48 protein-coding genes, 1 pseudogene and 1 riboswitch (1 of these 50 running past the window's edge) are annotated in these 56,636 nt (G+C 70.8%); of the genes and pseudogenes, 24 read left to right on the top strand and 25 right to left on the bottom strand.

All coding sequences use genetic code 11. The features are described from left to right. The 7 genes and pseudogenes from ABZT04_RS32405 to ABZT04_RS32435 form a co-directional block, all read left to right on the top strand. The coding region (locus ABZT04_RS32405) for a hypothetical protein (protein ID WP_356060534.1) at positions 1-255 on the top strand (255 nt) is incomplete at its 5' end. Positions 256-279: 24 nt separating this feature from the next. Continuing rightward, complete coding sequence (locus ABZT04_RS32410) at positions 280-582, top strand: hypothetical protein (RefSeq protein WP_356060535.1); 303 nt, start codon at positions 280-282, stop codon at positions 580-582. Then, complete coding sequence (locus ABZT04_RS32415; RefSeq protein WP_356060536.1) at positions 576-854, top strand: hypothetical protein; 279 nt, start codon at positions 576-578, stop codon at positions 852-854. Before ABZT04_RS32410 ends, ABZT04_RS32415 begins: the two co-directional genes overlap by 7 nt. 35 nt (positions 855-889) lie before the next feature. After that, complete coding sequence (locus ABZT04_RS32420) at positions 890-2,659, top strand: S8 family peptidase (RefSeq protein WP_356060537.1); 1,770 nt, start codon at positions 890-892, stop codon at positions 2,657-2,659. A 119-nt stretch (positions 2,660-2,778) separates the two neighbouring features. Next, entirely contained in the window at positions 2,779-3,606 is an 828-nt protein-coding gene (locus ABZT04_RS32425; protein ID WP_356060538.1) for a peptidoglycan-binding protein, read from the top strand. A 164-nt stretch (positions 3,607-3,770) separates the two neighbouring features. Continuing rightward, positions 3,771-3,896: pseudogene (locus ABZT04_RS32430) on the top strand (transporter); the annotation flags it as partial. 346 nt (positions 3,897-4,242) lie between these two features. Then, complete coding sequence (locus tag ABZT04_RS32435) at positions 4,243-5,331, top strand: hypothetical protein (protein ID WP_356060539.1); 1,089 nt, start codon at positions 4,243-4,245, stop codon at positions 5,329-5,331. A 60-nt stretch (positions 5,332-5,391) separates the two neighbouring features. Here the strand turns inward: ABZT04_RS32435 and ABZT04_RS32440 are convergent, their stop codons facing one another. From ABZT04_RS32440 to ABZT04_RS32450, 3 genes are all read right to left on the bottom strand, one after another. Continuing rightward, on the bottom strand, positions 5,392-6,504 hold the full coding sequence (locus ABZT04_RS32440) for a HAMP domain-containing sensor histidine kinase (RefSeq protein ID WP_356060540.1): 1,113 nt from the start codon (positions 6,502-6,504) through the stop codon (positions 5,392-5,394). A 3-nt stretch (positions 6,505-6,507) separates the two neighbouring features. Further along, positions 6,508-7,275: a response regulator transcription factor gene (locus tag ABZT04_RS32445; protein ID WP_356060541.1), complete on the bottom strand. Its 768-nt coding sequence runs from the start codon at positions 7,273-7,275 to the stop codon at positions 6,508-6,510. Between the two features lie 228 nt (positions 7,276-7,503). Next, complete coding sequence (locus ABZT04_RS32450; protein WP_356060542.1) at positions 7,504-9,111, bottom strand: metallophosphoesterase family protein; 1,608 nt, start codon at positions 9,109-9,111, stop codon at positions 7,504-7,506. A gap of 382 nt (positions 9,112-9,493) precedes the next feature. Here ABZT04_RS32450 and ABZT04_RS32455 point away from each other — a divergent pair, with 382 nt between their 5' ends. The 5 genes from ABZT04_RS32455 to ABZT04_RS32475 all read left to right on the top strand — a co-directional run bounded on the left by ABZT04_RS32455 (position 9,494) and on the right by ABZT04_RS32475 (position 18,708). Further along, a complete protein-coding gene (locus ABZT04_RS32455; protein WP_356060543.1) occupies positions 9,494-11,299 on the top strand; it encodes a methylmalonyl-CoA mutase family protein in 1,806 nt (601 codons plus the stop codon). A gap of 8 nt (positions 11,300-11,307) precedes the next feature. After that, positions 11,308-13,485 carry a methylmalonyl-CoA mutase gene (gene scpA, locus ABZT04_RS32460; RefSeq protein WP_356060638.1) on the top strand — a complete coding sequence of 726 codons (2,178 nt, stop codon included), beginning with the start codon at positions 11,308-11,310 and terminating at the stop codon, positions 13,483-13,485. Continuing rightward, the gene (gene meaB, locus ABZT04_RS32465; protein WP_356060544.1) at positions 13,482-14,486 is read left to right on the top strand and encodes a methylmalonyl Co-A mutase-associated GTPase MeaB; all 1,005 of its coding nucleotides are present in this window, start codon (positions 13,482-13,484) and stop codon (positions 14,484-14,486) included. The genes scpA and meaB overlap by 4 nt, the downstream gene beginning before the upstream one ends. Then, positions 14,485-14,709, top strand: a riboswitch (cobalamin riboswitch). (Overlaps the previous gene by 2 nt.) A gap of 142 nt (positions 14,710-14,851) precedes the next feature. Beyond that, the gene (metE, locus tag ABZT04_RS32470) at positions 14,852-17,170 is read left to right on the top strand and encodes a 5-methyltetrahydropteroyltriglutamate--homocysteine S-methyltransferase (protein ID WP_356060545.1); all 2,319 of its coding nucleotides are present in this window, start codon (positions 14,852-14,854) and stop codon (positions 17,168-17,170) included. An 803-nt stretch (positions 17,171-17,973) separates the two neighbouring features. Then, positions 17,974-18,708, top strand: a complete 735-nt coding sequence (locus tag ABZT04_RS32475) for a polysaccharide deacetylase family protein (RefSeq protein WP_356060640.1) — start codon at positions 17,974-17,976, stop codon at positions 18,706-18,708. A 1-nt stretch (position 18,709) separates the two neighbouring features. Here ABZT04_RS32475 and ABZT04_RS32480 read toward each other — a convergent pair whose 3' ends face one another. Together ABZT04_RS32480 and ABZT04_RS32485 are read right to left on the bottom strand one after the other, a co-directional pair. After that, entirely contained in the window at positions 18,710-19,921 is a 1,212-nt protein-coding gene (locus ABZT04_RS32480; protein WP_356060642.1) for a cytochrome P450, read from the bottom strand. A gap of 87 nt (positions 19,922-20,008) precedes the next feature. Next, positions 20,009-21,019: a DUF2278 family protein gene (locus tag ABZT04_RS32485; protein ID WP_356060546.1), complete on the bottom strand. Its 1,011-nt coding sequence runs from the start codon at positions 21,017-21,019 to the stop codon at positions 20,009-20,011. 205 nt (positions 21,020-21,224) lie between these two features. Here ABZT04_RS32485 and ABZT04_RS32490 point away from each other — a divergent pair, with 205 nt between their 5' ends. Beyond that, positions 21,225-21,665, top strand: a complete 441-nt coding sequence (locus tag ABZT04_RS32490; protein ID WP_355907246.1) for an SRPBCC family protein — start codon at positions 21,225-21,227, stop codon at positions 21,663-21,665. A 5-nt stretch (positions 21,666-21,670) separates the two neighbouring features. On the opposite strand, the gene ABZT04_RS32495 is transcribed toward ABZT04_RS32490, so the two are convergent. After that, positions 21,671-22,312 carry a LysE family translocator gene (locus ABZT04_RS32495; RefSeq protein WP_356060547.1) on the bottom strand — a complete coding sequence of 214 codons (642 nt, stop codon included), beginning with the start codon at positions 22,310-22,312 and terminating at the stop codon, positions 21,671-21,673. Between the two features lie 146 nt (positions 22,313-22,458). On the opposite strand from ABZT04_RS32495, the gene ABZT04_RS32500 reads away from it, so the two are divergent. After that, positions 22,459-24,594 carry a serine/threonine-protein kinase gene (locus ABZT04_RS32500; protein ID WP_356060548.1) on the top strand — a complete coding sequence of 712 codons (2,136 nt, stop codon included), beginning with the start codon at positions 22,459-22,461 and terminating at the stop codon, positions 24,592-24,594. Positions 24,595-24,605: 11 nt separating this feature from the next. Here the strand turns inward: ABZT04_RS32500 and ABZT04_RS32505 are convergent, their stop codons facing one another. The 5 genes from ABZT04_RS32505 to ABZT04_RS32525 all read right to left on the bottom strand — a co-directional run bounded on the left by ABZT04_RS32505 (position 24,606) and on the right by ABZT04_RS32525 (position 31,249). Then, the gene (locus tag ABZT04_RS32505; RefSeq protein WP_356060549.1) at positions 24,606-25,757 is read right to left on the bottom strand and encodes an XdhC/CoxI family protein; all 1,152 of its coding nucleotides are present in this window, start codon (positions 25,755-25,757) and stop codon (positions 24,606-24,608) included. A gap of 49 nt (positions 25,758-25,806) precedes the next feature. Then, on the bottom strand, positions 25,807-27,267 hold the full coding sequence (locus ABZT04_RS32510) for an NCS2 family permease (protein WP_356060550.1): 1,461 nt from the start codon (positions 27,265-27,267) through the stop codon (positions 25,807-25,809). Between the two features lie 135 nt (positions 27,268-27,402). Continuing rightward, complete coding sequence (locus ABZT04_RS32515) at positions 27,403-29,787, bottom strand: molybdopterin cofactor-binding domain-containing protein (protein ID WP_356060551.1); 2,385 nt, start codon at positions 29,785-29,787, stop codon at positions 27,403-27,405. Between the two features lie 2 nt (positions 29,788-29,789). Then, on the bottom strand, positions 29,790-30,359 hold the full coding sequence (locus tag ABZT04_RS32520; protein ID WP_355907264.1) for a (2Fe-2S)-binding protein: 570 nt from the start codon (positions 30,357-30,359) through the stop codon (positions 29,790-29,792). Further along, a complete protein-coding gene (locus ABZT04_RS32525; RefSeq protein WP_356060552.1) occupies positions 30,359-31,249 on the bottom strand; it encodes a xanthine dehydrogenase family protein subunit M in 891 nt (296 codons plus the stop codon). Before ABZT04_RS32525 ends, ABZT04_RS32520 begins: the two co-directional genes overlap by 1 nt. Positions 31,250-31,571: 322 nt before the next feature. On the opposite strand from ABZT04_RS32525, the gene ABZT04_RS32530 reads away from it, so the two are divergent. Continuing rightward, positions 31,572-33,230 carry a PucR family transcriptional regulator ligand-binding domain-containing protein gene (locus ABZT04_RS32530; RefSeq protein ID WP_356060553.1) on the top strand — a complete coding sequence of 553 codons (1,659 nt, stop codon included), beginning with the start codon at positions 31,572-31,574 and terminating at the stop codon, positions 33,228-33,230. 128 nt (positions 33,231-33,358) lie between these two features. After that, positions 33,359-34,141, top strand: a complete 783-nt coding sequence (locus ABZT04_RS32535) for a hypothetical protein (protein WP_356060554.1) — start codon at positions 33,359-33,361, stop codon at positions 34,139-34,141. 1 nt (position 34,142) lies between these two features. Here ABZT04_RS32535 and ABZT04_RS32540 read toward each other — a convergent pair whose 3' ends face one another. Next, entirely contained in the window at positions 34,143-34,406 is a 264-nt protein-coding gene (locus ABZT04_RS32540) for a hypothetical protein (RefSeq protein ID WP_356060555.1), read from the bottom strand. A gap of 128 nt (positions 34,407-34,534) precedes the next feature. Next, positions 34,535-35,344: a GntR family transcriptional regulator gene (locus ABZT04_RS32545; RefSeq protein WP_356060556.1), complete on the bottom strand. Its 810-nt coding sequence runs from the start codon at positions 35,342-35,344 to the stop codon at positions 34,535-34,537. Between the two features lie 156 nt (positions 35,345-35,500). Between ABZT04_RS32545 and ABZT04_RS32550 the strand changes: the two genes are divergently transcribed. Together ABZT04_RS32550 and ABZT04_RS32555 are read left to right on the top strand one after the other, a co-directional pair. Then, positions 35,501-36,349 (top strand): (2Fe-2S)-binding protein, encoded by an 849-nt coding sequence (locus tag ABZT04_RS32550; protein ID WP_356060557.1) that lies wholly within the window; start codon positions 35,501-35,503, stop codon positions 36,347-36,349. A gap of 303 nt (positions 36,350-36,652) precedes the next feature. After that, positions 36,653-37,693 carry a DUF2637 domain-containing protein gene (locus tag ABZT04_RS32555; protein WP_356060558.1) on the top strand — a complete coding sequence of 347 codons (1,041 nt, stop codon included), beginning with the start codon at positions 36,653-36,655 and terminating at the stop codon, positions 37,691-37,693. A gap of 84 nt (positions 37,694-37,777) precedes the next feature. Here ABZT04_RS32555 and ABZT04_RS32560 read toward each other — a convergent pair whose 3' ends face one another. Then, positions 37,778-38,230 (bottom strand): ATP-binding protein, encoded by a 453-nt coding sequence (locus ABZT04_RS32560; protein WP_356060559.1) that lies wholly within the window; start codon positions 38,228-38,230, stop codon positions 37,778-37,780. A 475-nt stretch (positions 38,231-38,705) separates the two neighbouring features. Then, complete coding sequence (locus ABZT04_RS32565; protein ID WP_356060560.1) at positions 38,706-39,176, bottom strand: hypothetical protein; 471 nt, start codon at positions 39,174-39,176, stop codon at positions 38,706-38,708. Between the two features lie 130 nt (positions 39,177-39,306). Between ABZT04_RS32565 and ABZT04_RS32570 the strand changes: the two genes are divergently transcribed. Further along, the gene (locus tag ABZT04_RS32570; RefSeq protein ID WP_356060561.1) at positions 39,307-40,461 is read left to right on the top strand and encodes a helix-turn-helix transcriptional regulator; all 1,155 of its coding nucleotides are present in this window, start codon (positions 39,307-39,309) and stop codon (positions 40,459-40,461) included. A gap of 11 nt (positions 40,462-40,472) precedes the next feature. Here the strand turns inward: ABZT04_RS32570 and ABZT04_RS32575 are convergent, their stop codons facing one another. Together ABZT04_RS32575 and ABZT04_RS32580 are read right to left on the bottom strand one after the other, a co-directional pair. Further along, positions 40,473-42,215 (bottom strand): pyruvate dehydrogenase, encoded by a 1,743-nt coding sequence (locus tag ABZT04_RS32575; RefSeq protein WP_356060562.1) that lies wholly within the window; start codon positions 42,213-42,215, stop codon positions 40,473-40,475. A 79-nt stretch (positions 42,216-42,294) separates the two neighbouring features. Continuing rightward, positions 42,295-44,433 (bottom strand): protein phosphatase 2C domain-containing protein, encoded by a 2,139-nt coding sequence (locus ABZT04_RS32580; protein ID WP_356060563.1) that lies wholly within the window; start codon positions 44,431-44,433, stop codon positions 42,295-42,297. Positions 44,434-44,759: 326 nt separating this feature from the next. Here ABZT04_RS32580 and ABZT04_RS32585 point away from each other — a divergent pair, with 326 nt between their 5' ends. Further along, entirely contained in the window at positions 44,760-45,242 is a 483-nt protein-coding gene (locus ABZT04_RS32585) for a DUF456 domain-containing protein (RefSeq protein WP_356060564.1), read from the top strand. Positions 45,243-45,269: 27 nt separating this feature from the next. Here the strand turns inward: ABZT04_RS32585 and ABZT04_RS32590 are convergent, their stop codons facing one another. Next, positions 45,270-46,478, bottom strand: coding sequence for an SGNH/GDSL hydrolase family protein (locus tag ABZT04_RS32590; RefSeq protein WP_356060565.1), 1,209 nt, complete (start codon positions 46,476-46,478; stop codon positions 45,270-45,272). A 200-nt stretch (positions 46,479-46,678) separates the two neighbouring features. On the opposite strand from ABZT04_RS32590, the gene ABZT04_RS32595 reads away from it, so the two are divergent. Further along, complete coding sequence (locus tag ABZT04_RS32595; RefSeq protein WP_356060566.1) at positions 46,679-47,050, top strand: PPOX class F420-dependent oxidoreductase; 372 nt, start codon at positions 46,679-46,681, stop codon at positions 47,048-47,050. On the opposite strand, the gene ABZT04_RS32600 is transcribed toward ABZT04_RS32595, so the two are convergent. The 7 genes from ABZT04_RS32600 to ABZT04_RS32630 form a co-directional block, all read right to left on the bottom strand. Beyond that, positions 47,047-47,544, bottom strand: coding sequence for a methylated-DNA--[protein]-cysteine S-methyltransferase (locus tag ABZT04_RS32600; protein WP_356060567.1), 498 nt, complete (start codon positions 47,542-47,544; stop codon positions 47,047-47,049). The genes ABZT04_RS32595 and ABZT04_RS32600 overlap by 4 nt on opposite strands. After that, positions 47,541-48,935: an AlkA N-terminal domain-containing protein gene (locus tag ABZT04_RS32605; RefSeq protein WP_356060568.1), complete on the bottom strand. Its 1,395-nt coding sequence runs from the start codon at positions 48,933-48,935 to the stop codon at positions 47,541-47,543. Before ABZT04_RS32605 ends, ABZT04_RS32600 begins: the two co-directional genes overlap by 4 nt. A 78-nt stretch (positions 48,936-49,013) precedes the next feature. Next, positions 49,014-50,123, bottom strand: a complete 1,110-nt coding sequence (gene rsgA / locus ABZT04_RS32610; protein ID WP_356060569.1) for a ribosome small subunit-dependent GTPase A — start codon at positions 50,121-50,123, stop codon at positions 49,014-49,016. A 378-nt stretch (positions 50,124-50,501) separates the two neighbouring features. After that, entirely contained in the window at positions 50,502-51,074 is a 573-nt protein-coding gene (locus ABZT04_RS32615; RefSeq protein ID WP_356060570.1) for a hypothetical protein, read from the bottom strand. Then, positions 51,013-51,378 carry a hypothetical protein gene (locus tag ABZT04_RS32620; protein ID WP_356060571.1) on the bottom strand — a complete coding sequence of 122 codons (366 nt, stop codon included), beginning with the start codon at positions 51,376-51,378 and terminating at the stop codon, positions 51,013-51,015. Before ABZT04_RS32620 ends, ABZT04_RS32615 begins: the two co-directional genes overlap by 62 nt. 152 nt (positions 51,379-51,530) lie before the next feature. Next, the gene (locus ABZT04_RS32625; RefSeq protein ID WP_356060572.1) at positions 51,531-52,091 is read right to left on the bottom strand and encodes a hypothetical protein; all 561 of its coding nucleotides are present in this window, start codon (positions 52,089-52,091) and stop codon (positions 51,531-51,533) included. Positions 52,092-52,714: 623 nt separating this feature from the next. Beyond that, the gene (locus ABZT04_RS32630) at positions 52,715-53,749 is read right to left on the bottom strand and encodes a LacI family DNA-binding transcriptional regulator (protein WP_356060573.1); all 1,035 of its coding nucleotides are present in this window, start codon (positions 53,747-53,749) and stop codon (positions 52,715-52,717) included. Positions 53,750-53,954: 205 nt separating this feature from the next. Here ABZT04_RS32630 and ABZT04_RS32635 point away from each other — a divergent pair, with 205 nt between their 5' ends. The 3 genes from ABZT04_RS32635 to ABZT04_RS32645 form a co-directional block, all read left to right on the top strand. Next, entirely contained in the window at positions 53,955-54,893 is a 939-nt protein-coding gene (locus ABZT04_RS32635) for a dihydrodipicolinate synthase family protein (protein WP_356060574.1), read from the top strand. An 84-nt stretch (positions 54,894-54,977) separates the two neighbouring features. Then, entirely contained in the window at positions 54,978-55,850 is an 873-nt protein-coding gene (locus tag ABZT04_RS32640) for an ABC transporter substrate-binding protein (protein WP_356060575.1), read from the top strand. 42 nt (positions 55,851-55,892) lie between these two features. Beyond that, positions 55,893-56,636 carry the 5' portion of an amino acid ABC transporter permease gene (locus ABZT04_RS32645; RefSeq protein WP_356060576.1) on the top strand. Its footprint extends 9 nt past the window's final position, so 744 of the gene's 753 nt are visible here — the first part of the coding sequence; the start codon lies at positions 55,893-55,895; its stop codon lies off the right edge, out of view.

The raw sequence follows: 56,636 nt of genomic DNA on the forward strand, positions 1-56,636 counted from the left end.
CAGATGACCCCGCAAGGCTTCGACATCGGCGACGCCCTCAGCACCTTCGCCAAGCTCGCCCCCATCCTCCTGAGCGCCTCCCCCACCGGCCAGCCCGCACAAAGCCAGACCAGCCAGCCCGCACAAGGCCAGATGACCCCGCAAGGCTTCGACATCGGCGACGCCCTCAGCACCTTCGCACCGCTCCTCCCTCTCCTCCTGCTGAGCGCCTCCCCCGCCGGCCAGCAGGCGAGTGGGCAAACCGTGGGTCGGTGACGTCTCGTGGTGACCGAGAACGTCATGCCGTCGCCTGCCTCGGGCGCCTGGCCGGTGATCCCGTTCGCCGTCGCGCAGTCGCCGCTGTCGGCGGGCGGCACCGGCATGTCCCGGGCCCAGTGCGCGGCTCTGCTGGTACGGGCCCACGACTGGCTGGAGCGTGCCGTCGCGCAGGTTTCCGGGGTCAACGGGCTGGCTCCACTGGTGACACAGGCGGTCGACCTCTACCGCAGAGGGGAGTATGACCAGTGCCTGCGTCTGGTGGGCGGGGTGAGGCAGGCCATCGAACTGGCCCGCGCGACACTGCCGAGCCTGCCGGCATGGTGACATCCGGCACTCCCGATCCGGGGCCCGCGGGCACTGGGCCCCGGATCGGCCACTACCTGGTGGGCGGCGACACCGCCTTGGTGGCCCGCGTGGCCGAGCAACTGGGCGGCGAGGCGGGCGTGACCGTACGGATCGTCAGCGGAAGCGTCGAGCGGCCGACGGTGCTCGGCGTGGCGATGACACAGGAGCGCGCCGATCGGCTGCGTACGGAGTTCCAGGGCCGGCTGGTGGTCGAAGTGGACCAGGACATCGAGAGTTACAGCGACAAGTGACCGGCGTGTGCGCCGGGTTGGGAGCGATGAACGACATGTCCGAAAGCAACGAGAACCCAGCGGTCAGCCCCGCCGCCGATGGGCAGGCGGCCGAGGAACTGCGCAGGAGATCCGTGCAGTGCATGGTGGTGCCGCTCTCCTCCGACGTCCTGCCGGCCGGGGTGGAGCCGTATGACACCGACGCCCTGTTCACGCAGTTGGCAAGCGACCCCGAAATGCAGACCCGCAAGCGGATCACTCCGGCCGCGGTGACCACCACGGCGGATCAGGGGCCGCCCGCGCCCGAGGTAGCCGTCGTCAGGATGCCGGCCCACCGCGCGGCAGCACTGGTGCGTGATCCTCGTGTGCACATCGAGCGGGACTACCACCTGCGGGTGACCAGCGTGTCTCCCGAGGCCGTCAGCACCGAGGCGATCAACCCGGGTGTGCAGCTGAGGGCCGCGCCGGTGACGCCCGTCTCGTTCCTCGTGACCGGGAAGGGGACGGGTCCGCTGTCCGAGGCCACGATCGTCGTGATGAGCCCTGAGGGCAACTTCCAGTCCGCGACCGGGCCGGACGGCCGGGCAACCGTCGACCTGACCATCCATGACCTCACCGCCATCAGCGCGGTCTACGTCAAGCCGGCCTTCGATTTCTGGGAGACCTACCAGGACCTCCCGGCGCTGTCGCTGACCGAGGACAACGCCGTGGAACTGCGGCCGCTCTCGGACGACTTCCCCGCTCTGCTCACCGGGCAGGTGAGGGGCTGGGGACTGACCGCATTGAGCCTGGAACAGGTTCCGCCCAACTACCGCGGCCAGGGCATCAAGGTGGCGGTCATCGACTCCGGTTGCGCCGCCCAGCACCCCGACCTCGCTGCCCGGATCGCCGGCGGCGTGGATCTCGTGGACGGCGACGAACCCGGCCAGTGGTCCGTCGACGTGATCGGCCACGGCACCCACTGCGCCGGCGTGGTCGCCAGTTCGGACGACGCCAAGGGCATCCTCGGTATCGTCCCGGAGGCCGAGGTGCACGTGTGCAAGGTGTTCCCAGGGGGCCGCTACTCCGGAATCATCGAGGCACTCAACTACTGCGTCCAGCAGGGGGTCGACGTCGTCAACCTCAGCATGGGCAGCGACGAGCCTTCCGCGCTGCTGAGCCAGGCCGTCGACCAGGCCAGGCAGGCCGGCGTCGCCTGCGTGGTAGCGGCCGGCAACTCCGGCGGGCGCGTGCAGTTCCCGGGGCGGCTGCCCACAGTGCTGACCGTGGCCGCGATGGGCAAGATCGGCCAGTTCCCGGAGCACTCCTTCCACGCCCAGCAGGTGAAGGGACAGCCCGACCAGAACGGGTACTTCTCTGCCGCGTTCACCTGCTACGGCCCCGAGGTCGACGTATGCGCCCCGGGTGTGGCGATCCTGTCCACCGTTCCCGAGCGCGGCTACGCGGCGTGGGATGGCACCTCCATGGCCACGCCGCACGTGACCGGCTTGGCGGCGCTGGTCCTCGCCCACCATCCCGACTTCCGCGACGGTTACCGGACGCGCAACTCCCAGCGTGTGGACCGGCTCTTTGACATCATCCGGTCCTCCTGCGACCAGCTGGACTTCGGCGACGCCGGCCGTACCGGCGCGGGTCTGCCCAACGCCGCCCGGGCCCTGTCGCTGACGGCCACGGCCGCGGCGTCGACGACGACCCCAGAACTCGCCCAACTGCGTGAGGCGTTGCAGAACGCCGGACTGCTCACCGCGACCAGCAGCGATGTGCTCGGTCCTCTGGACGACATCCAGCGATTGCTCCGGGCAGCGGGACTGCTGTCCTCCGGCTGAGGTAGAGGGGACTTGCCATGCAGGACAGTGTGCGGACGGCGTTCCTGCCGTTCAGTGAGCCGCTCGAAGCTCGCGTCCACTTCATGTACCTCGATGTCAAGAGCCTGGTGTCCACCGGGGTGGGCAACCTGCTGGACGCCGACAGCTCGGAACACTTCGGGACCAACCCAAGCCCGCTACCGGACATCTTCGCCCTCGGCTGGTTCGACAAGAACACTCGTGCGCCGGCGAACCGCGAGGAGATCGAGGAGGAATACCGCCAGGTCAAGTTCAGCGGCACGAATCTCGCACCTCTCGGCCAGAAGGAACAGATCACCCGTCTGAGGATCTCCGACGAGGACATCGACTCCCTGGTGACCGCCAAACTCGACAGCTTTGAAGCCACTTTGAAGGGCCGGGCGCCCTTCACGGGGTTCGACGACTGGCCCGCGGACGGTCAGCTGGGGCTGCTGAGCATGGCCTGGGCCATGGGTCCCCTGTTCAATTTCCCCAAGTTCCAGGGCGCCGCCGCCCAGAGCGACTGGACCACCATGGCCCGGGAATGCAAGATGACCGAGGCGGGCAACCCTGGTGTCATCCCCCGAAACATCCGCAATGCCCTGTTGTTCTCGCTCGCCGGCTGGACATCCTCCCAGGGTGGTGCCGACTTCTCGCAGCTCATCTACGACCCCACTCAGAAACTCGACGCCAACATGCGGTCGGGGGCCTTCCCTGTGCCGCTGGAGTTGGCCGTCGGTGTCCAGACGGCACTGGAGACGCTCGGCTTCAATCCGAACGGCCTTGATGGCATCATCGGCCCCGGCACTCGATCTGCTCTGACGTCCTTCCAGTCGTCCGTCGGCCTGTCTCAGACCCCCGATGTGGGAAGCGTCGACGACATACCGCCCGACACGGTGTCCGCGTTGGCGACCGGCCTCGACGGCAAGGCCGTGCAGCACTTCCCTTGAGGGGAGCACAAGTGAGGCAGACGGGAGAGTTTCGACCGTCGCAGTGAGGGCGCCGGTGATCAGGTCGCCTCTGCGCGATCCGCCGCTGCACCGGCACCGGACCCCACGGCGACTGTCCATCATCAGTCCCCGCAAGCGCGACCAGAGGGTCTGGTGCGCGATCGGGTGACATCTGCTTCAGGCACATGCCGGAGCTGCGGTGGGGCCTCGGCTACCCCTTCGCGATCGTGCCGATGGCGGTCGTGTGCACCAGCCTGTACCTCATCTTCAAGCGGCGGGACTGGCTCTGAGCAGCCGTCGCGAGGCGCTGCCGCGAGGCGTCGTGGCAGTGCTCCTTGTCCCGTTCGCTTGCCACTGGGTCACCTGGCCAGGACGAGCGGCTGACCCTCTCGCCTGCGGCTTCATCTGGCGTCCCACGCCGGGTGCCGGACGGAGAGTCTCACTGGCGGGTCGCCCCTGGGCGGCGCCGGCCACGGGGAGAAAAGGGCAGGCCACCTCGTCGTCGGTCTCGGCCGGTTCGCCGGGCCCGATCGAGGGGGGCGGAATGCGTTCCGGCGACCGGGGTACCCGCAGCCTGCCCTCCTTCGCACGTCAGGGCAGCCTCCGAGCGCTGAGGGGGCGGAAGGCGAGGTACGGATGAGCGAAACCGACGGGGCTCGGCGGCTGATCCTGGTGGCCGATCCCGGCCTGCCCGCGGACATCGTCCGGAGCGTCTGTCCTGACCTGCCCGATCGGCTGGACCGGGAACTGGCCACGGGCGTCACCTGGCACGTGGACACCGTGACCACTCCACTGGTGACCGACGACGAGACCGGCGTCGACGACATCGCCGATGCCGTCGAGGCCCAGATGGAGGACGAGAACTGGGACGTCGGCATCTTCCTCACCGACCTGCCGCGCCGCGCACGCCTCGAGACCATCAGCGCCGAGATCGACGCCTCCCACCGGGTCGCCCTCGTCTCCCTTCCCGCACTGGGTTTCCGGCGCCTGAGACCACGGGTGAAGTCGGCGGTCGTGGGCATCACCGGCCGACTGCTGCCCGAGGCGGCGGAGCCCGACGACAAGCTCAGGGTCATCGGCCACTGGGACCACGGGCCGGGCCACGACACCGGCTCGGACCGCTGTCTCGTCCCCGGCCTGCGCGGGCACATCCGCCTGATCGCGGGCATGGTGCGTGCCAACCGCCCGTGGCAGCTTTTCACCAGCCTCTCCCGCGCGCTGGCGGGAGTCTTCGCCACCGCCGCCATCAGCTTTCTCAACAGCACCACCTGGCAGGTCGCCCTCGAACTCAGTGCCTGGCAGCAGACCGTGATCACCGTACTGTCCACGGTCGCCCTCACCGTCTGGATCATCGTCGACCACGGGCTCTGGGAGCGGCCCGGCGACCATCTGCCCGGCCGGCACAACGCCCTGTACCCGTACAACCTGATCACGTTCATCACCATCGCGCTGGGTGTGATCTCGCTGTACGCGGTGCTCTATCTGACCCTGGCGGCCGTCTCCTTCCTCATCCTCGACCCCACCGCATTCGACCAGATCGCAAGACAGTCAACCGGCCCGGCCGACCACTTCTGGCTGGCCTGGTTCGTCGCTTCCATCTCGATCGTCGGCGGTGCCTTCGGAACCGGCCTCGAAGCGGATGAGGCCGTACGCAACGCCGCCTACGGCCGCCGCCACCACGACCGACAGCGCCAGATGACCGAGGGACGACGCGACAGGGCATGAGTCCGGCCGTACGGCGGCGACCAGGAACTGAGCGATCAGGTCATGACGTCGACACCGCGCTCACGCCTCCGCCGTCGGAAGCGTCACCTCGAATCGGCAGCCGCCCGTCACGTTGCGTACCGCGGCGCTGCCCCGGTGGGCCTCCACGATGCCGCGGACGATCGCGAGGCCGAGGCCCGCGCCGGCCGGGGGTGTTCGGGCGTGGGTGCCGCGCCAGCCGGTGTCGAAGACTCGGGGGAGGTCTTCCTCCGGGATGCCGCCGCAGCCGTCCGTGACGGACAGGACCACGCCCTCGGGAGAGCGTTCGGCGGTGACCGCGACCGTACCGTCGGCCGGGGTGCGCCGGATCGCGTTGACGAGGAGGTTGCCCAGGACGCGGCTCATCTCCTTGCCGTCGACCTCGACGGGCACCGGTTCCACCAGGTCGCCGACCAGGCGTACGCCGTGCTCCCGGGCGAGGGGGTCGGCTCCCGCGAGGGCGTCGCCGACGAGGTCGTACAGGGACATGCGCGACGGGGAGAGCGCGAGGGTTCCGGCGTGTATGCGGGAGAGCTCGAAGAGGTCGCCGACCATGTCGTTGAGGCGTTCGACCTCGGTGCGCATCTGGCGTAGATAGCGGGCGGGGTCGGCGGCGACGCCGTCCTCCAGGGCCTCGGACATCGCGCGCAGACCGGCGAGCGGGGTGCGCAGATCGTGCGAGATCCAGGCGACGAGTTCGCGCCGGGAGGACTCCAACGCACGCTCACGGTCCCGGGATTCGGCGAGCTTGGCGCTCGTCGCCGCCAACTCGCGGCTCAGCTCGGACAGTTCGGCGGTCGCCGGACCGTCCGGGGCCGAGAAGTCGCCGCCGTCGCCGAAGTCGCGTGCCGCGAGGGCGAGTTCATGGCTGCGGGCGACGACCCAGCGGCCGAGCAGCAGCGCGGTGGCCAGGGAGACGACGGCCGCCATGGCCACGACGGTGGTGACCACGGACAGGTCGTGCGAGGACAGGAACATCGCCTCCGCCACGGCCAGTGTGCCCGCGAGCATCGCCGCCACCGCGACGGCGGCGACCACGGCCACGGAGAAGGTCAGCGAGCGGCGGCGCAGCAGCCACAGCGCGCCCGCGCCGAGCAGTCCGGCGGCCGCGGCCCCGAGGAAGGCGTAGAGGGCGATGAGCAGCATGTCGTGCATGGTCTACGACTCCACCGTGGATGTGTCCGGCGTGGCGGGCGCGGGCTCCTGGAAGCGGTAGCCGACTCCCCACACCGTCTGGATCAGGCGGGGCACGGCCGGGTCGTCCTCGACCTTGCCCCGTAGCCGGCGGACGTGCACCGTGACGGTCGACATGTCCCCGAAGTCCCAGCCCCACACCTCACGCATCAGGTCCTCCCGGCTGAACGCCTGCCCGGGGTGTCGCAGGAAGAAGGCGAGGAGGTCGAACTCCCGGAGGGTGAGGGCGAGTTCGGTGCCGTTCTTGGTGGCGCGGCGGGCGGCGGGGTCGACGGTGAGGCCCTCCGACCGCAGGGCGCGCGCGGTGGTCGCGGGCCGGGTACGGCGCAGTACCGACTCCACCCGCAGGACCAGTTCGCGGGGGCTGAACGGCTTGGTGACGTAGTCGTCGGCGCCGACCTCCAGGCCCAGGATCCGGTCGTCCTCGTCGCCCCGCGCGGTCAGCATGATCACCGGCACGGGACCGAGCGCCCGCATCCGTCGGCACACCTCAAGGCCGTCCATGCCCGGCAGCATCAGGTCGAGCACCACCAGGTCGGGCCAGTGGGCGGCGGCCCGGGTGAGTGCCTGCGGCCCGTCCTCGGCCCGGTCCACGACATATCCGGCGCGGTCGAGATAGCCGGAGACCACCTCCGCGACGGTCGGATCGTCGTCCACGACGAGAACACGCATCGTGTCCCGATGCCCGCTCGGGGCGGGCACGGCACCTGGGGATTCGTACGGCTGCTGCATACCATCCAGCCTCCCACCAGCGGCGCGCCGGTGCGGCCGCGCGCCCCGGACGTCCGCGTTTCGTAAGGACCGGAATGCGGCCGGACGCCGATCACTCCCCGTAGCGGGAGCTGGCGGACCAGTGGACTTCGGGCCGATCCTCATCGGCACCTTGCACACCTGGCCGATCCCATACAGCGGCGGTCCCGCACACCCACCGGTCGAGGTGGACGTGCGGGACCGCGCTGGTCAGCTCTTGCCGTCGGAGCGCTTGCGGTGGAGGGTGAAGTTCTCGAAGACCGACAGGTCGCCGTTGGGCTTGTTCACGTTGTAGTAGGTCACGTGCATGCGGGTGGTGTCACCGGCGTGCCGGCCGGGGTCGACGGTGAACGCGGCGAAGCCGTAGGGGTGTTCGGTGTCCCGGACGCCGACCCAGACCGCCTCCTCCTTCACATAGGTGGAGGTGCGCTTGCCGTTGGAGCCGGCGGTCGCCGACACGGCGGTGATGACCTTGCCGGTGCCGTCCGTGAAGAAGCTCTGGTTCGTGGTGCCCGAGACTCCGCCGCCGCCGAGGATCATGTGGACGGTGCCGAGGCCGGTGTCGATGTTGTCGGTGGCCGTGGAGACCGGGTTGGGGGTCATCGTCTCGGTGCCGCTGACGACTCCGCGGACGGCCAGGGAGCGCTCGTAGTTGTGCTCGTGGCCGCAGAGCACCAGGTCGACGCCGTAGCGGTCGAACAGGGGGCCGTACTTCTGGCGCAGGCCGAGGTCGGCGCCGTTGGCGTCCGTGGAGCTGACCATGACCTGGTGCATGGCGACGACGATCCAGTCGGTCTCGCGCGAAGCGCGGGCCGCCTTCAACTCCTTCTCCAGGAAGGCGAGTTGGCGCCCTCCGGAGTAGCCGTTGATGTAGACGTCGCCACCGTCCTGGAGGCAGTTGTCGTCGTTCTGGAGCACGATCACCCGGACCGATCCGGCGGTGAACGCGTAGTAGAGGCCCGCGAGTTCGGCATCGGTCTCGGTGGAGGGGAGGGAGAAGTAGGTCTGGTAGGCGCCGAGTCCGATCGGGCCGTTGGCCTTCTCGATCTCGTGGTTGCCGGCCGCCGGCATCCAGGGGCGGAAGCGGGCCGAACGGGTGTTGTTGGTGAAGAAGTTGTTCCAGGTGCGCACCCGGTCGACGTCCAGGTTGGCGTAGCAGAGGTCGCCGTTGAGCAGGTGGAAGAGGGGGGCGACCTGCTCGATGCCGGTGACGATGTCCTTCGTCGCGGGGGTGGAGTTCGCGTCGAGCCCGACCGTGCCGTTGGCCGCCCAGGTGACCTGCGGGGCGGACTGGTCGCCGAAGCTGGTGAAGGTGAGCGGCTTGCGTCCGCGCGGGGCGGTGCGGAAGGTGCCGCTGTCGGGCGTCGCGCCGTCGTGGGTGGCGAGGTAGAGGTAGTCGGTGTCCGGGGTGAGCCGGTTCAGGGCGGCGTGGTGGACGTGGACGGTGCGGCTGGAGGTGCCGTCGACGTAGGTGACGGTGCGGGCCTTGGCGCTGGAGCCAAAGCCGTGCTCCAGCGTGCCGTAGCGCACGACGGGTCTGTTCACCGGTTTGTCGGTGATCCAGGAGACCGTCATCTGGGTGCGCGGGTCCGCGCCGAAGGTGAGGTGCAGGCCCTGGACCGGGGTTGAGCCGGAGGAGTCCGCGGTGAGGTGCAGTGCCGGGGCGTCGAGCGGGGCGGCCTGCGCCGTTCCTGCTCCCAGCAAGGGGGTGACGGCCGCGCCGGCGCCGGCCGTACCGAGGAGTCCCAGCGCGTGACGCCGACTGACCCCCTCCGACGACTGGTCCGACCTGTCCGGCGTCTCTGTCTGTGCGGTCATGGTGCCCTCCCTGGCGAGCAGTTGAGCTGACAACGTCCGCACCCTGGCGCTCGCCGGCGGCCCCTGAGTGAACAGTGCGTTGCCAGAGGGTCATTGCGGCACTGGGGGCCGGCCGTGGGGCCGATTCTTGCCACGGGCTTTGCCAGGAGCCGCCCCTTCGTTGGCACGGGCGGGCGGCCGGGCGCGGGTCGAGGAATCATTTCCGGCCACCGCTGTCGCCAACTCCTGGTCCGCCGCGAGTCACTGGACGAAATGAGCCACGGCGACCTCGGGGCGCGGCCGCCCCACCCACCCCTTCGGAGTGGTCTAGACCGCCCCGCGAGGCAAAGGTCACAGCCCTGTCCTCTGCTGCTCACCTGCACCTTTGCCCTAGCATCCGAGCATGACGGTCCTGCCTGACGACGGGCTCTCGCTGGCCGCCGAGTTCCCTGACGCGACCCATGAGCAGTGGCAACGCCTGGTGGAAGGCGTACTGCGCAAGTCCGGCAAGGAAGTCTCGGGCACGGCAGCGGAAGACGCCCTGTCCACCTCGCTGGAGGACGGGCTGCGCGCCCGTCCCCTGTACACCGCGGACGACTCCGCGCCCGAGCCCGGCCTCCCCGGTTTCGCCCCCTTCGTACGGGGCGGCCGCGCCGAGGGCAACACCCTCGGCGGCTGGGACGTACGACAGCGCCACACGACCGCCGACGGCGCCGCGCTCCTCGCGGACCTGGAGAACGGCGTCACCTCGCTGTGGCTGGTCGTGGGCGAGCAGGGCATCCCGGTCTCCTCGCTCGGCGCCGCCCTCGACGGCGTCTTTCTCGACCTGGCGCCGGTCGTCCTCGACGCGGGGAGTGAAGTCGAGCCCGCCGCAAGCGAGTTGCTACGGCTGTACACGGAGCGCGGGGTCGACCCGCGGGCCGCGCGCGGCAACCTGGGCGCCGACCCGCTGGGCTTCGCGGCCCGCACCGGCGACGAGGGCTTCGCCTTCGCGCCCGTCGCCGCGCTCGCCCGGCGCTGCGCCGAGGAGTACCCGGGGCTGCGGGCGCTCACCGTGGACGCGCTGCCGTACCACGAGGCCGGCGGTTCGGCGGCGCAGGAGCTGGGCGCCTCGCTGGCCACCGGTGTCGCCTATCTGCGGGAGCTGACCGAGGCCGGGCTCAGCGTCGAACAGGCCGTGTCCCAACTGGAGTTCAGGTACGCGGCCACCGCCGACCAGTTCCTCACCATCGCCAAGCTGCGCGCGGCGCGCCGGCTCTGGGCGCGCGTCGCCGAGGTCTGCGGGGCGCCGGGCGGTCAGGTGCAGCACGCGGTGACCTCGCCGGTGATGATGTCCCGCCGTGACCCGTGGGTGAACATGCTGCGCACGACGATCGCCACGCTGGCCGCCGGGGTGGGCGGCGCCGAGTCCGTCACCGTGCTGCCCTTCGACCACGCGCTGGGCCGGCCGGACGCCTTCGCGCGCCGGATCGCCCGCAACACCTCGACGATCCTGGTCGAGGAGTCGCACCTCTCCCGGGTGATCGACCCGGCGGGCGGCTCCTGGTACGTGGAGCGGCTCACGGACGAACTGGCCCACGCGGGCTGGGAGTTCTTCCAGCACATCGAGCAACTCGGCGGCCAGGCCGCCGCGTTGCGTTCCGGCCGCCTCAGCGAGGACCTGGCCGCGACCTGGGCGGCCCGCAGCGCGAAGCTGGCCAAGCGACGCGAACCGATCACTGGCGTCAGCGAGTTCCCGAATCTCGCCGAACGCCTTCCCGAGCGCGCACCGGCCCCCGCCGAACCCTCCGGCGGACTGCCGCGCGTCCGCCGCGACGAAGCCTACGAGGCACTGCGCGCCCGCTCCGACGCCCATCTCGCGGCGACCGGCTCCCGGCCGCGGATCTTCCTGGCCGCCCTCGGCCCGGCCGCCGAGCACACCGCCCGCCTCGCCTTCGCCACGAACCTGTTCCAGGCGGGTGGCATCGAGCCGGTCACCGAGGGCGAGTTCGCGGACAGCGGGGCCACCGAGGCCTGTCTGTGCTCCAGCGACGCCCTGTACGAGGAGCAAGCGGCCCAGACCGCCGGGGAGTTGAAGTCCGCCGGTGCCGGGCATGTGTTCCTCGCGGGGCGCCCCGCTCAGTACACGGGTGTCGACGCCTATGTCTTCGCGGGCTGTGACGCCGTGGCCGTACTGTCCGCCACCCTCGACCGCATGGGAGTGTCCTGATGGCAGCGATGGGGCGCATCCCCGACTTCTCCGGGATCGAGCTGGGGGCCCCGGCCGCAGAAGCCGGCCCCGACGAGTGGCGTGACGCCGTCAAGAAGGCGGCCGGCGGCGACGATCTGCTCTGGGAGACCCCGGAGGGCATCGCGGTCAAGCCGCTGTACACCGGGCAGGACCTGGAGGGCCTGGACTTCCTGGGCACCTACCCGGGCATCGCGCCGTATCTGCGGGGCCCGTACCCGACGATGTACGTCAACCAGCCCTGGACGATCCGGCAGTACGCGGGCTTCTCCACCGCCGAGGAGTCCAACGCGTTCTACCGGCGCAATCTGGCGGCCGGCCAGAAGGGCCTGTCGGTCGCCTTCGACCTGCCCACGCACCGGGGTTACGACAGCGACCACCCGCGCGTGACCGGTGACGTCGGCATGGCCGGTGTCGCCATCGACTCGATCTACGACATGCGGCAGCTCTTCGACGGCATCCCGCTGGACAAGATGACCGTCTCGATGACGATGAACGGCGCCGTGCTGCCCGTACTCGCGCTCTACATCGTGGCCGCCGAGGAACAGGGCGTACCGCCCGAGAAGTTGGCCGGGACCATCCAGAACGACATCCTCAAGGAGTTCATGGTCCGCAACACCTACATCTATCCGCCGAAGCCGTCGATGCGGATCATCTCCGACATCTTCGCCTTCACCTCGCAGCGGATGCCCCGCTACAACTCCATCTCCATCTCCGGCTACCACATCCAAGAGGCGGGCGCGACGGCCGACTTGGAGCTTGCGTACACCCTCGCGGACGGGGTGGAGTACATCCGGGCGGGCCGCGCGGCGGGGATGGACGTGGACACGTTCGCGCCCCGGCTGTCATTCTTCTGGGCGATCGGCATGAACTTCTTCATGGAGATCGCGAAGCTGCGGGCGGCGCGCCTGCTGTGGGCGAAGCTGGTCAGGCAGTTCGATCCGCAGAACGCCAAGTCCCTCTCCCTGCGCACCCATTCACAGACCTCGGGCTGGTCGCTGACCGCACAGGACGTGTTCAACAACGTCACGCGTACGGCCGTGGAGGCGATGGCGGCCACCCAGGGCCACACGCAGTCGCTGCACACCAACGCCCTCGACGAGGCGCTCGCGCTGCCCACCGACTTCTCGGCGCGCATCGCCCGCAACACCCAACTGCTGATCCAGCAGGAGTCCGGCACCACCCGGGTGATCGACCCGTGGGGCGGCAGCGCCTACGTCGAGAAGCTGACCTACGACCTCGCGCGCCGGGCCTGGCAGCACATCGAGGAGGTCGAGGCGGCGGGCGGCATGGCCAAGGCCATCGACGCGGGCATCCCCAAGCTGCGCATCGAGGAGGCGGCGGCCCGCACCCAGGCGCGCATCGACTCCGGGCGTCAGCCGGTCATCGGCGTCAACAAGTACCGGGTGGAGACCGACGAGCAGATCGACGTCCTCAAGGTCGACAACTCCTCCGTACGCACCCAACAGATCGAGAAACTGCGGCGGTTGCGCGCCGAGCGCGACCAGCAGGCCTGCCAGGACGCGCTGCACGCGCTGACCCGGGCGGCCGAAGGCACCGGCAATCTCCTGAAGTTGGCGGTGGACGCGGCCCGTGCGAAGGCGACGGTCGGCGAGATCTCCGACGCGCTGGAGAAGGTCTACGGGCGGCACGCGAGCCAGATCCGTACGATCTCCGGTGTGTACCGCACCGAAGCCGGCGAGTCCCCGTCCGTCGAGCGCACCCGCGCCCTCGTGGCCGAGTTCGAGGAGGCCGAAGGCCGCCGCCCGCGCATCCTGGTCGCCAAGATGGGCCAGGACGGCCACGACCGGGGCCAGAAGGTGATCGCCACCGCCTTCGCCGACCTCGGCTTCGACGTCGACGTCGGCCCGCTGTTCCAGACCCCGGGCGAGGTGGCCCGCCAGGCCGTCGAGGCGGATGTGCATGTCGTCGGGGTGTCCTCGCTGGCCGCCGGACACCTCACCCTCGTACCGGCGTTGAAGGAGGCCCTCGCCGAGGAGGGCCGTGAGGACATCATGATCGTGGTCGGCGGGGTGATCCCGCCGCAGGACGTGCCCACGCTCCTGGAGATGGGCGCGGCGGCCGTGTTCCCGCCCGGGACGGTGATCCCGGACGCGGCGTACGACCTGGTCGAGCGACTGGCCGCCGACCTCGGGCACAGCCGGTGATCGATGTCGACACCTATGTGAAGGGCGTCCTCGACGGGAAGCGGGCGCTGGTGGCCCGCGCCATCACGCTCGTCGAGTCGACGAGGCCCCAACACCGGGTCATGGCACAGGAGTTGCTGACCGGACTGCTGCCGCACAGCGGGCGGGCGCGGCGGATCGGCATCAGCGGTGTGCCGGGCGTGGGCAAGTCGACGTTCATCGACGCGTTCGGCACGCTGCTCACCTCGCTGGGGTTCCGGGTCGCGGTGCTCGCCGTCGACCCGTCGTCGACCCGGACGGGCGGATCGATCCTCGGCGACAAGACACGCATGGAGCGGCTGGCGGTGGACCCGGCGGCCTTCGTCCGGCCCTCCCCCACGGCCGGCACGCTCGGCGGGGTCGCGAAGGCGACCCGGGAGTCGATCGTGGTCATGGAGGCGGCGGGCTACGACGTCGTGCTCGTGGAGACGGTCGGTGTCGGCCAGTCCGAGACCGCCGTGGCCAACATGGTCGACTCCTTCCTGCTGTTGACGCTCGCCCGCACCGGGGACCAGCTGCAGGGCATCAAGAAGGGCGTCCTGGAACTCGCGGACGTCATCGCCGTCAACAAGGCCGACGGCCCGCACGAGCGCGACGCGCGGGGCGCGGCACGGGAGTTGGCGGGCGCGCTGCGGCTGATGCATCCCGCCGACGCGGCCTGGACACCGCCGGTGCTGAGTTGCAGCGCCCGTGAGTCGACCGGCCTGGACACGGTGTGGGAGCGACTCGAACAGCACCGGACGCTGCTCGACTCCACCGGCCGGCTCGCCGCCAAGCGGCGCGACCAGCAGGTGGACTGGACCTGGACGATGGTCCGCGAGGAGCTGCTCGGCCGACTGCGCTCCGACCCGGCCGTACGCGCTCTCGGTCCCGCGCTCGAACAGCAGGTCAGGGACGGTGAGTTGACCGCGACGCTGGCCGCCGAGCGCATCTTGCGGGCGTTCGGGAGCGACACCGGCGAGAACTCTCGCCCCACCCCGTAAGCTGGGTGGTGCAGTTGGTTCGCCCCGTCCGCCAGACGGGATGCGTCGCAAGAGGGAACCCGGTGGAAATCCGGGACTGCCCCGCAGCGGTGAGTGGGAACGACCGCCGTCATACGCACTGGGCCCGAGACAACAGGGCCTGGGAAGCGACGGCCAGTAGGTGTCCTCCGTACGGAGGGCGCGCCCACGAGTCCGAAGACCTGCCGACCGCCCGCGCGCGAAGGAGTCGTGCGCGGAATCCCGGTGACCTCGTGGGCGGGTCGGCGTACACATCGGCGGGCACGACAACCGTCCGGTCTGGCGTTCCTTCGCGCTCTCGTCCCGTCGCCGGGATCACAGGGAGACAGCTCGCGAAGGAGAGTTCCGTGACAACGAAGTCCGCAGCCGCGGCAGCACGGGCCACCGTGTACGGCTACCCCCGTCAGGGGCAGGGCCGGGAACTGAAGAAGGCCGTCGAGGGGTACTGGCAGGGCCGCGTCGACGCCGACGCCCTGAGGGCCAGCGCCGCCGAACTGCGCGGCGCCACCTGGCGGCAACTGGCCGGGGCCGGCCTCCACGAAGTGCCGACCGGCGACTTCTCGTACTACGACCATGTCCTGGACACCAGCGTCATGGTCGGCGCGATCCCCGCCCGCCACCGCGCCACCGTCGAACTCGACGCGCTGGACGGGTACTTCGCGATGGCGCGCGGCACCCAGGACGTGGCGCCGCTGGAGATGACGAAGTGGTTCGACACCAACTACCACTATCTCGTCCCCGAGTTGGGGCCCGACACGGTCTTCACCGCCGACTCCGGCAAGCAGGTCGGCGAACTCCGTGAGGCCCTCGCGCTGGGTCTCGCCGCCCGCCCGGTCCTCGTCGGACCGGTCACCTATCTGCTGCTCGCCAAGCCCGCGCCCGGTGTGTCCCCGGACTTCGATCCGCTGACCCTGCTGGACCGGCTGCTGCCGGTGTACGCCGAGGTCCTCGCCGATCTGCGGGCGGCGGGCGCGGAGTGGGTACAGCTCGACGAGCCCGCCCTGGTCCAGGACCGCACCCCGGCCGAACTGGGCGCCGCCGCACGGGCGTACGGCGATCTCGGGGGCCGCACCGACCGGCCGAAGCTCCTGGTCGCCTCCTACTTCGACCGGCTCGGCGAGGCGCTGCCCGTGCTCGCCAAGGCGCCGGTGGAGGGGCTCGCGCTCGACTTCACCGAGGCCGCCGCCGCGAACCTGGACGCCCTGGCCGCGGTGGGCGGGCTGCCCGGCAAGCGGCTGGTCGCCGGGGTCGTGAGCGGCCGCAACATCTGGGTGAACGATCTCACCAAGTCCCTTGCCACGCTGGGCACTCTGCTCGGTCTCGCCGACCGGGTCGACGTGGCCGCCTCCTGCTCGCTCCTGCATGTGCCGCTCGACGCGGCGGCCGAGCGGGACATCGAGCCGCAGATCCTGCGCTGGCTCGCGTTCGCCCGGCAGAAGACGGGCGAGATCGTCACCCTCGCCAAGGGCCTGGCCCAGGGCACAGACACGATCGCCGCCGAACTCGCCGCCAACCGCGCCGATCTGGCCTCCCGCGCCGGTTCGACACTCACCCGCGACCCCGCCGTACGGGCCCGGGCCGCCGCCGTCACGGACGCGGACGCCCGCCGCGCGCAGCGCTACCCCGAGCGGACCGCCGCCCAGCGCGCGCACCTGAACCTGCCGCCGCTGCCGACGACCACCATCGGCTCGTTCCCGCAGACCGCTGAACTGCGCGCCGCGCGAGCCGACTTGAGGGCGCGGCGGATCGACACGGCCGGGTACGAGGAGCGCATCAGGGCCGAGATCCAGGAGGTGATCTCCTTCCAGGAGAAGACCGGCCTCGACGTCCTGGTGCACGGCGAGCCCGAACGCAACGACATGGTCCAGTACTTCGCCGAACAGCTCACCGGCTATCTCGCCACCCGGCACGGCTGGGTCCAGTCCTACGGCACCCGGTACGTCCGCCCGCCGATCCTGGCCGGCGACATCTCCCGCCCCGACCCGATGACGGTGCGCTGGACGACGTACGCCCAGTCGCTCACCCCACGCCCGGTCAAGGGCATGCTCACCGGACCGGTCACCATGCTCGCCTGGTCCTTCGTCCGCGACGATCAGCCGCTCGGCGACACCGCCCGCCAGGTCGCGCTCGCCCTGCGCGACGAGGTCAACGACCTTGAGGCGGCCGGGACTTCGGTCATCCAGGTCGACGAACCCGCCCTGCGCGAGACCCTGCCGCTGCGCGCCGCCGACCACCCCGCCTATCTGGCCTGGGCGACGGAGGCGTTCCGGCTGACCACGAGCGGGGTGCGTCCGGAGACACAGGTCCACACGCACATGTGCTACGCCGAGTTCGGCGACATCGTCGGGGCCATCGACGATCTCGACGCGGACGTCATCAGCCTCGAAGCCGCCCGCTCGCACATGCAGGTCGCCCGTGAGCTGGCCGCCCACGGGTATCCGCGCGAGGCGGGACCCGGGGTGTACGACATCCACTCGCCGCGCGTTCCGAGCGCGGCCGAGGCGGCGGCCTTGCTGCGCAAGGGACTTGAGGCCATCCCGGCGGACCGGTTGTGGGTCAACCCGGACTGCGGCCTGAAGACCCGCGGCTGGCCCGAGACCCGAGCGTCCCTGGAGAACCTGGTCGCGGCGGCCCGCACGGTCCGTACGGAACTCGCCGGTTCCTGACCAATCGCGGCGGGGGCGGCCGGGAGGACACACCTTCCTGGCCGCCCCCGCCGTACGTGCGCGCGAGACGATGTGGCCCACAGCCCGGAGAACTGGAGCGACCCGGTGACCAGCCGCATCAGCTTGACCTCACCGGCCATGCACGGTCCCTGCGGGAGACCCGGTTCGAGGACGGCGCCCCGCTCGACCCGAGCGGCACCGCCCGCACAGAGTCCGCCTCGGGCTCGCTGCGGGCGGCCGACCGGATGCTGGTCTCCCCCACCGCGCGCCGCAGGGAGACGGCGTCCGCACTCGGCCTCGCGGTCGCCGCGGAGCCGGAGTTGGCGGGCTCGGCATGGGCCGCTAGCGGAGTTTACCCCTCGACGAGGTGATGACCGGGAGCCGGAGCCGCTGATGTCGTGGCTGACGAACCCGGGCCCCGCACCCCACGGCCGGGACTCGGTGCGGGCCCTGTGCGAGCGGGTGACGCGCCGGCCGGACGCGGCGGCGGCGTTCGAGGGCAGGACGCTCGCGTCGTCGAGCAGGAGATCTCGTACGGGCCCTGGCGGTCACGGCCCTCGGCCCCGCCCGGGCCCGCCTTCTGGCGGCTGGACGTACGGCGTCAGCGGCCCTCGGACCCCAACTCCCGCCTGTGCCGCAGATTCCAGCGCCCGGACTGTCTGCTGAGGTCCGTCCGGGAATCACCTCCCGCGGCCACCCCCATTCGACTATGCACAGCGTATCTACTCGCTATGTATAGTCCCGGCATGCCATCTCTGAGTAAGAAGAGGAAAAGAACCCGCGCCGGGTTGCGTGCCGCCGGCATGTTCGTGGCCGCCGCCTCGCTCGCCCTCTCGTCGAGCGGCTGCGCCCGGCTGGACACGACCGCGCCTGCCGCCGCCCGGGCGAAGGCCGCGTCCGCCACCGCGCAGGCCCGGCTCGGGACGGTCGACTGCCGTGAGGTCAAGTGCATCGCCTTGACCTTCGACGCCGGGCCGAGCGAGAACTCCGCGCGGCTGCTCGACATCCTGAAGGAGAAGCAGGTCCCGGCGACCTTCTTCCTGCTCGGCAAGCGGCACATCGAGAAGTACCCGGAACTGGTCGAGCGCATGGCCGCCGAGGGCCACGAGGTGGCCAGCCACACCTGGGACCACAAGATCCTGACCAGAATCACGCCCGCGCAGATCCGCGACGAACTGGAGCGGACGGACGACGCGATAGAGCGAATAACCGGCAGGCGGCCGACGCTGATGCGCCCGCCGCAGGGCCGCACGAACGACACCGTGCACAGGATCTGCCGTGAGCTGGGCCTCTCGGAGGTCCTGTGGAGCGTCACCGCCAAGGACTACGCGACCACCGACTCCGCGCTGATCACCAAGCGCGTCCTCGCCCAGGCCTCCCGGGACGGCATCATCCTGCTGCACGACCTCTACGGGGGCACCGTGCCCGCCGTCCCCGGCATCATCGACGCCCTGAAGGAACGCGGCTATGTGTTCGTGACCGTGCCGCAACTGCTGGCGCCGGGGAAGGCCGAGCCCGGGAAGGTGTACCGGCCCTGACTCACCACGTCAGACGCAGGGCGTACGGGGAGCGGTGGATCATCGTGGGCCGCATGACGACGGGACGGTCCTCCGCCAGCCGTAGACCGGGCAGTCGACGGGTCAACTCCTCCAGGGTGAGCCGGAGTTGTTCGCGGGCGAGCTGGGAGCCCGGGCAACTGTGCACGCCGAAGCCGAAGGCGAGATGACGGCTCGATGTGCGGGTGATGTCGAAGGTGTCGGCGCGTGCGTGCCGCCGCTCGTCGCGGTTGGCCGCGCCGAAGGCGACGAACAGCGCCGCCCCGGCGGGGAGTTCGGTGCCGGCGAGGACGACGGGCCGGGTGGTGATCCGGCGGAAGCCCTGGAGTGCGGTGTCGTAGCGTGCCGCTTCCTCGATCGCCGCGGGGATGCGCTCGGGTTCCGCGCACAGCAGCTCCCACTGGCGTGGGTGACGCAGCAGATGCAGGACGGTGGTGCCGATCAGCGCGGCGGTGGTGAGGTGTCCGGCGAGGAGCAAGTTCTGGAGGTGGGCGACGAGTTGGTGCCGGTGCTCCAAGGTCAACGGCCCCTCCACCACGGAGGCGATCAGCTCCGAGCAGAGGTCTTCGCGGGGCTCGTCGTACCGTTCCTGTACGTACCGGTCGAGGGTCCGCTGCATCGCGACGACGTCCTCGGCCGCGGCGATCTGGTCCTCCTCGGCCAGAGGGCGGAAGAGCAGTTCCTCGGCGCGGTGACCGCCGTGGACGACCCCGGGCACATCGGCGGGGTCGAGGCCGACGATCCTCCCGATGACCTCGCCGGGGAGCCGCTTGGCGTAGGCCGACATCAGCTCGACGTGCCCGTCCCCGGCGAAGGCGTCGACCAGGGCGGCGGCGCGCTCGGCGGCGTACGGCACGACGGCAGCGACGCGGGCCGGTGAGAGGCCGCGGACGATGGGCGCGCGCAGCCGCTGGTGCTCGGCGCCGTCCGCGGTGACGACGACGGGCCGCCCGCCGAAGCCGCCGCCGAGGACGGCGAGGGCTGCGGGCGCTGGCAGCACGTCGGGCCGGAGCGCGACCGCGGAGGAGAAGTCCTCGGGGCGGCGCAGGACTTCGCGTACGTCGGCGTCCCGGGCGACGAGCCAGGCGTCGAGTTCGACGAGGTGGGTGAGCCCTTCGGTCTGCCGCGCCCGGGTGTAGAGCGGGTACGGGTCGCGCTGCAACTCGTCCAGTCCGGCGTGCAGTTCACGGTCCACGGGACACCCTCCGGCCGGTGCTGCGGTGCGGGTCGCGCTCATGGTGCCGTACCCGCGGGCGGTACGGAAGGGAGGCGCCGGGCGGGGTCAGAACACCACGGTCCAGCCCTCCCGTGCGGCCTGCTCGGCGGTGTAGGAGACGCCGTGCACCTTGAGTCCTGCCGCGTCGAGGAGGGTGATCTCGCCGCCCTGGTTGCCGAGTTGGACGCCGTCCGTGAGGGGGACGCGCAGGGTGGCGCCCGGGGCGAGGGCGCCGGGCGGTACCGCGCAGGAGTGGCCCAGCCGGTCGCGGACGTGCCAGCCGGCCGGGTCGAGCGGATCGGGCGAGGCGTTGAGGAGGGTGACGCTCTCCGTCTCGGGCGCCGGGCCACTCGGGTTGACGAGGGCCGCCACGATCCGCACGGGCTGCCCGCCGGGTTCGTCGCGGGAGCCGTCGGTGCCCTCCAGGGTGTGGCCGGTGGTGTCGTCGGTGTGCCAGGACTGGCTCTGGAAGGCGAGGAAGATGCCGACCCAGCGCGACTGCGCCGGGAAGTGGAGGAGGATGCCGCCGTCCTGCCAGACCCCGTCGTCGCCGCTGAAGCGGCGGCTGTTGCCCTGGTTCATATGGATGTCGTGGACGCCGTTGCCGGGCAGGAAGCCGAACACCTTGTCCTTGACGGTCGGTTCGGGGCCGAAGCGCTCGCCGAAGACGTACAGCCGGGCCTGCGGGTCGTCCACCGCGCGTCGGACGTAGTGGTCGAGGAGGTCGGCGAGGTCGTTGTCGGGACCGCTCGCGTCCGGCGGGAGTGTGCGCAGTCGCGCCGGGTCGAAGAGGTTGCCGCGCACGAAGTCGAGGTTCGGGCCGCCGGGCCCGGACAGCAGGGTGTTCCAGCCGCTCGGCAGGCCCTCCAGGCGGGCCGTGACCGGGTGTTGGAAGTCCTCGTCGACGAGGTAAAGCAGCTCGGAGGGCCGCTCCGCGGACAGGACGTTGACGGCGGCTCGAAAGTGCGTGCCCGCGTCGTCCGTGAGATGGATCTGGTAGTGCGGTGTGCCGGCGGCGCCCTCGCGCCTCGTGTCGACCGCCCGTGTGATCAGTACGCCGTAGGCCTTCAGTGGCATGACGACCAACTCCCCCCGTGGGCAGGCGGGATGCCCGCCCTCGGGTCAGAGCGTAGGGGGGAGGCGTCCGTTCCTGCCGGGGCTCGGGGAAACTCGGGGCGGCTGTCCGGTGTACGTCGTCTCCGTCCCTGTGAACCTCTAGGCCAAGGGTGTGAGCCGCCGGTGAAAGTACCGTCGGACAGGGAGGGTTCTCTACGATCTCTGCATGGTCAGCTTCCGTCTCGAACGCACGGCACCGCTTCCCCTTGAGGAGGCGTGGCGCCGGTTGACGGAGTGGCCACGCCACGCCGATGTGGTCCCGCTCACCCGGGTCACCGTGCTCACTCCGCCGCCGACCGGTGAGGGCACGGTCTTCGTGGCCCGCTCGGGTCTCGGTCCGCTCTCCTTCGACGACCGTATGGAGGTCACCGTGTGGCGGCCGCCGTCGGAGGACGAGCCGGGTCTGGTCCGGCTGGAGAAGCGGGGGCGGGTCGTCCTGGGCTGGGCGGAGATCGAGGTGCGGCCGGGGCCGGGCGGCCGTAGCCGTGTGGTCTGGCAGGAGGAGCTGCGAGTCCGGTTCCTGCCGCGGCTCTTCGACGGGCCGCTGCGTGCGGTGGCGCGGTCGATGTTCGGGCGGGCGGTGAACCGGCTGCTGAGGCGGCCGTAGCTCAGTCAGTCCTTGCGGCCGGTCACGGCGACCGTCACGCCCAGGCCGATCATCGTGAGGCCGCCCGCGCCACCGACCGCGGAGAGGCGGCGGGGCGAGCGGGCGAACCAGCCGCGTGCGGTGGCGGCGACCAGGCCCCACAGGCTGTCGGAGACCACGGCGATGAGGTTGAAGACCAGGCCGAGCAGCAGCATCTGGGCCGTCACATGGCCCTGTTCGCGGTCCACGAACTGGGGCAGGACGGCGGCGAAGAACACGATCGTCTTGGGGTTGGCGACACCGACGGCGAATCCCTCCCACAGTGTGCGCAGACCACTGTGCGGGGCCGCCTCCTCCCCCGCGAACGCGGCGCGCAGCGAGCCGCGTTGGCGCCACGCCTTCACGCCGAGGTACACGAGGTAGGCGGCGCCTGCGAGCTTCAGGGCGGTGAAGACGAGCACCGAGCGCTCGACCAGCGAGCCGATGCCGAGGGCTACGGCGACGACGAGCAGATAGGCGCCGATCGTGTTGCCCACCACGGTGGTCAGCGCGGCGCGGCGACCGTGGGCCAGCGCCCGCCCGATCACGAACAGCACGCTGGGGCCGGGCACCACGATCAGCAGGAAGGACAGGGCCGCGAAGGCGAGCAGTCGGTCGGTGGACACCATGGGCCCATGGAAGACGCGGGCACCCCGGTCCCGCAACCGATTTCCCTCTCCCCCGACGTCGGTGTCCGCCGCTCCTCGCGAACGCTCTAGTGTGATGGTCCTCAACGGCCCTTGCGGGCACGGGAATCAGGAAAGGTGACCGGCGGATGTCGCTTCGCCCGGGAGACGCGGAGTCCATCGGCGGCTATACGCTGCTCGACCGGCTCGGCAACGGCGGGATGGGCGTGGTGTATCTCGCGCGGTCGGCCTCGGGACGGCAGGTCGCGGTCAAGGTCGTGCACGCGCAGTACGCGCTGGACGAGGAGTTCCGGGCCCGCTTCCGGCAGGAGATCGCGGCCGTCCGCCGGGTGAGCGGCGCCTTCACCGCACCCGTCGTGGACGCCGACCCCGACGCCGAGGTCCCCTGGATGGCCACGCTCTACGTGCCCGGCCGCACGCTGGCCGAAGTCGTCGAGAAGGAAGGCCCGTTGGGCGGGCAGACCCTGCGCACCCTGGCGCTGGGTCTGGTCGAGGCGCTGCGGGACATCCACCAGGCCGGGGTGGTGCACAGGGACCTGAAACCCAGCAACGTCCTGCTCGCCGAGGACGGACCCCGCGTCATCGACTTCGGCATCTCCCGTGCCGCCGACAACCAGTCCCTCACCGTGACCGGGCGGCTGATCGGCACCCCGCCCTTCATGTCGCCCGAGCAGTTCGCCTCACCCCGGGACGTCACCGCCGCCTCCGACGTCTTCTCGCTGGGCTCCCTGCTGGTGTACGCCGCCACCGGCAACCGCCCCTTCGACGGCGCCAGCCCGTATCTGACGGGCTATCAGGTCATGTACGAGCAGCCCCGGTTGGACGGAGTGCCCGAGCCGCTGCGGAGCATCGCCGAACGCTGCCTGGACAAGGACGCGGAGGTCCGTCCCCAACTGGCCGAGCTGCACGGCATGTTGCTCACCCTGTCCGACTCCACCGCGCCGGCACCGGCTCGCCCCCGCCCGGCCACTCCCGAGACCGTCCCTGGCAGCGGCCCGCGCCCGCGCCGGGGACGGCGACGCCTGGTCATCGCCCTCGCCGCCACACTCGCCGTCACCGCGCTCGGCCTCACGACCCTGCACCGGATGTCGGCGGACGGCACGGACTCGGGCACGGCCGCGTCCAAGTCCTCCACCGCCGCCGTAGGGCTGCCCACCGACTGGCGGCCCTGGCGGGCGAGCCTGCTCACCGCCAAGACGGGCGAGCCCCTGGACTACGGGCAGTCCGGCTGTGTGGCGGGCGGCACCACCGTGTACTGCGCCGGCACCGGTTTCACGGTCACCGCGCTCGACGCCGCCTCGGGCCGGGTCGACTGGCGCTCGGGCACCAGCCCCGAGACCTCGCGCCCGATCGGCGTCCGGGACGGCCGCGTCTACACGTACGTCAAGCCGGACTCGACCCAGACCTATATCACCCGCCGTCTGGTGGCCCTGGACGCGAAGACCGGCACCCGGCTGTGGGAACACCCCGTCAGCGAGGACCGTGACGCCGTCCTGTTCGACGGCGGAATCCTGGCGATGGACGAGCACGCGACGCATTTCGTCGCCTACGACGAGTCGGGCAGCCGCCTGTGGACCACGCCCGCGTCGTCGAGCGTCGGCGACGCCTGCACCCCGGCGGTCCTGGGCGGCACCCCGTACGGCCTGTGCACTCCCGCGGACGACCCCACCAAGGACGGTGTCGCCCTGGTGCACCTGAACCCCGCCGGCGGCACGGCGAAGGAGGTCGCCACGGTGCCCACGGGGGCCGTGCCGCTGGGCATGGTCGACGGGCGGCCGCTGTTCGCCGTACCGAAGCTGGCGGCGGGCTCCTTCGGCCCCGGCGAGGACCAGCCGTACACCAGGCTGGAGGAGGTGGACCCGGTCGGCGGAGGGCTCATGATCCCGCTGCCGGGCACGACGCGCGGCACACCCACCATGGTCAAGGGTGTCGTCCACTTCGTCCGCCCCAACGGGACGGTCACCGCCGTGCGGGTGAGCGACGGCAAGCGGCTGTGGCAGCGGGAGACGGACATCGAGAACCTGTCGACACCGGTGTACTCGGCGAAGTTCGACACCCTGTACTTCGCCAACCGCTTCGGCCGGCTGCTGGCCCTGAACGTCCGTACCGGCGCGGTGCGTTGGCGCACCTCCGCCCTCCAGAACCCCGGCGACTCCACGGACGACACGGACCCGTACGTCCTGCTCGTCAAGGACGCGCTGGTCGCGGTCGCGGGCGACACGGCCTTCTCGGTACGACCGGACCGGCCCGCCCTGCCGCGCTGAACACGGGGGTCTCAGGCCACCGACCCGATCCGCCCGACCGTCACCGACGCCCCGTCGTGGTGGATCGGGGTGTGCGCGCCCGTGAGTGAACTCCCGCTGCCGCCACGCCTGTTGGCGACGATCTCGGAGGCGATCGACAGGGCTGTCTCCTCGGGCGTCCGAGCGCCCAGGTCGAGGCCGATCGGGGACCTCAGCCGGGCCAACTCCAGCTCAGTGACGCCGACTTCGCGCAGGCGCTCGTTGCGGTCGAGGTGGGTGCGGCGGGAGCCCATCGCCCCGACATACGCCACCGGGAGGCGGAGGGCGAGCCGGAGAAGCGGTACGTCGAACTTGGCGTCGTGGGTGAGGACGCACAGGACGGTACGGGCGTCGACGTCCGTGCGGTCGAGGTAGGTGTGGGGCCACTCGACGACGATCTCGTCGGCGTCGGGGAAGCGGGCCCTGGTGGCGAAGACCGGGCGTGCGTCGCACACCGTGACGTGGTAGCCGAGGAACTTGCCGATGCGGACCAGCGCGGAGGCGAAGTCGATCGCGCCGAAGACGATCATCCGGGGCGGCGGGACCGAGGACTCGACCAGGACGGTGAGGGGGGACCCGCAGCGGGAGCCCTGTTCGCCGATCTCCACGGTGGCGGTGCGACCGGCGTCCAGCAGGGCACCGGCCTCGGCGGCGACCGTGCGGTCCAGTTCGGGGTGGGCGCCGAACCCGCCGTCGTAGGAGCCGTCGGGTCGTACGACGAGTGCGCGGCCCCGCAGTCCGGCCGGGCCGGAGACGATGCGGGCCAGTGCCGCCGCCTGCCCGCGGGCGGCCGCCGACAGGGCGGTGGTGACCACCGGGCGGGCCGGATCGGCGGCCCGTACCGGTGTGACGAGGATGTCGATGACTCCGCCGCAGGTCAGGCCCACGGCGAAGGCGTCCTCGTCGCTGTAGCCGAAGCGCTCCAGGACGGTTTCGCCGTCCTCCAGGGCCTGTTGGCACAGCTCGTACACGGCGCCTTCCACGCAGCCCCCGGAGACCGAGCCGATCGCCGTGCCGTCGGCGTCCACCGCGAGGGCGGCGCCGGGACGGCGGGGTGCGCTGCCGCTGACGGCCACCACGGTGGCGACGGCGAAGTCGCGGCCCTGCTCGACCCACCGGTGCAGCTCTTCGGCGATGTCCAGCATCTCTCGGTCTCCTAACGGGGTTGCGGGGAAGGGCTGTTGGGGCGCGCGACTAGTGCACGCCGAGCCAGCTCTCGATCGGGTTGAGGGCGAAGTAGACGAGGAAGACGGCGGTCAGTACCCACATGAAGGGGCCGATCTCGCGCGCCTTGCCCTGGGCGGTCTTGATGGCGACGTACGAGATGACTCCCGCGGAGACGCCCGCGGTGATGCTGTACGTGAACGGCATCACGACCACGGTCAGGAAGACCGGGATCGCGGTGGCGCGGTCGGCCCAGTCCACGTGCCGGGCGTTCATCAGCATCATCGAGCCGATGACCACGAGGGCGGCGGACGCGACCTCCTGCGGGACGAGCGCGGTGAGCGGGGTGAAGAAGAGACAGGCGGCGAAGAACAGGCCGGTGACGACCGAGGCGAGCCCCGTGCGGGCGCCCTCGCCGACGCCGGTCGCCGACTCGATGAAGACGGTCTGGCCCGAGCCGCCCGCCACCCCGCCGATCGCGCCGCCCGCGCCGTCGATGAACAGCGCCTTCGACAGGCCCGGCATCCGGCCCTTGTCGTCGGCGAGCTTGGCTTCGGTGCCGACGCCGATGATGGTGGCCATCGCGTCGAAGAACCCGGCCAGGACGAGTGTGAACACGATCATGCCGACCGTCATCGCGCCGACCTTGCCCCAGCCGCCGAACTCCACATGCCCGAAGAGCGAGAAGTCCGGCATGGACACCGCGCTGCCGTGCAGTTCGGGGGCGGTACCGCTGGCCCACTGCTTGGGGTCGATGACTCCGGCGGCGTTCAGGATCGCGGCGACGACCGTGCCGCTGATGATGCCGATCAGGATGGCGCCGGGCATGTTGCGGGCCTGGAGCATGAAGATGAGGAGCAGGGTGCCGGCGAACAACAGGACGGGCCAGCCCGCGAGTTCGCCCGCCGGGCCGAGGGTGAGGGGGGTCGCCCTGCCCTGGTGCACGAAGCCCGACTTGTAGAAGCCGATGAGGGCGATGAACAGGCCGATGCCCATCGTGATGCCGTGTTTGAGCGCGAGCGGGATCGCGTTCATGATCATCTCGCGCAAGCCGGTGACGACCAGCAGCATGATGACCACGCCGTAGATCACGCACATGCCCATCGCCTGCGGCCAGGTCATCTGCGGGGCGACCTGCGAGGAGAGCACACCGGAGACGGAGAGGCCGGCGGCGAGGGCCAGCGGGACCTTGCCGACGAAGCCCATCAGGAGGGTGGTGAAGGCCGCCGCGAACGCGGTCGCGGTGATCAGGCCCTGCTGGCCGAGCGTGTTCCCCGCGACGTCCTTGCCGGACAGGATCAGGGGGTTGAGCAGCAGGATATAGGCCATCGCCATGAAGGTGGTGACGCCGCCGCGCACTTCACGCGCGACGGTGGACTGTCGCCGGCTTATGTGGAAATACCGGTCGAGCCAGGACCGGCCGGCCGGGACGCGGGTGCCTTCGCCCGCGTCTTCGGCCGTGGTCCTGGGCTCCACGGACTGCTGGGTCATGGTGCCGTCTCCCAAGGTTCATAGGGGCACCCGCACAACTGCCCTACGGGCGGCGGGTTTTGGGAAGGTGCACGACCCGGGGGACGGCCCGAGACGAACAAAGAGGGAAGTCGGGGGGACTCAAGTCCCCCCGGACTACATGCCCGTGAGGTGCTCCGGGCGGACCGGTGTCCTGTTCAGTTCCAGCCCGGTCGCGTTGCGGATCGCCGCCAGAACGGCGGGAGTCGACGACAGGGTGGGTGCCTCGCCGATGCCTCGCAGCCCGTACGGGGCGTGCTCGTCGGCGAGTTCGAGCACATCGACCGGGATGGTCGGGGTGTCGAGGATGGTGGGGATCAGGTAGTCCGTGAAGGACGGGTTCCTGACCTTGGCGGTCTTCGGGTCGACGATGATCTCCTCCATGACCGCCACACCGAGACCCTGGGTGGTACCGCCCTGGATCTGGCCGATGACGGACAGCGGGTTGAGCGCCTTGCCGACGTCCTGTGCGCAGGCCAGTTCGATGACCTTCACCAGGCCGAGTTCGGTGTCGACCTCGACGACGGCGCGGTGCGCGGCGAAGGTGTACTGGACGTGGCCGAAGCCCTGTCCGGTACGGAGGTCGAAGGCCTCGGTGGGGCGGTGGCGCCACTCGGCCTCGATCTCGACGGCCTCGTCCTCGAGGACGTCCACCAGATCGGCGAGGACCTCGCCCGCGTCGGTGACGACCTTGCCGCCCTCCAGCAGGAGTTCGGCGGTGGCCCAAGCGGGGTGGTACGTACCGAGCTTGCGGCGGCCCATCTCCAGGACCTTCTCGCGGACCAGCTCGCAGGAGTTCTTCACGGCGCCACCGGTGACGTACGTCTGCCGGGACGCGGAGGTCGAACCGGCGCTGCCCACCTGGGTGTCGGCCGGGTTGATGGTCACCTGGGTGACACCCAGCTCGGTGCGGGCGATCTGCGCGTGGACGGTGACACCGCCCTGGCCGACCTCCGCCATCGCGGTGTGCACGACGGCGACGGGCTCACCGGCGACAACTTCCAGACGGACCTTGGCGGTTGAGTAGTCGTCGAAGCCTTCGGAGAAGCCGACGTTCTTGATGCCGACCGCGTAGCCAACACCCCGTACGACGCCTTCGCCGTGCGTGGTGTTGGACAGACCGCCCGGCAACTGCCGTACGTCGGCGGCCTCTCCGGCGGCGAGCCACTGCTGCTCGGGCGGCATGGGCATCGCCTTGACGCGGCGCAGGAGTTCGGCGACCGGCGCCGGGGAGTCGACCGGCTGCCCGGTCGGCATGATCGTGCCCTGCTCCATCGCGTTGAGCTGACGGAACGCGACCCGGTCCATGCCCACCTTGTCGGCGAGCTTGTCCATCTGGGCCTCGTAGGCGAAGCACGCCTGGACCGCGCCGAAGCCGCGCATCGCGCCGCAGGGCGGGTTGTTGGTGTAGAGGGCGATGGCCTCGATGTCGACGTTGTCGACGACGTACGGTCCGGCGCCGAGGGACGAGGCATTCCCTACGACCGCCGGGGAGGCGGACGCGTAGGCACCGCCGTCCAGGACGATCCGCGCCTTCAGGTGGGTGAGCTTGCCGTCCTTGGTCGCGCCGTGCTCGTAGTGGAGCTTGGCGGGGTGGCGGTGGACGTGTCCGAAGAAGGACTCGAAGCGGTTGTAGACGATCTTCACCGGTTTGCCGGTGCGCAGGGCCAGGAGGCAGGCGTGGATCTGCATCGACAGGTCCTCACGGCCGCCGAAGGCGCCGCCGACACCGGACAGGGTCATCCGGACCTTGTCCTCGGGCAGGCCGAGCACGGGCGCGATCTGGCGCAGGTCGGAGTGCAGCCACTGGGTGGCGATGTAGAGGTCGACACCGCCGTCCTCGGCCGGGACCGCGAGCCCGGACTCCGGGCCGAGGAACGCCTGGTCCTGCATGCCGAAGGTGTACTCGCCCTCGACGATGAAGTCGGCCCGCGCGCGGGCGGCTTCCACGTCTCCGCGCACGATCGGCTGGCGGTGCACGATGTTCGGGTGCGGGACATGGCCGATGTGGTGGTCGTCGCGGCCCTCGTGGATGAGGATCGCGTCCGGCGCGGTGGCGGACAACTCGTCGGTGATGACCGGGAGTTCGCGGTACTCGACCTTGATCTTCGCGGCGGCGCGGCGGGCCGTCTCCGGGTGGTCGGCGGCGACGATCGCGACCGGCTCGCCGTGGTGGCGGACTTTGCCGTGCGCGAGGACGGGGGTGTCCTGGATCTCCAGGCCGTAGTTCTTCACGTCGGTCGGCAGGTCGTCGTAGGTCATGACGGCGTAGACGCCGGGGGTCTTCAGCGCCTCGACGGTGTCGATGGACACGATCTCGGCGTGAGCGACCGTGGACCTGAGGATCTGGCCCCAGAGCATGTCCTCGTGCCACATGTCGGACGAGTACGCGAACTCGCCGGTGACCTTGAGGGTGCCGTCCGGGCGGAGCGTGGACTCGCCGATGCCACCCCGGGTCTTGGAGCGCTGGGTGAGGTTCGTGGGAGTGCCGGTGGTGCCCATCGTCAGACCGCCTCTCCCTGCCGGGCGGCCGCCAGGCGGACCGCGTCCATGATCTTCTCGTAGCCGGTGCAACGGCAGAGGTTGCCCGAGAGCGCCTCGCGGATGTCGGCGTCGGTCGGGGTCGGGTTGTGCTCCAGCATCTCGTCGGCGGCGACGAGGAGTCCGGGGGTGCAGAAGCCGCACTGCACGGCGCCGGCGTCGATGAACGCCTGCTGGATGGGGGCGAGTTGGGTGCCTTCGCCGGTCTGGGAGTCGTGTCCCTTGGCGGCCCACTGCTGGGCCTCCTGCAAGGACGTGCCGCAACTCCCGTGCTCCGCGCGCTGCTTGGCGTAGTCCGCGAGCCCCTCGACGGTGACGACCTCGCGGCCCTCGACCTGACCGGCGGCGACCAGACAGGAACACACCGGGACGCCGTCGAGGCGGACGGTGCAGGAACCGCACTCCCCTTGCTCGCAGGCGTTCTTGGAGCCCGGCAGGCCCATCCGCTCCCGCAGGACGTACAGCAGGGACTCGCCCTCCCAGACGTCATCGGCTTCCTGCGGACGGCCGTTGACCGTGAAATTGACGCGCATTACGCGACTCCCTCCGTGCGGGCGGCGGAGCCGCGGTAGGACTCCCAGGTCCAGGTCAGGGTGCGGCGGGCCATGATGCCGACCGCGTGGCGGCGGTAGCTCGCGGTGCCCCGGACGTCGTCGATCGGGTTGCAGGCGGCGGAGCACAGGTCCGCGAACTGCTTCGCGAGCGACGGGGTGATGATCTTCCCGTTCTCCCAGAAGCCGCCCTCGTCGAGCGCGGCGTTCAGGAACTCCTCGGCGGCCTTCGCCCGGACGGGGGTCGGCGCGGCCGATCCGATGCCGGTGCGGACCGTGCGGGTCTCCGGGTGGAGAGCCAGTCCGAAGGCGCAGACCGCGATGACCATCGCGTTGCGGGTGCCGACCTTCGAGTACTGCTGCGGGCCGTCCGCCTTCTTGATGTGGACGGCCCGGATCAGCTCGTCGGGCGCGAGCGCGTTGCGCTTCACTCCGGTGTAGAACTCGTCGATCGGGATACGGCGGCTGCCGCGCACCGACTCGGCCTCGACCTCGGCGCCGGCCGCGAGGAGCGCGGGGTGGGCGTCGCCGGCCGGGGAGGCGGTGCCGAGGTTGCCGCCGACTCCGCCGCGGTTGCGGATCTGCGGGGAGGCGACCGTGTGCGAGGCGAGGGAGAGGCCGGGGAGCTCGCCGCGCAGGTTCTCCATGATCCGGGTGTACGGGACGGAGGCCCCGAGCCGCACGCTGTCGGCGCCGACCTCCCACTCGTAGAGGTCGCCGACGCGGTTCAGGTCGAGCAGGTACTCGGGCCGGCGGTGGTCGAAGTTGATCTCGACCATCACATCGGTGCCGCCCGCGATCGGTACTGCGGTGGGGTGCTCGGCCTTCGCGGCGAGCGCCTCCTCCCAGTTGGCGGGGCGAAGGAAGTCCATGACCGGCTCTCTTCTTCGTCTCGTGGGTCGTACGGGATCGTACGGATCAAGCCAGTTCGTGTGCGGCGGGCCCGGCTCGTTCATGCGCTGTTAATGCAGCGTGAGGCCAGTACACAGCGCTGTGCTCCCACCGTGTCAGTCACGGAAACCATGAAGGAGTTGGCTGGCCAGCGCGGGCATCTTGTAGATTCGTATAAACGGAGGCCATCAGTAACCCCTCCGATTCCCTGTGGAAACGTGGGAAACAGCCCCGCACGGCCCCGCACCCACACCACCTCATGGTTCATCGTAGTTTTCTAGACAAAGAACGGCGGCGACGGCGATGCGGCTGCGCGCACTTCTGGACACCGATGCGCTGGGGCTGCGGCTGCTCGGCGGGGCGGACGAGCTGGACCGCACGGTCCGCGGGGTGATGACCACCGACCTGCGCGACCCCAGCCGCTATCTCTCCGGCGGCGAGCTGGTCCTGACCGGCCTGGCCTGGCGCCGCGACCCCTCCGACACCGAGCCGTTCGTACGGCTCCTGGTGTCCGCCGGGGTGGCCGCGCTGGCGGCGGGCGAGGCCGAGCTGGGGGACGTCCCGGACGACCTCATAGCCGCCTGCGCCCGGCACCGGCTGCCGCTGTTCGCGGTCAACGAGTCGGTGGCGTTCGCGACGATCACCGAGCATGTCGTACGGCAGGTCTCCGGCGAGCGGGCCGGTGATCTCGCGGCGGTGGTGGACCGGCACCGCCGGATGATGACCTCGGGCCCGGCGGGCGGCGGCCCGGACGTGGTCCTGGACCTGCTCGGTTCCGACCTGGACCTGCGGGCCTGGGTGCTGTCGCCGACCGGACGGCTCATCGCGGGGTCGAAGGTCCCGGGGCCCACGCTGTCCGCGGAAGCGTGCGCGCAACTGGCCGCCGAGCACCTGACGGCCGCGCGCACCGGCCGCCGGGGTCCGCACCGGCCGGCCCTGGGCGGGGCCACGTACTCGCTCTTCCCGATTCGTAGTGGCCGCTCGCGGGACGTGCGCGAGACGGTCCTGTCGGACTGGCTGCTCGCGGTCGAGGCGGACGCCGGGGACTGGCCTGACGAGCGGCTCGACCTGCTCCAGGGCGTCACCCAGCTCATCGCGGTCGAGCGGGACCGGCGGGACGCGGCGCGCACGGTCCGCAGACGGCTCGCGCAGGAGGTCCTGGAGCTGGTCCAGACGGGTGCCGCGCCGGCCGAGATCGCCGCGCGGCTGCGGGTCGCCGCCCCCGTCCTGCTGCCCGGGCTCGGGGCGGCCCCGCACTGGCAGGTGGTCGTGGCCCGGGTCGAGTGGGAGGGCGGCGACATCGAGGCAGGACCGGTCGCCCAGTCGCTCCTCGAGGAGATCCTCGTCGACCCGCAGGCGACGGGCCCCGAGCCGTCCGACCGGATCGCCGTGGCCCACTCGGGCGACGAGGCGATCGCCCTCGTACCGCTGCCCGCGGTGTCGGTGGAGCACGACGGCTCCGAGTCCGGGATCCACGCGGACGCGCTCCTGGCGGCCGTACGGGATCCGCTGTCGGCCGGGCTCGACGACGACGGGCGGGTCACGCTCGGGGTGAGCGCGGCCGTGCACTCGGCGGAGGGGCTGCGCGGGGCGTTGGAGGAGGCGCGGCACGCGCGGCGGGTGGCCGCGGCGCGGCCCGGGCGGGTGTGCGCGGCGGGGCATCAGGAGCTGGCCTCGCACGTCCTGCTGCTGCCGTTCGTGCCGGACGACGTGCGGCGGGCGTTCACCGCGCGCCTCCTGGACCCCCTGCGCGAGTACGACCGCAGGCACCGCGCGGAGCTGATTCCGACGCTGGAGGCGTTCCTGGAGTGCGACGGCTCGTGGACGCGCTGTGCGTCCCGGCTGCACCTGCATGTCAACACGCTGCGCTACCGGGTCGGCAGGATCGAGCAGTTGACGAGTCGGGACCTCTCGCGCCTTGAGGACAAGCTGGATTTCTTCCTGGCACTGCGGATCAGCTGACCCCGCGCTCCCCTGACGATCACACGACTTTGTGAATTCTTTCACCCACCCTCTTGGCCGGGCCCCGGGATTCGTGCTGAGATGCGGCCACCACTCAACAGCTCAATGGTGTGCTCGGGGAGGGCAACGTGGCGCATTCCGCCATGTCTGGATACGGAACGACCGAAGGTGACGATCCCCTCCAGACCGCGGTGTGGCGGCTGCGCTCGCGGGCCTGCTGGGCCGACGCGGCGGCGCTGCTGCGGCCCGACACCGCGGCGACGGCCCTCCAGCGGACCGCGCTGCTCGTGGAGCGCTGCCTGTACACCGAGCGGGGCTGGGAGGAGGCCGAGGACGCGCTGCGCACGGCCGAGGCGCTGGCCCACAGTGACGACGAGCGGGGCGCGGCGGCCTGCGAGCGCGGGCAGCTCGCCTACGCGGCCACGCTGCTCGGGGTCCGGGACCGGGCGGACGAGGCGCGGGCCGCGCTCGGGCGGGCGGCGGCCCTGATCCCGCCGGGCGGCGGTGGACGGGCGCTGCTGGACTTCCGGCGGGGGCTGCTCGCCGAGAACCTGGCCCGATCGCCACAGGCCGCGCGGGCCGCGTACCGGCGCGCGCACGCGGGGGCCGCCGAGCAGGCCGACCCGCTGCTGCTGTCGTTCACCTGGCGCCATCTGGCCGGACTCGCCCTGCGGGACGGGGAGTTGGCGGAGGCCCGGCACGGTTTCGCCGAATCGCTGCGGATCCGGGAGGAGTTGGGCTATCTCGTCGGTACGGCACCGGCCCTCGCGTCGCTCGCGGACGCGGAGGCGGAGCCGGAGGCGTCCCGGTTGCGCGAGGAGGCACGGCGGCTGTTCCGGCTGCTCGGCGGTGTACCGACCTGGCTGGCACGGCAGTTGGCGGTGCCCGCGCCGGGGGCGGCGACGGCGTAGATCAGTGGCCGTCGGTCCGGTTCTGGACGACGTTCACGACGTGGTGGACCAACTGCACGACGGATGCCCGGAGTTCGGGGTCGCGGGCGACCAACACCCCGACGGCGACGAGGAGAAGGAGGGATACGAGTCCGCCTCCGCGCCGCGATCCGGAGTGGCTGCGCCGGGCGCCCGCCTGTGCGGCGCGCAGTCCGTCCTGGTATCCCTGGCGGGCCGATGCCTCGGCACCTCGCTGTGCGGCCTGCCGGCCGGGATTCGGAAACATCGGCGCTCTCCCCCGTGGAACGGTCGTACCTTTCCCTGGGGCACGTCACCGCCGGTCGGCAGGGTTCCCGGTGCGGTGCTCGGTGGCCGGACCCGGACCCGCTCGTGACCGGAGTCACATATTCGGATTCACGCGGCTCCCGCGAAGTGCTCCCGCACCAGTGACTGCACCACGTCCCACTCCCCCGCGACCAACGCCTCCAGGAGCGCCAGGTGTTCGGCCGCATCCGCCACGAGGTCGGCGCGCCCGCGGGTGACCGGGCCGCCGACCAGCGGCCACTGGGCGCGGCGGTGCAGGTCCTCAGCGATCTGGACGAGCTGTTCGTTGCCGGCGAGGGCGAGCACCGCGCGGTGGAAGGCCCGGTCGGACTCGGCGTAGGTGGCCCGGCACCCGGAGGACGCGGCCCGGACGGTCCCCTCGGCCAGCGGGCGCAGGTCGGACCAGCGGGCGGCGGGCACCGTGCGGGCGAGCCGCAGCATCACGGGGACCTCGATCAGGGCGCGGATCTCGGCCAGTTCGGCGAGTTCGCGGGCGCCCCGCTCGATCACGCGGAAACCCCGGTTCGGTACGACCTCGACGGCGCCCTCGGTGGCGAGCTGCTGCATGGCCTCGCGCACGGGGGTGGCGGAGACGCCGAACCGGTCGCCGAGCGCGGGCGCGGAGTAGACCTCGCCCGGGGTCAGCTCCCCGCCGACGAGCGCGGTGCGCAGGGCGTCCAGGATCTGGCCGCGCACGGAGGACCGCTGGACGACCGCACGAGGGCGCGGGATGGGCGTCTCGCTGTGCGTGTGCTCACCGCGCACCGCACCGGTTCCGTCCGCGAGATCCCGGTCCCGGTCCATGTCGGCGGCGGTCTGCTGCGGGGGCACCCAGGCCCCCCTGACCGCACGGGGCTCCGGAGTACCCGTCCCGGCGGAGCTCTGCGTGCCCTGCTTCACGGGTCCTCCTCCGGACGTGTCGGTACTTGGGGTCATTACGGCTGCTTGTTACTCGTCCGTCAAGCACCTTAGGCGCAGATCGGACTAGTTCAAATTGTGGAGTGGTTGGGTAAGGTAAGGCTTACCTCCAACCAACGGCGAATCGGTGGTCCCGGAATGCCCCTGACTTCTTCGGCCGTAGCGGACGCGTACGCCCGCCTCACCGAGGTCATCCCCGGGCTCGCGATCACCGAACTCACCCCGGGACAGCCGGCCCCGACCGGCGGCGGCTGGGCCCGGGCGGCCGAACTCGCCCAGGGCGGCGCGGGTCTGGAGGAGTTCCTCGCCTGGGACGACGCCCAGGTCCTGCGCGACCACGGGCAGCGGGGGCGCCCGGACGTGATAGCCGGCTTCGGCCTGCACCGCTACTCCTGGCCGGTCTGTCTCCTGTTCACCGTGCCGTGGTTCCTGCACCGGCGCGTCCCCCGCCTCCCCGTGACCCATGTCTCCTACGACCGCACCGCCGAGGGTCTCGACATGGGCCACCTGGTCGTGCGGGTCGACTCCTTCGCCTGCCTGCCCGGCGACCCGGCGGCGGCGCTGCCCGGCGCGCGGGTGGTCGCGGACGAGGAGGCGCTGCGGGCCGAGGTGCGGGCCGCGGTCGCCGAGCACATGGAGCCCCTGCTGGCCGGCTTCGGCCCGAGGATGCGACGGCGGGGCCGCGCCCTGTGGGGCATGGCGACCGACGAGGTGGTGGAGGGGATCTGGTACGTCGCCGATCTCTTCGGCGAACAGCCGCGTGCCGTACGCGAGTTGGAGGCGCTGCTGCCGGGGACGACCAAGCCGTACGTCGGTTCGGCCGCGTTCCGTGAACTGACCGGCCCCGACGGGGAGTCACTGCCGACCCGGGACCGGGCGAGCTGCTGCATGTACTACACGCTGGACGCGTTGGACGCCTGCCCCACCTGTCCGCGCACCTGCGAGGCCGAGCGGGTCACCAAGCTGCTGGCCGCCGCCGCGAGTTGAGGGACCCTCAGTGACGGGCCGGATTCCTGCCCGGCTAAGATCGGCCGCGAACGAGACGCTCGCCCGGTAACAGGTACTTCACAACTTCCTCACTTGTCGCAGGAACTTTCCGTGGAACCACCCGTACGGGTAGTCTTATTCGAACTCAACTCCCGCCCCTCAAGCGGCAGTTCGAGCAGAAAGCCGCCCTGGGCATCCCCTTGCACCTCCTTGGCGGCCTCTTGCCCCGAAAACGCCTGAGGGCCGTTGGGATTGGGCCACTATGGCGGGCGTTACGCCCTATCCCAATGCAAGGGACCCCAGATGAGACTGACCGACATATCGCTGAACTGGCTGCTTCCCGGCGCCGTACTGCTCCTGGGCATGCTGGCGGCGGTGGCGGTGCTCGCGCGGAGCAAGCGGTCCGGCGGGGAGCACGCGAAAGACGACTCGTGGGAGCGCACGGAGGAGCGCCGCAGGCGCAAGGAAGCCATATACGGCATCGCCTCCTACGTCCTTCTGTTCTGCTGCGCCGCGGTCGCCGCGGCCCTCTCCTTCCACGGCCTGGTCGGCTTCGGCCAGGAGAACCTCGGCCTCACCGACGGCTGGGAGTACCTGGTCCCGTTCGGCCTCGACGGCGCGGCCATGTTCTGCTCCGTCCTCGCGGTCCGCGAGGCCAGCCACGGCGACGCCGCCCTCGGCTCCCGGATACTGGTGTGGACCTTCGCGGCCGCCGCGGCCTGGTTCAACTGGGTGCACGCGCCCAGGGGTGTCGACCACGCGGGCGCTCCGCAGTTCTTCTCCGGCATGTCGCTGTCGGCCGCGGTCCTGTTCGACCGCGCGCTGAAGCAGACCCGTCGGGCCGCGCTGCGCGAGCAGGGTCTGGTGCCGCGCCCGCTGCCGCAGATCCGTATCGTCCGCTGGCTGCGGGCCCCCCGGGAGACCTACAGCGCCTGGTCGCTGATGCTCCTGGAGAACGTGCGCAGCCTGGACGAGGCGGTCGAGGAAGTGCGCGAGGACAAGGCGAAGAAGGAAGAGACCCGACTGCGCCGCCGCGACCAGCAGCGGATCGAGCGGGCCCAGCTCAAGGCCATCAGCCGGGGCCAGCGCGGCCTCATGGGCCGGGGCGGCGGCCGGTCGCAGGAACCGCAGGCCCTGGAGCGCGGCTCCGGACAAGCATCCGCGGAGCCTGCCCTATCGACGCCGGAACAACTGCCGGTTCGCACGCGTCCCTCACTCCAGCCCGTCCGGGGGGCATCTGACCCGATAACCGTCGACCTCACCGCGGAGGACGACACCATGGCCCTGCCGCGGCTCGACTCCCTTGAGCGCAAGCTCAAGGACCTGGAGCAGCAGTTCGGCTGAGATCCGGGACCCTCACGAGGTCCGGGACCGGGCGACAACGGGGCGGGGGCGGAGTCCAACTGGACGCCGCCCCCGCCCCGTTGCTCATATCGTGTCCGAACCGAGCTCGAACCAGACGGACTTGCCCACCCCGTGGGCCGACACTCCCCACGCGTCCGCGAGGGACTGCACCAGGACCAGGCCCCGCCCGTGCGTACCGTCGTCGGCGTCCGGTACGTGCAGTCGGGGCCTGCGGGCCACGAAGTCCCTTACCTCCACGCGCAGTCCACGGGGTCCGACGGTCGCCGTCAGTACGGCGTCGTGGTCGGTGTGGACCAGCGCGTTGGTGACGAGCTCACTCGTGAGCAGCTCCGCTATCTCCGATCGTCCCGGCCTCCCCCAGTGCCGTAACAGTTCGCGCAACGCTCTGCGTGCCTCGGGCACCGCGCGCAGGTCCGCGCGTCCGAGTCTGCGCCTCAACTGAGGCGGCTGCGCCGGTTCCCCGGCGCTGTCTGCCGTGTCCTCCACCGCTTTCACCGAGGAGGCCCCGATCGCCATGGGACCGCCCCCTCGTGCTTGCCTCTTCATGACCCCCGCCTGCACGCCGGTTTGCCGGTTCCCCTCCTGCTCGAACACGTTCACGGGGATCCATGCCCTCGCCGGGAACGGGCCAGTCATGTCGAATCATCAACGACCAGGTGTTCGGCCATGGTGGGGCCGGATCCGGCGGGGCGGCGGAATCGGGGGCGATACCGTCCGTACGGTCGAACGGCCACCGTACGGAGCATGCGGCCCGGAGCGGCCTGTCAGGGCGCTCCACTCCGGGATGTGAGGGTTCCCGGCACCGGGACCAGATCCCGTGGCGTCCTGACCACGGGCGATCGAACCGACTGCCGATGCGCGACTGCCGATCCGGCCGTAGTCCGCGAAGGCGTGGGGCGGTTGGTCCCCCCGGACCTCCCCCGAGGCGCACGCTCCGCGAAACTGGCCGGAATCAGCCGCTCAGGAACCGCGAACGGCCCCTCCTCCGGGCCTACTTGACCCCGATCCCCTTCGTGCCGATGTGGAAGATCTTGTGGGTCGTGCGGGTCATGTCGACGATCAGCCTGGTGGTGTCCCCGCCGCCCCAAGTGAGGGTGATGACGGCCTCGGTGTACTCGGCCGTGCCGTGATCGGTGACCTTCCACCTCATGGGGATGTTCTGGGCCTGCAGAACACCGTCCGCGTGGTTCTTGTCCTCCCAGGCCGTCAGCTTCTTCAGGTAGGCGGGGGTGAGGTAGTACGCGCGCAGTTGCCGGGCGAGCTTGCCGCCGCCGCTGTCGATGTCGCTCTCGGCGTCGATGTAGGCGCCGTAGAAGTCGGCGATGCGGGTGATGTTGTCGTCCGGTGAGCCGCTCACGGTGCGCGGGGCGCCGGCGGAGGCCTGGGCCGCCGCGCCCAGCCCGAGGGCGAGGGCGAGGCCGGCGGCGAGGGCGGTGCGGCGCGTGGCCTTCTTGCTGTTCACGTGGGTTCCCCGTTTCGGGTCGGTGCCGTGCTGTGGTCGCTCAGAGCTTCGGCGCCCGGCTCCGGCGACCGCAATGGCCACCGCCCAACCCGCAACGGTGGAACCGTCCCACCCCGTCCGACCTCCTGATATGTGGAGTGCCTGGGATGCCGTCCTGGGACGCGACACGCACGGGGGCACGGTGTCGGGCGAGGGCAACGACAAGGACGTTGAGGAGTTCGCGGCACTGCTGCGCCGCCTCAAGGACCGCACGGATCGCAGTTACGGCGCGCTGGCCCGCCGCCTGAACATGAACGCCTCGACGCTGCACCGCTACTGCGTGGGCGAGGCGGTCCCCCTCGACTTCGCCCCCGTGGAACGCTTCGCGGGGCTGTGCGGGGCGACCCCGGAGGAACGCCTGGAGCTGCACCGGTACTGGATCCTCGCGGTGGCGGCACGGCAGCGGCCCCGGGTCGCCGCACCGCCCGCGGACGACCCCGTACCGGTGCCGATCGACGTTCCCCAGCCGCCCCGCAAGCTCTGGTACCGGAGGCGGATCACCCTCACGGCCGCCGTGGTGTGTGCGGTGCTCGCGGTGTGGGGCAGCCTGTCGGCGGTGTCCACCCACGACACGTCCAAGGCCGAGTCCAGGCCGAGGGCGAGCGCCACGGCCGGGCACGCATCCTCCGCCCTCCCCGCGCCGCTCACCTGGACCGCCGACTCCCAGGTCTGGGAGATCGGCTGCGACCACGACTACGTCATCGACAAGGCGACCAAGGACGTGCCGCCGCCCCCGGTCCAGCAGGACGCCGAGGCTTGGGCGGCGACCCAGCACGCGGTGCACGGCGGGCAGACGGACGTGGAGATCTCGGTGCAGGGCAGGACCTCAACTGCCGTGGTCCTGGTGGCACTTCGGGTACGGATCGTCGGCCGTAGGACACCTGCCCCGGGCACCGCCTACTCGATGGCCCGGGGCTGCGGCGGGGACATCACCCCGCGCTACTTCGGTGTGAACCTCGACGCCCACCGCCCCCTGGCCCTCCCGGAGCCGGGCGGCGACATGGGCAAGCGGGTACCGGCGGTGCGGCTGCCGTACCGGGTCTCGGCCACGGACCCGGAGGTCCTGCTGGTCAAGGCCCGCACCGGGAGCTGCGACTGCCGCTGGTACCTGGAACTCGACTGGTCCTCGCAGGGCCGTACCGGCACCCTCCGCGTCGACGACCACGGGCAGCCCTTCCGCACCAGCTCGATCAAGGGCCTGCCGCACTACTGGTACGGCGAGCACGGCTGGACCCCGATCGGCTGAGAGACTGACCGCTAAGGGCGGGGCACGTTGCGGATGTTGGACCGGGCCATCTGGAGCATGCGGCCAACTCCCCCGTCCAGCACGATCTTTGACGCCGACAGCGCGAAGCCCGTCACCATCTCCGCGCTGATCTTCGGCGGAATGGACAGGGCGTTGGGGTCGGTGACGATGTCGACGAGGGCCGGGCCCTTGTGCTTGAAAGCCGCCTTCAGGGCACCTTCGAGATCCTTGGGCTTCTCGACCCGCACACCGTACGCACCACAGGCGCGCGCCACCGCCCCGAAGTCGGGGTTCTTGTTGCTGGTGCCGTAGGACGGGAGACCGGCGACGAGCATCTCCAACTCGACCATTCCCAGGGAGGAGTTGTTGAACAGGACGACCTTCACCGGCAGGTCGTACTGGACGAGGGTGAGGAAGTCGCCCATCAGCATGGAGAATCCACCGTCGCCGGACATCGACACGACCTGCCGCCCGGTGTCGGTGAACTGGGCGCCGATCGCCATCGGCAGCGCGTTCGCCATCGAGCCGTGGGAGAACGAACCGATGATGCGGCGGCGGCCGTTGGGCGTGATGTAGCGGGCGGCCCAGACGTTGCACATCCCGGTGTCGACCGTGAACACAGCGTCCTCATCGGCCAGTTCGTCGAGTACGGCGGCCACGTACTCCGGATGGATCGGCACATGCTTCTCCACCTTCCGCGTGTACGCCTTGACGACCCCCTCCAGCGCGTCGGCGTGCTTCTTGAGCATCCGGTCGAGGAACCGCCGGTCCTCCTTCGGCTTCACCCGCGGGATGAGACAACGCAGCGTCTCCTTCGCGTCGCCCCACACCGCGAGGTCCAACTTCGAGCGCCGGCCGAGGTGTTCGGGCCGTACGTCGATCTGGGCGATCTTCACGTCGTCGGGCAGGAAGGCGTTGTACGGGAAGTCGGTGCCGATGAGGATCAGCAGGTCGCACTCGTGGGTGGCCTCGTAGGCGGCGCCGTAGCCGAGGAGCCCGCTCATCCCGACATCGAACTTGTTGTCGTACTGGATCCATTCCTTCCCGCGCAGCGCGTGCCCGATCGGGGACTTGATCTTCTCGGCGAATTCCATGACCTCGGCGTGCGCGCCGGCCGTGCCGCTGCCGCAGAACAGCGTGACCTTGTCCGCCGCGTCGATCATCTCGACGAGTTGGTCGATCTCGGTGTCGCCGGGGCGGACGGAGGGGCGGGAGGTGACGAGGGCGGTCTCGGCGGCCTTGTCGGGGGCGGGCTCGGAGGCGATGTCGCCGGGGAGGGAGACGACGCTGACGCCGGACTGACCGACCGCGTGCTGGATGGCGGTCTGCAGCAGCCGAGGCATCTGTTTCGGATGGGAGATCAGCTCGCTGTAGTGACTGCACTCCTGGAAGAGCCGATCCGGGTGGGTCTCCTGGAAGTACCCGAGGCCGATCTCGCTGGACGGGATCTGCGAGGCGAGGGCGAGGACCGGGGCCATGGAGCGGTGGGCGTCGTAGAGGCCGTTGATGAGGTGCAGGTTGCCGGGGCCGCAGGAGCCGGCGCAGGCGGCGAGCTTGCCGGTTGTCTGCGCTTCCGCGCCGGCCGCGAAGGCGGCGGTCTCCTCGTGCCGTACGTGGATCCAGTCGATGGCGGAGTTGCGGCGGACCGCGTCCACGACCGGGTTGAGGCTGTCGCCGACAACGCCGTAGAGGCGCTTGACGCCGGCGCGGACGAGGATGTCGACGAACTGTTCGGCAACGTTCTGCTTGGCCATGGTTCTCGCGTGCCCTTCGGTTTCCGGTGTGCTCTGCCTGCGGATACCTCTGGGCTCCATGAATTCACAGCACGGGCCGTCACGCCTCCCAAACGGCTGCCGCTGTGCGGTCGTCTGCGTAACCCTTGACCCGCACTTGGGTGTCGGCGAGGAACGCGGCCAGGCCGGGCGCGGTGGTGCCGGACCACCGTCCCGACAGATGCGCGGACAGCTCCGGCTCACCGCGCAGCGGTTCGGCGAGCCCGCCGGTGCACATGAGGAGCGTGTCCCCCGGGCGGGCGACGGAGGCGCGGAAACGGAAGGGTTCGCGGGGCGGTTCGGGGGCGGGTTCGTACGGGCTCGGGGGCGTCGGGATGCCGAGGTCCATGGTGAGCCGGTCGCCCTCGGGGGTCTCTGCGGGCTGCGAGCCGTAGCCGACGACGGCTTCGCCGATGGCGTCGCCGACGGAGGGTTCGATGTCCTGCCACTCGCCGTCACGCAGCCGGAACAGTCCGCCCGGGCCGACACCGAAGAAGACGCGCGTACGGCACTCCGGGTGGGCGGGGAGAAGAAGACACCGCAGGGTGGCCGAGTACTCCTCCGGGTCGACGCCCTGTTCTGCGGCGCTGGCGCGGAGCTTGCCGAGGCTGCGGTCGGTGAGACGGTGCAGGCCGGATTTCAGATCACCACGCCGAGCGGCCCGGATGTCCTCGGCGAGCCGCGCATGGCTCCGCCCTACGGCCCGCCCGATCCAGTGACAGGCCTCGCTGGCGGCCCGATGCGCCCCCGGCGTGGCCCGGGCCCCGGTCGCCATCGCCACGAGCACCAAGGCCTGCTCCCCGCTACCGAACCGCGCCGTCAGCAACGAGTCCCGCCGCGGCTCCCCCCGGAACCGAGCGGAGTCCCCCCGCACGGACGCGGCCCGCAAGGTACTCGTCCCGTACCGGGCCCCGTCCAGCACGGTGTCCGCGACCAGATCGTCCAGCTCGTCGGGGTCGGCCGGGGGCAGCGCGGTGGGTTCGGCGTCGTAGGTGGGCGGGCCGGAGCCTACGTAGTCGGGGGCGGGGGGTGGTGGAGGGGGGAGGGCGGGGAGGTTGGGGGGTGGGGCGGTGGTGGGGAGGGGGTGGTGGGACTGCGGGGCGGGAAGCTGCGGATGGGCGGGCGAGGGGAGAGAGGCGCCTGCGGGGCGGGGCTGCAGGGCGGGAGGGGCGGGCGTCGGTGGGTACAGGGGCGGGTCGAGGCGGGAGACGCGCGGGGCTGGCCGGGAGGCGTCGCCGGCTGGGCGAGGGCTGTCGCCCGGGGAGGTGAGCGGAGCGGGCGGGGGGTTGAGGCGGGCGTCTGTGGGGATGCCGGGATGGACGGGCGGGGGCGGAACGTCTTGGGCGGCGGGCGGTCGAAAGGGAGTCGGCGGGGCGTCGGGCTGGGGATCCATGGGGAGGCCCTGCGGCGGCGGTGGGGCGTGGTCGCCGGGGATCGTGGGCGGGAACGGCGGAGGATCGAAACGAGCGCCCGTGGGAGTGCCCGGGTAGGCGGGTGAGGGCGGGAGATCATCGGCGGCAGCAGGCTGAGAAGAGGTCGGCGGGACATCAGGCTGGGTATCCGCATGGACTTCCCGCAGGGGCGGCGGCGGAGCGCTGTCGCCGGGAGTCGTGGGCGGCAACGGCGGAGGATCGAAACGAGCACCCGGGCGGACAGGCGAAGGCGGAAGACCTTCAGCGGCAGCCGACTGAGAAGAGCTCGGCGGAACATCGGACTGAGCGTCCGCATGGAGGCGCTGCCCGGGCGGCGGCGGAGCGCTGTCGCCAGGGGCCGTAGGCGGGATCGGCCGAGGATCGACGTGTGGGTCCGTTCCGCGCCGCGCCGAAGGGGGCGGAGTGGCACCGTCCGCCATGTCGTCCCGGAGGGGACCGGGCCCACCCGCCGGAGCGCCGGGCGAACGGCCCTCGCCCTCGCCCTCGCGCCAAAACGGCGTCGCAGGGACCGGAGGTGACTTGGACCCTCGTTCCCAGGGAGTGCGCGGGGGGTCGGCCGGTGGCTCGGAGTTGGTTGTCGGGCGCGGCGCCGGGACAGCCTTACCGTCTCTCGCCGCTCCCCCGCCCACCGTCCCCGCCGCCGAGGCGAACCGGTCGTCGACCGAGTCGGCCGCGGCCGTGGGCCCCGTGTCGTCCGTGGTGTCGTCGTAAAGCTGGCTCCACCAGTCGTCCTCGTGACCGGTCGGCGTTCCCCCCTGCTGGCTCATGCCCCTAATTGTCCACCGCACGGGCCGGATGGAAACGGGGCGTCCGGAAAATCCGGTGCACACCCCTCCTCGAACGGCGTGTCGGATGACGTGCCGAACGCCCGTCCGACACAGGGGAATAGAAGCCGCCGGACGGTCCCACCCCCCACGGGAGAACCGCCCGGCGACAAGTGACGGAATCCCGTTGCCGGTTCGACCCGTCCGGTCCCAAGTGTGACCCGCTTTCCTGAAGATCCCCTGTGATACACACCCTCCTCCCCCACACAAAGCGCCGGTCGGCGCACATCTGACCTGCATTTTCACCCCGCATCCCGCACGCTGGGCAGATGGGAGTGGCTGAACTCCTGATGGTCGGCGTGGTCATCCTGCTCGGCCTGTGCGGAGTCCTGGTGCCCGGCGTTCCGGGGTCGTGGCTGGTGTGGGCCGCGGTCCTGTGGTGGGCGCTGAAGGATCCGCAGCCGGTCTCCTGGAGCGTCCTCGTGGGCGCGACGGCCGTCCTCTTCCTCTCCCAGGTGGTGCGCTGGGTCCTGCCGCCGCGCCGGCTGCGCGCGAGCGGCGCGACCCCCCGAATGGCCGTGTACGCCGGATCCGGCGCGTTCCTCGGCTTCCTGCTGGTCCCCGTGATCGGCGCGATCCCCGGCTTCATGGCCGGGATCTACCTCCACGAACGGCTGCGGCTGGGCCGGCACGGCGAGGCCATGGCCTCGCTCCGTACGGCGATGCGGTCCGGCGGCTCCAGCGTGCTGACCGAACTGTTCACGTGTCTGCTGATCGCGGGCGCATGGCTCGGCGCCACCATCTGGGGCTGACACCATCAGCGGCACCGCGCCCAACCCTCACCCCAGTTCGGCGAGGTCCACCGTCTCGGCGAGGGCCAGCATGCCGGCGTCGTTGAAGTGCAGATGGTCGCCGGAGTCGTAGGCGGGCCGGATCCGTTGCGGGTCCTCCGGGTCACGGACGGCCGTGTCGAAGTCGACGACGGCGTCGAAGGGGCTGTCGAGGCGGATGAAGGCGTTGACCGCCTGGCGTACGGCTTCCCGGGCCGCCGTGTACCCGCCGTTGCCGCCGTACGGCGTGAGGGTCGCGCCGATGACCCGGATGCCCTGGGCGTGGGCGCGGATCACGAGCGTGCGATAGGCGTCCTCGAAGGCGTCGGGGTCGGTGGCGTTCGGGGTGCCCTTGATGTCGTTGATGCCCTCCAGGACGATCACCACCCGCACGCCCGACCGCGACAGGGCGTCGGCGTCGAAGCGGGTCAGGGCGCTGGGTCCGACGTCCTCGCGGAGCAGCCGGTTGCCGGAGACACCGGCGTTGAGGACACCGAGGCGGCGGGAGGGAGGCAGGGTGGCGAGGCGGTCGGCGAGCCGGTCGGGCCAGCGGTGGTTGGCGTCGCGGGTGGAACCGTTGCCGTCGGTGAGGGAGTCGCCGAACGCGACGACACTGCCGGCCGCAGGGGCGTCGAGGACGTCGACGCCGGTGACGTAGTACCAGGAGGTGGTGGTCGTCGTATATGCGGAGCCGTCGCTGTCGGCCGCCCAATTGCCGCTCGGCGCACGGTAGTTGGTCTGTCCGGCGGCACGGTGGTAGGTCGCAGGGCCGGAGTCGGTGGGCGTGTGGACCGTGATCAGGAGGTCCGCTCCGGCGGGTACGGCGAGCAGGACGGGGTCGGTGACCAGGTCCTCGCCCGCCGGGATGGTGACCGCCCCGGCGCCCTTGAAGGTGGCGGTGCGCATTGAGCCGGGCACGGCGTCCGGACCGGTCTCGCGCAGGGCGACGGTCACCGTGTCGAGGTCGAGAGGGGCGGTGCCGAGCCGGTTGGTGAGCCGGACGCGGACGGTGCTGCCGCCGACGCTGAGGTGGACGACGTTGCGGAGGGAGGCGCCGGGCTGGGCCGGGGCGGTGCCCGAGGGGGCGGCCTCCCAGGTGCCGGTCCAGGTGTCGAGCGGTGCGGGGGCCGGGTCGTTGGCGGTCGCCGTGCCCTGGCCGACTCCCGCACCCAGCACCAGTACGAGCAGTGCCACGCCGATCCGTCCGGACCCGACCATGAGCGCTCCGTCTCTCCCCGCCGACCATGAGGAGGCGACCGTGGCACGCCGGGGCGGGCGGACGACGGAGCATCACCGGCGACCGGCGCCGTATCCGCCTGTCCGGAGTAGGACGGGAGGAGTAGGGCGGAAGGGGTGGGGCGGAAGGCGTAGGCCCTGAGGCCGATGCGACAGGCGGGCAGGCGTGTTTGGCTGCGGGCATGACCGCATTCACCGAGGCCGAGCGCGCCTACCTCACGTCCCAGCGGCTGGGGCGACTGGCCACCGTCGACCCCCAGGGGCAGCCGCAGGCGAATCCCGTCGGCTTCTTCCCGCAGGACGACGGGACGATCCTGGTCGGCGGCTATGCGATGGGGACGACGAAGAAGTGGCGCAACCTGCGGGCGAACCCGAAGGTCGCGCTGGTCGTGGACGACATCGTCAGCGTCAGACCGTGGAAGGTCCGCGGTATCGACATCCGCGGCGAGGCCGAACTCCTCGTCGGCCCGCATGAGTTGGGGCCGCACATGAGCGAGGAGCTCATTCGGATCCATCCCCGGCGGATCCACAGTTGGGGGCTGGAGACCGACTAGTCCAGCGCGTGCTCCAGGGTGAGGAGCGACACCTTGCGGTCGAGGCCGCCCGCGTAGCCCGTCAGCGATCCGTCGGCGCCGATCACCCGGTGGCAGGGGCGGACGACCAGCAGCGGGTTGGCGCCGATCGCCCCGCCCACGGCCCGGACGGCGGCCCGGGGCGCGCCGATACGGGCGGCGATCTCGCCGTACGTCGTCGTCGCGCCGTAGGGCACGGAGTCGAGCGCGGTCCACACGCGCTCGCGGAAGTCGGTGCCGGAGGTGCGCAAATCCAGGTGGAATTCCTTGAGTTCACCGGCGAAGTAGGCGGTGAGTTGTTCCGCGGCGGCCCGGAAGGGGCCGGGGTCCTGCCGCCACTCCGGTTGGACGGTACGGCCGCCCTTCTGGCCGGGGACGGAGAGGGAGGTGAGGGCGCCGAACTCGTCCGCGGTGAGGAGGAGTTGGCCCAAAGGGCTCTCGAAACTCGTCCAGCGGGTGTTCGTGGGGTCGATCATCGGGACTCCAACTCCCCTGCCGTGCGCAGGTGTTGTACGGCATAGGAACGCCAGGGGCGCCAGGCGTCCGGGATGTCGGCGCCGGGCGGCGCCACGTCGGGGTCGCCGAGGGCGCGGGCGCGGATCACGGCGACGGTGGCGGCGTCCATGCCGGGCAGCGCGAGCAGGGCGTCCTGCGCGTCGTCCCGGTCGACGCCGGCGTCGAGTCGTACGGTGCCGTCGGCCAGGGCGGTGGCGAGGGCGGCCAGGGAATCGCCGGGCGCGGCCTCGGCGAGGGCGGCCGGCTCGGGGAAGAGGTGGGTGAGAGTGCCGGACGGGGCGTCCAGGGTCTTGCCGTAGCGCCGCACCAGCCGCTCGGCCTCCGCCCGCCCGACCAGGGCCCGCACGGCCAGTTCCTCCGGATCGGCGGCGCCCGGCGAGCGCAGGCCCGGCCGGGCCGCGACGAGCGGGCCGAGCCGGGGGTCGTCGCCGAGCCGCTCGTCGACGGCGTACGGATCGGCGTCGAGGTCGAAGAGCCGGCGCAGCCGCTGTACGGCGGTGGTCAGGTCGCGGTGGTCGGTGAGGTGGAGGTGGGCGTCGAGCCAGCCGCCGGGGTGGGCGGCTGACGCGGCCGCGGGGGCGCCGGGGCGTTCGTCGACGGCGACGATTCCGGTGCCGTACGGGAGGCGGAGGGTTCGGCGGTAGGTGCGGCGGCCGGGGCTGCCGGTGAGTTCCTCGATGCCGGGGACGGCCTCGCGGGCGAGCAGGTCGAAGACGGCGGCGGACTGGTAGGGACCGCGGTGGGCGAGCCGCAGCGGGATTCCGGCCGATGGCCCGTTCCCCTTCGTCGGGCCCTTGGGCGCGCTGGTGCGCAGCTCGCTCGGGGTCGACGCGTACACGGCGCGCATCGTGTCGTTGAACTGGCGCACGCTGGCGAACCCGGACGCGAACGCGATCTCCGTGATCGGCAGGTCGGTGGTCTGCACGAGCACCCGTGCGGTGTGCGCCCGTTGGGCCCGGGCGAGGGCGACGGGGCCGGCGCCGAGTTCGCCGGTGAGCTGCCGTTGGACCTGCCGTGCGCTGTATCCGAGCCGTACCGCGAGCCCGGCGACGCCCTCGCGGTCGACGACGCCGTCGCCGATCAGCCGCATGGCGCGGCCCACGACATCGGCGCGCGCGTTCCACTCGGCCGAGCCCGGCACGGCGTCGGGGCGGCACCGCCGGCAGGCCCGGAAACCCGAGCCCTGCGCGGCGGCGGCCGTCGCGAAGAACCGCACATTGCGCCGCTTCGGCGTCACGGCGGGGCAACTGGGCCGGCAGTAGATCCCGGTCGTGGCGACGCCGAAGAAGAACTCACCGTCGAACCGGGCGTCCCGGCTCCGCACGGCTTCGTATCTGGTGTCCTCGTCCATCACGCCCTCCAGTCTCCGCCATCCCCGGGGACGGGGCTGGCGGAAATCGGACGTGGCGTTGAAGTGGCGCCGGGGCTGTTACACCGACCTCCCCCGCTTCGCCTCCATGGCCGCCTTGCCCTCCGCCCCCTTCCGCTTCCAGTCGCGGCGCAGCTCGGCCCTGAGCCGGGCGTCGGTCTTGGCGACGATCCACTGGTTCTCGCGCATGAGCTTGCGGTAGCTGTCGAGCCGGCGTTCGGAGAGTTCACCGGAGTCGAGGGCGGCGAGCACCGCGCAGCCGGGTTCGGCGGTGTGGGCGCAGTCGTGGAAGCGGCACTGTCCCGCCAACTCCTCGATCTCCGCGAACACCTGCCCGACCCCGGTCTGCGCGTCCCACAGTCCGACGCCCCGCAGCCCCGGGGTGTCGATCAGCACCCCGCCGCCGGGCAGCACGAGCAGGTTGCGCGTGGTGGTCGTATGACGGCCCTTGCCGTCCACGTCACGCGTCGCCTGGACATCCATCACGTCCTCGCCGAGCAGCGCGTTCGCGAGTGTCGACTTGCCCGCACCGGACTGCCCGAGCAGCACGGACGTACCACCGGCGGCGACCGCCGCGAGGACGTCGATCCCGTCCCCTGCCGCCGCACTGACCGTCAGCACCGGCACACCCGGCGCCGTCGTCTCCACGTCCTGGACGAGATACGACAGCGTCGCCGCGTCCGGCACGAGGTCGGCCTTGGTCAGCACGACGACGGGCTGGGCACCGCTCTCCCACGCCAGCGCGAGAAACCGTTCGATACGACCGAGGTCGACCTCCCCGTTCAGAGGTACGGCCACGATCGCGTGGTCGACATTGGCCGCGAGGATCTGCCCCTCGGACCGCTTGGACGAGGTGGACCGTACAAAGGCGGTACGACGAGGCAGCAGCGCCCGCACATACCGCGGACTACCGCCCTCGGGATCGACGGCGGCCCAGTCCCCCGTGCACACGACCTTCATCGGATCACGGGGGACGACGAACTCGGTGTCGGCACGGACGACGCCGGCAGACGTGACGACATCACACAGGCCGCGATCGACCCGTACGACCCGGCCGGGCAGGAGCCCCTGCTCGGCGAGCGGGGCGAACTCGGCCTCCCAGTCCGCGTCCCAGCCGTACGGGGCGAGCGGGTGTGACGAAGCCGAACTCGAAAGAGAGGAGAAAGACAAGGGGTGACCCTTCACAAGGGTGGCCCCGGCACCGCGCGCACAGGCACGGAAGAAGAGGAGTGGTCAGCCGGAGGCCACGGGAGTGGACTTGATGAACTTCCGGATGCGGGCAGCGCCCATCTCAACGACAGCCATCGGTCACACCTCCCGGACACACTCGGCCGACAGTGGCGGCCGACCGGCCACCACGGGGACGAGAAGAAACCTAGCCTCCGACTCCCACGTATCGCCAACGATTATTCGACGAGGATCCCGACAGCACGTCGAACCGCGAGGTGGACGCCGACCGGGCTCGTCAGCGTCGTCCGAGTACTCGTGCAGGCTGAGGTCCTTGCGGTACGCCATCGCTCACCCTGGAGTTCTTGTGCTCGCGGCAGATCACGACGCACGTTGAAACTGCGACTGCCTGCAGCTTGCCTTGGTGGCCAGCAGAGCGACGAAGCCACGCTTGGCTCCCTGGGCCGAATATTCGCGAACGCGGAGAGTCCAGCCTTCCTTGGTGAGGGTTACCCGCCGCATCCCCTTCACCCGGGCGCGGCGCTCGTCACCCCAGCCGTCGTCGTGAAGGCTCGTGACCGTGGCGTCCACGGGGTCGGGTCCACTCTGGGACAACGGCTGCAGCAGGTAACCGACGACGCAGCGTCGCTCGTCCCTGGTGGGCTCGTCCAACAAGGACAGGCCACCGGCGCGGGCGGCGGTCTTCAGGTTCTGCTCGATGTCGTGTGCCTTCGCGGCCGGGTCCGCGGCCTTGGTCGTGGACGTACCCGTGGCCGTGGATGCAGGCGAGGAAGCAGGTGCCGTGCCGCAGCCCGTGAGCAGGGTGAGCAGTACGCCCGTGGCGCTCGCGACAACCGCGGCCCTTACCGGCCATGGCCCAGGGCGGCGGGTCTCAGCCCTGGACGAGTTTCGCAACGCCTTCACCTGCCTGATCGGCCGCGGTGTAGAGATCACGGACCTTCTCCAGGTAACGGCCGAGGATTTCCAGGTAGCCGGCCGGGATGTCGCCGTGGCGGAACGTGCTCGCGATCTCGTCGGCGTGATCGGCGACGGACCGTTCGACGTCGATGGAGACCAGGAAACGGGCTGCGACCGCCACCTCGTCCGGCGGGAGGTAGAAGCAGGCGGTGCCGAGGTCATCGTCACCGAGGAGGTCGCCCATGGTGATGGGAAGTTCACTGACCTCCTCGGGCCCCTGAGTCAGCAGGATCTGCTCCAGGACTTCCCACTCGCGGCCGAGAAAGCACTCGCTCTCCACATCGGTGCGTTCACCAGAGAATCCCGATACGACATGCCGGAATCCCTTGTTCGCATCCGCAGCAGAAATCCTTCGAAGCGTCATATCCATTGCCAACTACCTGCCAACTACTCCGATCCAAAGGCCTCAATGGCCCTCATTGTACCGTCGGCTCACGGGAGGATTGGAAGCGGCATCGGGATGCCGCCTCCAACCGGACTCTTCGGCATCAAGGGATTGTTGGACCAGTCGTGGTTCGTGATGTTCTCATGCCACCAGTTCTGGGTTTTCTCCCACCACGAATCGTCCTGCTCCTGCCTCTGGACTTGCGGCTCGGGCAATGGGATCTGTTTTATCTCCTTAGTCTTATAGGCAATCACACCCTTGCTCCGGGTGGATGGGTACGACTGGACCCATTCATTCTTCTTGAAGTTATTGATGCCTTCCTGGGGCGGTATGTCGGCCCAGCCGTCCTCCTTTCCGGGATGTTCGCTCGACCCACCCTTGATCCAGTTCTCGGAATCACGGATCTTCGCGGTCTGCTGTAGATCGACGGTCACGACGCCGCCGCCGTGCGGCTGGACCATCACCAACCATGACTTGGCCATCAGAATCGTGGTGTCGTGAGCCAGGGTGTACTTCTCACGGACCTTCTTGAAGGCCTCGGCCCGCGCCTTGCGTTTCCTCTCCTCGTCCTGTCGCTTCTTCTCCGCCTGCTGCCGCTCGTACTGCATCCGGTCCGGGTCGTACAGCCCGGTCGGGTCGCTCTGCGTGGTGGGATTGTTGTGGCTGTAGGCGTAGCCGTTGATCTGAAGTGGATCGGCCGCGTCGATGACCGGGTCAAGGCCGGAGGCCGCCGACCGACCTCACCAAACGCAACCTCGACCAGCTCACCGCGCTGATGAAGACCCGGCTCAAACCGATGCAGTACGACCCGGCCTTGTCGAGGGCCTCATCGCCAAGACCGGACTCGACATCCAACCGCCGTAACCTCAGCCGTTAACGATCTCTAGTCCAAAGGTAGGGAACAAGGCGACGCGTTTATCGATGTCAGTCGCTCGAACGAGAGCGGAAGCACCCCGCGATGCCGCATCCTCTGCCTCGATCTCGGCAACGCACGTAACCGTCCGTTGCCGGAGCCGCTCACCCGCCGCGTCCGCCTCTCCCGCGCCAGCCATCGTCTCGGCCCGAATCTCCGCGACATCCGTTACCGCACCTACGGACGCACGGACCTCTCCGCCATCTCCTAGGCCCGCCGTGGAGCTGCGGCGCCCCGCGACGACGCCATCCGGCTACGGCCATGAGCATGTGACGCCGCCCAACCCGGCAACCGTGGGACCCGGCCCACGCAATTTGGTCACACCCCGGAGCTTGCCGCCCCCAGGGCGATCGCCGACTCCCGGACCACAAGCTTCGAGCCGACCCGAATGGCACGGCCGGCGCCTTCAAGGGGGTTCTCGTGCTTGCCTATGCGGCGTAGCAACTGTTCGGCGGCGAGTTCGCCGAGGTCACGCGCGCCGTTGTCGACGAAGGTGATCGGGGGATGCCAGTAGGGGAACCATGGGGCCTCCTCGTGGCAGACGAGCGAGAGCTCGTCGGGGATCCGGATGCCGAGTTGGACGAGCGCGCCGAGGGCGCCGAAGGTCGCCTCGTGGTTGGCGCTGTAGAGCGCGGTGGGCCGGGGGCCTTCGCCCATCAGTCGCATGACGGCCTCGGCTCCGAAGGGGACCTCGTACGGGCCGCGGGCGATGAGCGCCGGGTCGGGTTCCAGACCGGCGGAGGCGAGAGCCTCGACGTATCCGGCGTAGCGTTCCCGGCCGGAGTCGACCGAGGCGGGGCCGCCGATGAAGGCGATCCGTCGGTGCCCCAGTCGCAACAGATGCCGGGTGGCCAGTACGGCACCCTCGCGGTCGGCGGCCATGACGGCGTCTCCGGGCGCGCCGTCGGGTGAGCGGATCAGGTTGACGACGGGGATGCCGGCCGCGGCGACGTCCGCGACCACGGGGGTGTTCTCGCCGGTGCCCACGATGATCAGCCCGTCGACCCGGTGGTCGAGCAGCATCTCCAGGTAGCGCCGCTCGCGGGCCGGGTCGGAGTCGGTGATGCAGAGGAGCACCTGGTAGCCGAGTTCGTCGAGGCGCCGCTGCACGATCCCGGTGATGGTGTGGAACGAGGCGTTCACCAGGTTGGTGATCACCAGGCCGATGAGATTGCTGCGCCGGGTGCGCAGTCCGCTGGCGATCCGGTTGGGCCGGTAACCGAGCCGCTCGGCGGCCGCCATGACAGCCCGTTGGGTCCGGTCACTCACCCGGTCCGAGCCGCTCAGCACACGTGAGGCGGTGCTCTTCGACACCCCCGCCGCTTCGGCCACCTCGTCCAACGTGACCGCCATCGGCCCGCCCCCGATCATGCAATCGATCCCACGAAACTTCCCCGCCCACCAACGGCAGGCTCGCCCATCATGCCAGAAACGCTCAATTCCACGCCGTAAAAAGTGTGTTTCACCGGCCATTTTCGGTCACCGGAGGGTTGACTTGGCTCACGGTCCACCGTGACTGTTCTGTGCAATCGATCCCACAGATACACCGGAGAGCCCGATGAACCGGAGTGCAGTGTCCTGGCACGGCTACTGGCCGGCCGCGCCCACGCCGTTCACCGCCGACGGTGCGCTCGACGAGACGGCCTGGCGCGAACTGCTCCACCTGTACGGCGCCCAGGGCGTGCACGGCGTGCTGGTGAACGGCACCACCGGGGAGTGGTTCGCCCAGTCCCCGGCCGAGCGGCGCCGGGTGGCGGAGATCGCGGTGGCGGAGCTGTCCGGACAGATACCGGTCGTCATCGGCTGCGGCGCGTTCACCGCCGCCGAGTGCGTCGAGTACGGCGAGCACGCCCGGAGTATCGGGGCCGACGGCATCCTCACCACTCCCCCGCCGTATGTGCATCCGAGCCAGGACGAGATCTACGCGTTCTACCGTACGGTCGCCGAAGCCGTCGACCTCCCTCTCATGGTCTACAACTGGCCGCGCGGCACCGCCGTGGACATCGGCGTCGACACGCTGGTGCGGCTGGCCGGCCTCGACAACGTCGTTGCCGTCAAGGACAGTTCGGGCGACGAGCTGAAGGTGGCGGACACCTGCGCGGCCCTCGCCGGCACCGTCCAGGTCTTCGGACGCTTCATCCACCGCCGCGGCCTGGCGGTCATGGCCGAGTTCGGCGGCGCCGGGAACATCGACGGCGGCGCGCTCGGCGCACCCTTCGCCGTGCCCTTCTACGAGGCCTACTGGTCCGGCGACCTCGCCCTGGCCCGCGAGTGGTCCGCCCGCTACGAACGGCTCGTGGGCCTGCTCGTCAACCCCGACTACAGCTCCAGGTTCGCGTCGCCGACCTCGCAGCTCAAGTCCGCGATGCGGCTGCTCGGCCAGCCCGGCGGGCATGTGCGGCCCCCACTGCTTCCGCTGACCGACCCGGCCGTACTCGATCAGCTCGCGGCGGCGCTGGACGAGGCCGGTCTGCGGTCCCCTTCCCACTCCTCCTGACGGGCCGCACCCCGGTTCTCGTACCCCGGTTCCCGCACCCCCTCGAACGTCTCCCCGTGAAGTGCCCCCGAAAGGCGAACCACCATGCGCAGACTGCTCACCGCGGCCTCCACCGCCCTGCTCCTGACCACCCTGGCGGCATGCGGCGGCCAGACCTCCGCCTCGTCCTCGTCCTCCTCCGGCACGTCCTCCTGTAAGACGAAGCTCGGCAAGGGAGACCTGGTGAAGGCGGGCATCCTCACCATGTCGACCAACGCGACGCTGCCGCCCATGCAGTACCTCGACGCGTCCGGAAACATCATCGGAATGCGGATCGACCTGGGCAAGGAGATCGCCAAGGCCCTGTGTCTGACGCCGAAGTTCGTCAACATCCCCTTCGACGCGCAGATCCCGGGTGTGCAGAGCGGCCGTTGGGACATGATCGACACCGGCATGTTCTACACCCCCGAGCGGGCCAAGACGGTCAAGCTGGTGCCGTACGAGGTCCAGGGCGTCTCCATCTCGGTGGCCAAGGGCAACCCGAAGAAGATCACTTCCGAGAGCGATCTGTCGGGGAAGACGATCGCCGTCGAGGCGCCGGGCTACGAGTTCGACACCCTCACGGCGCTCAACAAGAAGCTCACGGCCGCCGGAAAGCCGAAGGTCGACATCCGTACCTTCCAGACCAGCGCCGACGCCTATCAGGCACTGTCCGCCGGGCAGGTCGAGGGGGTCGCCATCGTCGAGTCGGTGACCAGCTACTACCAGGGCAAGGGCGCCTTCGAGACAGCGGTGAAGGGCATGAACCCCGCCCCGCTCGCCTTCGGCTTCAGCAAGGACAGGACCGCCGACGCCGTCGCTACCGCGCTCAACACCCTGAAGAAGAACGGCTATCTGGACACGCTGTTCAAGAAGTACAGCGCCACCCTCTACTCCGGCGAGATCAAGCTGACCACCGGCGCCATCACCGCCGGCTGAGTTCCCGGTCCGAACGGAATCCGAACGGAAAGGGCGGGCCTCATGTGGTCCTGGGAAGCCTTCTTCTCCTTCCTTCACAACCCCCAGTTGATCGAGGGCGCGTGGACGACCGTCTGGCTGACCGTGGTCAGCATGGCGCTCGGCCTTCCGCTGGCCGTGCTCGTGGCCGTGGGCAGAGCGTCCTCGTTCGCCCCGGCCCGGCTGGTCACCGGCTTCTACGTCTGGCTGATGCGGGGCACCCCGCTGCTGGTCCAACTGGTCATCATCTACACCGGGTTGCCGCAGCTCGGCCTGCGGCTGGGCGTGATCAGCGCGGCACTGACCGGTCTTGTGCTCAACGAGGCGGCCTATCTGTCGGAGATCGTGCGCGCCGGGGTCCTCTCGGTGCCGCGCGGCCAGTCCGAGGCCGCCCGCGCGCTCGGCATGTCCCCGTGGCGGGTGTTCAGGGTGGTGGTGATCCCGCAGGCGCTGCGGGTGATGGTGCCGCCGCTCGGCAACAGCTTCAACGGGCTGCTCAAGACCACCACCCTGGTCTCGGTCATCTCCGTCGAGGAGTTGTTGCGCCGTACCCAGTTCGCCGTCCAGGTCAACTTCCGTGTCCTGGAGGGACTTACGGCGGCGGCTCTGTACTACCTGGCGCTGACGACCCTCTGGGGCTTCGTCCAGAAGTGGCTGGAGACCCGGGTCGGCCGCGGCCATGAGCCCCGGCAGTCCGCCAAGCGGGGCCGCGGTGCGGCAGGACCAGGATCCGCTGCCGCGGTCGCGGCCCGAGAGCTGGAGATGGAC

It is taken from the genome of Streptomyces sp. NPDC005492 (assembly GCF_040605995.1).
In the GTDB taxonomy this organism is placed as follows: Bacteria; Actinomycetota; Actinomycetes; order Streptomycetales; family Streptomycetaceae; genus Streptomyces.

Coding starts and splice junctions, on each gene's coding strand:
- ABZT04_RS32410 (WP_356060535.1), top strand. CDS start 280: ATGCCGTCGCCTGCCTCGGGCGCCTGGCCGGTGATCCCGTTCGCCGTC.
- ABZT04_RS32415 (WP_356060536.1), top strand. CDS start 576: ATGGTGACATCCGGCACTCCCGATCCGGGGCCCGCGGGCACTGGGCCC.
- ABZT04_RS32420 (WP_356060537.1), top strand. CDS start 890: ATGTCCGAAAGCAACGAGAACCCAGCGGTCAGCCCCGCCGCCGATGGG.
- ABZT04_RS32435 (WP_356060539.1), top strand. CDS start 4,243: ATGAGCGAAACCGACGGGGCTCGGCGGCTGATCCTGGTGGCCGATCCC.
- ABZT04_RS32440 (WP_356060540.1), bottom strand. CDS start 6,504: ATGCACGACATGCTGCTCATCGCCCTCTACGCCTTCCTCGGGGCCGCG.
- ABZT04_RS32445 (WP_356060541.1), bottom strand. CDS start 7,275: ATGCAGCAGCCGTACGAATCCCCAGGTGCCGTGCCCGCCCCGAGCGGG.
- ABZT04_RS32450 (WP_356060542.1), bottom strand. CDS start 9,111: ATGACCGCACAGACAGAGACGCCGGACAGGTCGGACCAGTCGTCGGAG.
- ABZT04_RS32455 (WP_356060543.1), top strand. CDS start 9,494: ATGACGGTCCTGCCTGACGACGGGCTCTCGCTGGCCGCCGAGTTCCCT.
- scpA (WP_356060638.1), top strand. CDS start 11,308: ATGGGGCGCATCCCCGACTTCTCCGGGATCGAGCTGGGGGCCCCGGCC.
- ABZT04_RS32475 (WP_356060640.1), top strand. CDS start 17,974: ATGTTCGTGGCCGCCGCCTCGCTCGCCCTCTCGTCGAGCGGCTGCGCC.
- ABZT04_RS32485 (WP_356060546.1), bottom strand. CDS start 21,019: ATGCCACTGAAGGCCTACGGCGTACTGATCACACGGGCGGTCGACACG.
- ABZT04_RS32490 (WP_355907246.1), top strand. CDS start 21,225: ATGGTCAGCTTCCGTCTCGAACGCACGGCACCGCTTCCCCTTGAGGAG.
- ABZT04_RS32495 (WP_356060547.1), bottom strand. CDS start 22,312: ATGGTGTCCACCGACCGACTGCTCGCCTTCGCGGCCCTGTCCTTCCTG.
- ABZT04_RS32500 (WP_356060548.1), top strand. CDS start 22,459: ATGTCGCTTCGCCCGGGAGACGCGGAGTCCATCGGCGGCTATACGCTG.
- ABZT04_RS32505 (WP_356060549.1), bottom strand. CDS start 25,757: ATGCTGGACATCGCCGAAGAGCTGCACCGGTGGGTCGAGCAGGGCCGC.
- ABZT04_RS32510 (WP_356060550.1), bottom strand. CDS start 27,267: ATGACCCAGCAGTCCGTGGAGCCCAGGACCACGGCCGAAGACGCGGGC.
- ABZT04_RS32515 (WP_356060551.1), bottom strand. CDS start 29,787: ATGGGCACCACCGGCACTCCCACGAACCTCACCCAGCGCTCCAAGACC.
- ABZT04_RS32520 (WP_355907264.1), bottom strand. CDS start 30,359: ATGCGCGTCAATTTCACGGTCAACGGCCGTCCGCAGGAAGCCGATGAC.
- ABZT04_RS32525 (WP_356060552.1), bottom strand. CDS start 31,249: ATGGACTTCCTTCGCCCCGCCAACTGGGAGGAGGCGCTCGCCGCGAAG.
- ABZT04_RS32530 (WP_356060553.1), top strand. CDS start 31,572: ATGCGGCTGCGCGCACTTCTGGACACCGATGCGCTGGGGCTGCGGCTG.
- ABZT04_RS32540 (WP_356060555.1), bottom strand. CDS start 34,406: ATGTTTCCGAATCCCGGCCGGCAGGCCGCACAGCGAGGTGCCGAGGCA.
- ABZT04_RS32550 (WP_356060557.1), top strand. CDS start 35,501: ATGCCCCTGACTTCTTCGGCCGTAGCGGACGCGTACGCCCGCCTCACC.
- ABZT04_RS32555 (WP_356060558.1), top strand. CDS start 36,653: ATGAGACTGACCGACATATCGCTGAACTGGCTGCTTCCCGGCGCCGTA.
- ABZT04_RS32560 (WP_356060559.1), bottom strand. CDS start 38,230: ATGGCGATCGGGGCCTCCTCGGTGAAAGCGGTGGAGGACACGGCAGAC.
- ABZT04_RS32570 (WP_356060561.1), top strand. CDS start 39,307: ATGTGGAGTGCCTGGGATGCCGTCCTGGGACGCGACACGCACGGGGGC.
- ABZT04_RS32575 (WP_356060562.1), bottom strand. CDS start 42,215: ATGGCCAAGCAGAACGTTGCCGAACAGTTCGTCGACATCCTCGTCCGC.
- ABZT04_RS32580 (WP_356060563.1), bottom strand. CDS start 44,433: ATGAGCCAGCAGGGGGGAACGCCGACCGGTCACGAGGACGACTGGTGG.
- ABZT04_RS32585 (WP_356060564.1), top strand. CDS start 44,760: ATGGGAGTGGCTGAACTCCTGATGGTCGGCGTGGTCATCCTGCTCGGC.
- ABZT04_RS32590 (WP_356060565.1), bottom strand. CDS start 46,478: ATGGTCGGGTCCGGACGGATCGGCGTGGCACTGCTCGTACTGGTGCTG.
- ABZT04_RS32595 (WP_356060566.1), top strand. CDS start 46,679: ATGACCGCATTCACCGAGGCCGAGCGCGCCTACCTCACGTCCCAGCGG.
- ABZT04_RS32600 (WP_356060567.1), bottom strand. CDS start 47,544: ATGATCGACCCCACGAACACCCGCTGGACGAGTTTCGAGAGCCCTTTG.
- ABZT04_RS32605 (WP_356060568.1), bottom strand. CDS start 48,935: ATGGACGAGGACACCAGATACGAAGCCGTGCGGAGCCGGGACGCCCGG.
- ABZT04_RS32625 (WP_356060572.1), bottom strand. CDS start 52,091: ATGCAGTACGAGCGGCAGCAGGCGGAGAAGAAGCGACAGGACGAGGAG.
- ABZT04_RS32630 (WP_356060573.1), bottom strand. CDS start 53,749: ATGGCGGTCACGTTGGACGAGGTGGCCGAAGCGGCGGGGGTGTCGAAG.
- ABZT04_RS32635 (WP_356060574.1), top strand. CDS start 53,955: ATGAACCGGAGTGCAGTGTCCTGGCACGGCTACTGGCCGGCCGCGCCC.
- ABZT04_RS32640 (WP_356060575.1), top strand. CDS start 54,978: ATGCGCAGACTGCTCACCGCGGCCTCCACCGCCCTGCTCCTGACCACC.